Origin of the sequence: Frankia sp. CcI156 (assembly GCF_001983015.1) — a bacterium.
In the GTDB taxonomy this organism is placed as follows: domain Bacteria; phylum Actinomycetota; class Actinomycetes; order Frankiales; family Frankiaceae; genus Frankia; species Frankia casuarinae.
The window spans coordinates 1-53,848 of the sequence record NZ_MOMD01000030.1; the positions used below are offsets into that span (position 1 = coordinate 1).

A 53,848-nucleotide genomic window follows, 5' to 3' on the forward strand; every position below is an offset into this window, starting at 1 on the left:
GACCTGCGCGAGGCGTTGATGCGGGCCAGGATCGCAGGCTATCGCCATCTGATCGTCGATGGCACGGTCATCGAGACCGACCGGCTGCGCGTGCCTGGTCCGAGCGAGGGCGTGGACCTGTGGTGGTCCGGCAAGATCTCCGATCACGGTGGCAACGTCCAAATCCTGTCGACCCCCGACGACGGCTGGCCGCTGTGGGTCTCGGAGGTGCCCCCCGGCCGCGAACACGACTCGACCGCTCTGCGCGCCTCCGGCGCGCCGCCGATCCTGGAAGAGGAGTGGACCGCCGACCTACACGAGGTGCTGTTCGACCTCGGTTACGAAGGGTTGGGCGGCCCGGCCGGGCCGCCCACGCTCGCCCGCAAGAAGCCCACGGCTCCTACCCAGAGAGTCACACAAGCCTACCACCAGCAAAATCAGTGGCCGGGTACCGCGCGGTCGGCGGCCTCGGCAGAGTGCTCGGAGATGCCGACCATGCCGGCGATCCTGGCCTGCTTCGGCCGAGTCGACCCCCGCGGCCGGCGCTCCGCCCGGCCCGACCGCGGCGCGAGCTTCAGCCGCGTGTTCAGTTCGCCACGCGCCTGAACGAAGAGCGTCTGGTAGATCGTCTCGTGCGACACGCGCATCTCCGGATCATCCRGGAAATCCTTCTTCAGCCGATTAGACACCTGTTCCGGCGAGAAGTCGGCCGACAGCCGTTCGGCCACCGCGTCGTGCAGCCGGACGTGAGTTTCCAGCTTGAACGCCTTCGGTCGCCGCCGCCGCTCGTCGGCGCGTTTCTGCGCGTCCGCGGCGCGGTATCCGGCATTGCCGCCGTTGCGCGCGACCTCACGGCTGATCACCGACTGGTTTCGGTCCAGCCGGGCCGCGATCATCCGGTGTGACAGTCCCTCGGCCAAGCCCCTGGAGATCGCCTCCCGCTCCTCCAAGGTCAACTCGACGCCGCGCACTCAGCTCTCCGATCAGTGGATCATCTTTCTACCAGCACTGATGCTCTGATCATCTGAGACCGCCCCGGGTGGCCGTGGTGGGTACACACCGGTACCGGTCGGGTCTTGGTGACGCCGGGTGGGTGGTTGCCGAAGCGGTGTTGCCGCCGGGGCATCGTGGGCGCCATCCGGTACGTGGCTACGTGGCCCGCAACGGGATCGCGTGGCGGGCGCTGCCGGCGGGCTTCCCGGCGTGGCGGGCGGTCTGCGGCTTCTTCGACCGGTGGAAGAACAAGGGCGTGACCGCCAGGGCCCAGGGCGCGTCGCGGGGCGGACCCGGCCCGCGGGGGTCGTGGACCATCCTGAAGACCACCGTCGAGACCACCCGGGAGAACCCCGGCCGGAAAACCTCCGGGGCCCTGCCGGGACGAGGGGTGGTCGAACGCACCCTCGCCTGGCTTACCGCCCACCGGCGGCTTGCCCACGGCTATGGACGTCATCCCGCCGCCTCCGAATCGTTCATCAACGGGCTCGTGCGCGCTGGTCCGCGCTAGTCGTAGCTCTTCCGGCCGGTAGGACTTGCCGCCCTTCCAAAAACGTTACGAACGGGCCGGCAAGCCGGCAAGTTTTGTGAATAAATGACTTTTTTGCGCATTCTGCGGATCGGGGCCGGTGGTGAGGGGCCGCCGGCCACAGCGGAAGAAACCGCCGGCGGCGTGTCACCGCCGTGGGGCTGGCACGCAGATCGCACAGCGGTGAACGCTGCGAACGAGCCGGCAAGTTTTGTGAATAGACAGCTTTTTGCGCATTCTGCGCAGGCGAGGAGCTGGCCCGCACCGGCGAGCAGCGCTGCCGGGACCGCGACCGCCAGCCCACCCCACACCGGCCTTTTCCGGCGACCGCCCGAACGCGATCTTCCGCAGCACCGCGAGCCCAGCCCGCAGCGCCTCACGCTCGGTCTCCCGCTCAACCAGCCGGCTACCCGAACAGAACCCTCACCACCCACCCAAAGATAGCAATAAGGTGAAGGATCATTATGCTTCCACACGACTTCGCGGATTAAAACGCGGATTAAAACTCAGTAGCGGAAGACCCACGGTCTCGGGAAGCCGGAGACGTTCACTTTTCTGGGGTTCACGTGTCTGTGCGCGACGTCCAAGAAGGGGAACTTCTGGGTGAGGCGCGTCACGGGCAAGAGGCGGATGCGGGCGAAGCTCAAAGAGATCAAGGAGGAACTGAAGCGGCGCCGGCACCAACCCGTCCCGCTCCAAGGGCAGCGGCTACGCAGTGTGGTGGTTGGGCATCTCAACTACTACGCCGTGCGCGGCAACACGGACGCGGTCGCGTCCTTCCGCATCCAGGCGACACGGCACTGGTTCAAGGCGCTTCGCCGACGAAGCCGGCGCACGCGACTGACCTGGGCGCGCATGGGGCGCCATGCCGACTGATGGCTACCACCCGCCCGCCCACGCCACCCGATGCCGAGCGTGCGCTTCGACGCCAGAACCCGAGGCAGGAGCCCAGTGCGGTAATTCCGCACGCTGGGATCGGTGCGGGGGCCTCCGCAAGGACGGTCCCAATCGGGTTGGCGTATATCCAGGTCTCTGACCAGCATGTTTTGGTGATCAGGCTGCTCCCGTGTCCGTCCCCACGTTGCACACACCCAAGGCTCGGACGCAGTGCGCCGGCCACCGTACGGAGACACTGCCGCCCCCGACGAGGCCGGCCGGGGCCGGCGGCACGGGAGAGCGAYCTCCGGCCGCGGCTCGTCGGTCAGCCCTTCCAACCGGTCGACGGCGAACCGGTTCCGCCACTTCGCCATCGTCCCCACCGACGCCCCGACCTGCCCGTTCGTCCCGCTCTCCGCGCACGCCAGCACGATCCGCGACCGCGACGCCTGCGCCGTCTTCGGACGCCCGGACCCAGCCAGTCAGCGCCTCCAGCTCCTCGTCGGTCAGCACGATCTCCACAGCACGCGGCCCAGACATAACCGCAGTATACGATCTACACGTGAACTAAGGATTCAGGACACTACTGTAGCTATCATCAAACGATGACCGACAGCGAGTCAGAAGTCACCAGCTCAGGTGATGTKCCCGAATCAAGAGAGACRCTCCGCATCCGCGAATGGTATTACAACGACACCCAACAGCCAACCGAAATCGAAGTCTTGAATCGAGCTGTGAGGCTTGCAAGCAACAGTCTATATGTAATCGACATTCAGATACGTCGAATAGCGGGAGACGAGCCCGAGGATGAAGACTATCTCTTCCGTGTATGGGCTGAWATCGATTTTTTGATCATAACGCTTTKGAAAATCCGCACCGTGACACTCGCCGCCGCTCGACGGCTTCCGTCCGACCTGGCATTGACTGACRCAATCGCCGAGTTTGACCGCAGCGTTCCGCATCTAAAGTTGATGCGCGATGTTGGGCAACATCTAGAGGACTATATGATCAACGCAGCATCGCGCCGCCATCGACGCCCAGGTACAGAATACAAGATCAGCCGCCGGCAGCTTGAGGTGGCCGCATGGAGCCAGAACGATTTTCGTTGGCTCGACGCCGTACTCGACTTCACTGATTCCAGGAAGGCCGCGAGCGTCCTCTATTCACRCCTCCGCGCCGCTCGTTCCAAGTATACGGCGTCTGTTGACGGCAAATGATGAGATGCGGGGGTAGCGCGGAGCGGCGCTGTCCGGCGCCTGCATATGCCCGTCACCAGCCCCGGTTCGCTAACCATGCGCGGCCAGTCCCGTGATCGTTTGTGGCCGACAACAGCCGCGTCGGGTCCCGTGGACAGCGCAATGCCAGACCGCCGAACCTAGTCGTAACATGGCATGTGGCAGCCCACTTGTCGCAGCGCGTCATGCGGGTGCCTAGACATGTGCAATCCGGGGGTGGTACCAGTCGTATTCGCAGAGGATCCAGGCTTCTGACCAGCGCCTTTGGGCAATCGGACCGGTCCCTGGTCCGCACCCGAGGTGCACATGCCGCACGGCTTGGACGCCGTACACCGACCACCGCACCGGCCGGACCCTTGTTGACGATGCCGACCCGATCCGGCCCCGGAGAAACTGCGGCAGCACGGCTTGCGGTGRCCTCCTCCCCGGCGTCGTCGTGCCTGCAAGGAGCTATGATCATGGTGCTGCGTGGCAGGGACCTTCGGATCCAGCAGGCTTGAGAGGAGGCGCGATGATTCAGGATCGCGGCCGTTTCGACCTGCCCCTGTACAGCGTCGCCGAGGCGGGCCGGCACCTGGGCGTGCCGACGTCGACTTTCGCGACCTGGGCCTACGGCTACACCCGGCACGCACYGGGCCGCGTCCCGGTCCATGGTGAGCCGATCGTCACCGTGCTGCCCCGTCAGCGCCATGGCACGGCCGTCGTGCCGTTCATCGGGCTTGCCGAGGGGATGATCCTGGCAGCCATCCGAGCCGCTGGGGTGCCGCTACAGCGGATCCGCCCCGCGTTGGCCCGCCTGTCCGAGCAGTTGGGGATCGAGCACGTCCTCGCCTCACGCGCCCTGTACACCGACGGCGCCGAGGTTCTCTACGACTTCGCTGAGAGCCAGGGCGACACGCCCGAAGCACGCGGAGCCCGGGAACTGGTCGTGGTGCGCAACGGGCAGCGGGTGTTCGGGGAGATCGTCGAGTCCTACCTCCGGCTGGTGGAGTTCGCCTCGGACGGCTACCCCCGGCTCATCCGGCTACCGCGGTACGAGCCCGGCTCCGTCATCGTCGATCCCCACCGTGGCTTCGGTCAGCCGATCTTCACTCATGGCGGCGCCCGCGTCGAAGACGCCCTGGGCCGCTTCCACGCCGGCGAACCACTCGCCGAGGTGGCGGAGGAATTCGGCGTGCCTCTCCCTGACCTTGAAGGCGCCGTCCGTGTCGCAAGCAAAATCGCCGCCTGATGACTTGACAGGCCGCGACCCTGCCGGGCTTCCGCATGTCTTCATCGACCGAGGGAGAGGAGAGGACAGAGATACTCCGCGTCCGCGTACCCGGCCGTGGTCATTAGGGGTTCGGGCGGGCGGGCGGGGGCGAGGGTTTGTCGCGCCATTGGTAAAGGTGCCTGGGACGCCCGCGGGACCCGCGGTCCAAGATCATGGTGACGTAGTCGTCCCGCTCGAGATCCTTGAGGTACCGCTGGGCCGTGGACCGGTCCCGGCCGATCTTGTCGGCGATCTGCGCCGTCGAGATCGGCTCGGGCGCCGAGCGCAGCACGGCGACGATCTCCTCCATAATCTGGCGCGAGCGGTACTTGCCGAGGCGGAGGTCTGGCACGGGTGAACTACCTGCGGGGGACCGCGCCGCGGGCTGGTCGGGCGCCGCGGGCTGGTCGGGCGCCGCGGGCTGGTCGGGCGCCGCGGGCTGGTCGGGCGCCGCGGGCTGGTCGGGCGCCGCGGGCTGGTCGGGCGCCGCGGGCTGGTCGGGCTGTCGATCGCTGCTCGGAGGCGTCTGGTGCCCTTCACTGGCGCGCGGCCGGTCCCTGAGAAGACCCCGGAGAACGTCGATTTCGCGGGCAAGTTTTTTGAGTTCGACCCGGTGATGTAGCGTGATCATCACGATACCGATGGTGCCGGCGACCAGTTGCAGGCCCAGATTCTCCGCGACGCTGGGCAGCTGCGCGAGCAACTGGTGGTGCAGATCCTTCGCACTGAAGCCGGTGCTGACCTCACCGACGATCACACCGTCGGCGTCGCGCAGCGGAGCCTTGCCGCGAGCGGACAGCCCCAGACTCCCGGACTCGAAACTGACAGTCTCCCGTCCGTGGAGGGCGTCCGAGGGGTCGGTGCTGASCGGTTTGCCGATGTTCTTCGGATCGGGATGGGAGCAGCGGATACCCCGGCTGTCGGTGACGACCACGAACTGCGCTTCTGTGAGTCGCCGGTCGTGTTCGGCGAGGGCCTGCACCTCCCCCTCGGGGTCCCTCGCGATGACCGCCCGGGCCACGCGCGGGTCGGATGCCACGGCACGCGAGATCGTAAGCGCTCGCTGCTGGGCCTGGTGGACAAGGTCGGAGTACAGCCTCAGTTCGGTCAGCCCACCCTCGATGCACAGCACGAGCAGTAGGGAGAGGAGACGCATAAGACACGCATAAGTACTGCCCCTAGTGGTGGATCGAGGTGGATGGCCTGGCATGCCGCAAGCGTAGGCCGACCGGCATGAGCGGCGCCTCGAGCGGCGAACCGGAAGGCACGACGCACATCGCCCGATGGTGCCCGAAGATCCGTCCGCGCCGTCGTACGACGAGCTCGCGGCGCTGGTCGTTACACAGGCCACGGCGCTCGCCGAGGCGCTGGCGAGGCTGGCCGGGACCGAGGCCGCGCTGGAGCGGGCGAACAGGGAGATCGAGGCGCTGCRTGCCCAGACCGGGTCGGACTGGCRACATGTTAGCCGCCGAAAATGATCGACGATAGGCTACCCACTGCAATGTAATGGCAGCGTGGAACTCTCGACGGAAGAGATCGCGGAACTCCGAGGCATGATCAATGATCGCGACGTTCCTGCGAACGTTGCAACACGGGCGCGAATCGTTCCGTGGCATGCCGAGCATCGACCCAAGAGGAAATAGTCAGACTTGCCGGCGTCTCGCTGCCGACTGTAAACCTGTGGATCTCGCGGTACGGATCCGAGGGAAGCGCCGGGCTCCTTGACCGTTCACGCGCCRCACCGCGAGAGCAGATCCCCGCGAACATCCGCAGCCGTGTCCTCGCTCTCACACGCTCTACTCCACCGGTGGAGACGGGCCTGAGGCACTGGTCGTCCCGACAGATGGCGGAAGTACGTCACCCGCACCATCGGAGTCTCGGTCTCCTGGCACTTCGTCGCCACCGAGAAGCGAACCCACGACTATGTCCGCCATGGCACCACCAACCTGCTCACRGCCCTCGATGTGGGCACGGGAAAGGTTTTCGGTGAATGCTACCCCACCCGCACGGGCGACGACTTCCTGGAGTTCATCAAGAAAGCCGTTGAGCCTCACAGAGATAAAGAGATCCACATCATCCTCGACAATCTCTCCACGCACACGACGCCCGACGCGATGAAGTGGCTCGAGGAGAACCCCAGAATCACGTTCCACTTCACTCCCAAAGGATCGTCGTGGATCAATCAGATCGAGAACTGGTTCGGTATCATCACCAAGCAGCCGATCCGGCGGGGCACCTTCAGCTCGGTCAAGGTGCTGATCAAACAGATCCGGGACTACATCGAGCACTGGAACTCCACTGCGGAGCCGTTCGTCTGGACCGCGACAGCCGGGGAGATTCTGGCCAAGGTCGAACTCGTCGAGACCAACATCAAGAAGTTGGTTGCCAACAACGGCTGACAAAGGAATCAGAATCATGCTCCGCCAGCTGTTACCTGCGGACGGATCCGGAACCCGTCCGCAGGCGGGCACGTCACCGCGGGGCAAGCCGGCCCAGCACCGGCGGAAGCTCGCCGGAATACACCACGGTCAGGAAACGGGTGGCCCGGGTCAGCGCGACGTAGAGGTCGGCAAGCCCCCGGGTCGGCCCGGCCAGCAGCGCGGCCGGTTCCACCAGCACCACCGCGTCGAACTCGAGACCCTTGCTCTCCGCCACGCTCAGCACCGCCACCGGCGCGTCGAGAGCATTGCCGACGGCGCTGGCGGGGTCGACGGAGTCCGCCGCGACCGCCAAATCCGGGAGGGCTGCCATGAGGGCGCCGCGCAACCCCGGGATGTCCTGCGGGCGGCAGATCACGGCGACCCGCCCGTCACCGACCTCGCTCGCGGCCCGGCTCGCCGCGTACACCACGGCGGCGACGAGGTCCCCGGGATGCGCCTGGGCGACGGTCCGCCTGTCCTCCAGCGGACCAGTCTCGAGCAGACCAGTCCCGAGCAGACCGACGAGGCCCGAGACTTCGTCGGCCGTCACGTCGCCCACGCGCACCGCCGTCGGGGCACAGCCCACCGAACGCACCGAGAGGGGAACGGAGACCGTCGGGTCCTGCGCCCGCAGGACGTCGGCGGCGACATCCATGATCTCCTGAGGTGTGCGGTAGTTGACGCTGAGCCGCTCGACCGTGAACCGGTCGCCGACCGCGGGCCCCAGCAGCTCCCCCCAGGACGCCGGCGCGCCCGGCCGGGCGGTCTGGGCCAGGTCACCGACGAGGGTCGCCGTGCGTCCCGGGCAGCGCCGCCACAGCAGCCGCCACAACATCGGCGAGACCTCCTGGGCCTCGTCGACGATCAGGTGACCGAAGGTCCAGGTACGGTCCTCGCGGGCATGGTCRGCGGCACTGCGCCGCGCCCGCGGCCCGCTCCACCGCTCGGCGAGCGCCTCGGCGTCGACCTGCCCCTCGAGTCCGAGCATGTCCACCACGCCCCGGGCGTACTCGCGCTCCTCCTCGCGTTCCCGCTCGGCACGGCGGGCGGTCTCGCGGCCGGTCTCCTCGTCCGGGTCGCCGAGCAGCTCGGCGGCCTCGTCGAGCAGCGGCACATCGGCCGGAGTCCACGCCCGATCGGCCCGATCGACGGCCGCTGTACCCGCCGTACCCGCGCCGTCGCGCTGCACCGGGATCCGGGCGGACGCCGCGGCCGTCCGCCGGTCCTCGAGCAGGGATCGTTCCGCCGGGGTGAGCCGGCTACCCGCCGCGCGCGCCAGGGCCGCCGGATCGGCGAAGAGCTCCCCGAGGAGCCGCTGGGGGGTCAGCAGCGGCCAGAGGCCGTCGAGCGCCGTACGGACCCCCTCCTCCGACCACAGGTCCCGGGTGATCTGGCCACGTTCGTCGGCGTCGAGCAGCCCGCCCGGGATCTGGTTCACCACCTGGGTGGTCAGCTCAGCCAACAGCTCGCGCAGGAAGATCCGACGGGCCGAGTTGTGCGGGCGGCGGCTGCGCCGCGCCCGGGTGCGGGCCCGCGCGACCGTGTCGCGACCGAGGCGCAGCATGCGATCGTCGTAGGGGATGAGCACCTCTCGCCGCGGCAGCCGCTGCCGGTCCCTGACGGCGGCGGCGATGACCTCGACCATCCTCGGATCACCCTTGAGCGCCGCGGTCGCGACGTCCTCGACGCCGTGCGCGTCGACCCCGGGAAAGAGCCGTCCCGGCGTGGCGAAGATCACCCCGGTCTCCCCGAGGGAGGGCAGCACCTGGTCGATGTAGCGCAGGAACACCGGACTCGGCCCCACGACCAGCACGCCGGACTGGTCGAGCCGAGCCCGGTCGTTGTAGAGCAGATAGGCGGCACGGTGCAGCGCCACCGCGGTCTTACCGGTCCCCGGTCCGCCGTCGACAACGAGCACGCCGTTCGCCCGCGCCCGGATGATACGGTCCTGCTCGGCCTGCAGCGTGGCGATGATGTCGTGCATGCGCCCGGTCCTGGGCGCTGCCAGCGCCTCGAGCAGCATCGTGTCGCCGGACGCCGTCACCCCGCCGGACTTGCCCGTGGCCGTGCCGCTACCGGTGCCGGTGGCCATGTCGACCGGCAGGCTCAACGGGTCGTCGGCGATGCCGGTGACCTCCCGGCCCTTGGTCCGCAGATGACGCCGGCGCACCAGACCATGCGGATCGGCCAGCGTCGCCCGGTAGAAGGCGGTGGCCACCGGGGCCCGCCAGTCCACCAGGATCGGTTCCTGCCCGCTGTCGGACAGGCCGATCCGGCCGATGTACGTCCGGCGCCCGTCGGCGTAGTCCATCGCGCCGAAACACAGCCGCCCTTCGGCGGCGTCGAGGCGGGCGAGCCGGTCGGCGTGGGTCGCCGCGAACACGTCCCGTTCCACGAGTGATTGGGGGGTGCCCGTGCCACTTTCCAGCAGGACCCGGCGCAGCTGCCCACGGGTGATCTCGCGGACCTCGTCCAACCGGATGTACAGCGTGTCCAGGTACGCCTGTTCACGGGCGCGCTCGACGTCCTGCGTGGTCGGCACCGGCTCTCCCTCCCGGTCGCGGTCGKATTCTTGGATTGCGGCTTCCCGGGCTGCGAGCCAACGCCGTCAGGTGAGCCAGGAAGGGTAACAGCCCCTCCCCCGCAGATCTTCCGACCMGCCCGGTGACCCGGCTCTGGTGACCCCACCCTGGTAATGACATGTCCACGACAACGACGGCGTGTCCACGAACGACCACGGCGACCCCGGCGAGCCGGCCCGCGCCATCCGGCACGGCGGCCGGAATGCCGCATCATCGCTGTTCCAGGTTACGGATGTCCGGCGACGGGATACCCCGCAATGATCCACCTGGTGCGGGGTAGCGACCCACCTGATCCGAGGTAGCGAGCAGCCCGGGCGAAGGAGCCGTTTCCGGCGGTTCCTTCGCATCCACGGTGAACGGCATCCCGAGCTGGGGCGTCCACCGAGGTGATCAGACGCCCACCGAGGTGAGATGCTCCACCAGGGCGCTGTCGAAGGCCGGCAGATCGTCCGGCCTGCGGCTGCTGATCAGCGTGTTCGGCCCGGACCGGCAGATGACGACCTGCTCGTCCACGACCTCGGCCCCGGCGTTGCGCAGATCGGTGCGCAGGCTCGGCCAGCTCGTGATCCGCCGTCCGCGGACCACGTCCGCCTCGATCAGGGTCCACGGAGCGTGGCAGATCGACGCCACCGGGCGGCCGGCGTCGAAGAAGTACCGGACAAACTCGACAACACCCGGCTGCCACCGCAGCTCGTCCGGATTGGCGACTCCGCCGGGCAGCACCAGCGCGTCGAAGTCCGCGGGATCCGCCTCGGCGACCGTGATGTCGACCGGGAAGGTGTCCGCGGGGTTCAGGTGCCGGAACGCCTRCACCCTGCCTCCCTCCGTCGACACCAGCACCGGACTCAGGCCGGCCTGCTCGATGGCCTTCCACGGCTCGGTGAGTTCGACCTGCTCGACGCCCTCCGGCGCCACCAGAAACGCGATCTTGCGTTGAATCCTGTCGTCGTGCGTCGTCATCGACACGTCCTCCTACCTGACTCCTGCCTGCCTATCTGACTCCTGCCTGCCTGCTGCCTCGCCGGTTGGGGTCGGGACCGGACTGGCGTCAGGGCCTGCTCGCCGCCTCCCGCAGGTCGGTGACGTCGTGCTCGAGACGCGCCCGCACCAGCGCGGCGACCAGCCGCGGGAAGTCCTGCCGGCCAACCAGCGCGGCGAGCCTCGCCGGGTCGGTCGGCAGCCCGAGCGCTCCGGCCGTTCTCCGGGTGCGTTCGTCGAGGTAGGGCACCAGCTCGTCCCATCCGGCCTGCGCCTCGCGCAGGAAGATGTCGGCACCGACCGGCCCGATCCCCTTTATCTTCTGTAGCAGCTCTCGCTCCCGGTCCGGGGAGTGCTCGGCGGCATCCCGCAGCCGGCGGACATCACCGTCGTAGGTGTCCATCAGGGAACGGCAGGCCGCCTCCAACATCCGAGAGGTGCTCTCGTCGTAGCGCGCGTACCCGCTGCTGTTCAGCACCCGGGTACGGTCCTCCCAGGTCGCCTCGGCCATGGCGGCGGCGTCGGTCCAGCCGGCGTCCATCAGGGAACGGCAGGCGGCGACYGCGATCGACGTGCGGATCCGCGCGCTCGCGAGCAGGGCAAAGACGATCATCTTGAACATCGCCTCCGCGGTGTCAGCCGGCACGTCGGCGCCGATCTCGTCGGCGTAGGTCCGCCCATGCCGGGCGAGCAGTTCGGCGAGCACCGCTTCTGTGTCGGTTCCAGCCATGCAGTGGGACTACCCGCGATACCCGCCATCACTCCGCCCCGGCCATGCCGCCCCGGCGGGGCGGTACCCACCCACCACGTCCGCGGCGGTGTCTCGGGCCCGCTACCCGACGCCTCGCTACCCGACGCCCGACTTCCGCCTGCCGGCCGTTGGTCCACCCCCGGCTGTTCCCCTCGGCACATGCCCTCTACCCGGTCGGGAGGGCAGGCTGGGGGTAGACACTTGAGAGAAGGGAGGCTGAGATGTCCACCAAAGCAGCACGGTCCGCGCTGGTTCCCCTGACTCCCGACCTGGCTCGGGAGGTGGTCGCCGCATCCGCCGCAGCGCCGTCCATCCATAACACGCAGCCGTGGCGCTGGCGCCTGGAGGCAGGCCGGCTCACCCTTCTCGCCGACAGCACCCGCCAGCTCAAGGTCGCCGATCCCGAGGGCCGGCAGATGCTGTTGAGCTGCGGAGCGGCGCTGTTCAACGCCCGGCTGGCGCTGCGGGCCCGCGGCGAGGTCCCCGTGGTGGAGCCGCTACCCGACGGCGTTGACGACTTCCGCTCCGCTCCGCTCGCCACCATCTCGGTGATCGGCCATCAGCCTGCCGAGGACGACGAGCGGGCGTTGGCCGATGCCATCCCGCGGCGGCACACCGATCGCCGGCCGTTCGACGACCAGCCGTTGCCGACCGAGGTAATCAGCCGCCTGCGTGCCGCGGCCGAGGCGGAGGGCTGCTGGCTTACCGCGCCGATCGACCCGGAGCTGCGCGTCCAGGTCAGCGTCCTGCTGTCCCGGGCGGACTGGATCGAGGCGCACAACGCGGCCTACCGGGAGGAACTGGCCTCGTGGAGTCGAACGGGGTCCACGTCGGCCGACGGCATCCCGCGCAGCGCAGTCGTCCACACCGACGCCCCGCGCCAGTCCGAGTTTCCGATGCGGGACCTCGACGTGGTCGGCGAGGCGGGGACCGTGCTGGACGAGACGGATGTGGAACGGCCCGGCATCCTGATCATCGGCACCGATACGGACACGACCGCCGACCGGCTGCGCGCCGGGCAGGCGATGCAACGTGTGCTGCTCACCGCCACCTTGCTCGGTCTCGCCTCGTCGCCGATGTCGCAGGCGATCGACGTCGAGGGCATGCGGGAGCAGTTCCGCGGCACCACCAGCGGTCTCGGGCACGTCCAGATGATCCTGCGGGCCGGCTATCCCGAGCCGGGTGCRCAACCGCTCGGCCCCACTCCCCGCCGGGACGTTGACGAGGTCCTGGAGGTCGTCGGGTCGAATGATCGGGCGTAGCACCGTTCGGCTCCGTTCGAGACCGACCGTGCACGGCTGACCACCCATGGCCGGCCGTGCGCGGTCAGCCGTTCACGTTCAGCCGTTCAGCGTCCCTTCCTGACACATTTGGCGAAGGCCGCACAGATACGGGGTTGCGTGGGCCGCCAGCCGCTTTGATCGGGACCAGACCGGGTCGCCGGTGGACCGACCGGCAATCGGAGATGCCGCGAGGTCCGCGACGGCTCGGCCGTGACTCGGGGGGTTCCCGGGGACGCGACGCGGCGTTCCCGGGAGACTCCCCCGCCCGGACCTTGGCCAGCCCCGGTCGGCCCCGGTCAGATCCCGACCGTACCCTGGTCGGCCCCCGGCCGACGAGGTGGCAGGACGTGACCGGAGGACGGAAGCCACGCGGGTGCCGAATGCCTGTCGCTGCATTGACATCGAGGTGGCGGGGGCTATCGGGGCCCCGACGGCCCGGTGCCCGGTCACTCTCGCCTAAGATTTTCCCAGCGGTTGACCGTAATGGTTGATCGGGAAATTCCATGATGGATCAAGAGTCGGTGCGCGTCCACCGGCGGGCCCGCGACCTGCGCGGCGTTCCCGGGCGAGGCCGCGGTCGGCACGCGGCGGGTGGGGGTACAGGTCGATGATGTCATCGGATGCGGKTGTGGCGGCACGATCCGCCCCCCTTGGCCCGGACGACCCCCACGAGCTCGGCTCGTACACGCTGCTGGGCAAACTCGGCCAGGGTGGAATGGGCRTGGTCTATCTGGGCCGCTCCGGGAAGGGCCGGCTCGTCGCCATCAAGGTGATCCGGAACGAGGCCGTCGGAAACCCCGAGTTCCGAGCCCGGTTCCGGCTGGAGGCCGAGACCGCCCGGCGAGTCGCCCGGGTCTGCACCGCCGAGGTGCTCGACGCCGATCCGGACGCCGAGTGGCCCTACCTGGTCACCGAGTTCATCGAGGGCGAGACCCTCGCCCGGTACGTCCAGCGCAACGGCCCGCTCGCCGATGCCAACCTCGAACAACTCGCGGTCGGCGTGGCCGCGGCGCTCACCGCCATCCACAGCGCCGGGATCGTGCACCGCGACCTCAAGCCCGCGAACGTCATCCTCTCACCGTTCGGCCCTCGGGTGATCGACTTCGGTATCGCCCGGGCAGTGGACGCCGGCAGCAACCTCACCGGCGATCTCCAGCAGCTCGGGACGCCGGCGTTCATGTCCCCGGAGCAGATCGAGAGCCGGCCGATCACCTCGGCGGTCGACATCTGGGCATGGGGTGGCCTCGTCGCCTTCGCCGCCACCGGGCACTACCCCTTCGGTGAGGCCTCGGCGCAGGTGCTGCTCTACCGCGCCCTACACGAGGAACCGCAACTCGACGACGTCGACCCGGCGCTGCGCCCGATCGTCTGGCACGCGATGCGCAAGGACCCGAGTACCCGCCCGAGCGCCCAGCAGCTCATGCTGCGCCTGCTCGGCGACCCGTCGGGCACCGGCCCGGACGCCGCCGCCGCCGTCAACCCGCAGGACGTCACGAACGTCCTGCAGGGCTGGAAGCTGCCGGTGCCCGGCCCAGGCGCCCCGGCCACAGGCACCCCTGCCACAGGCAGCACCGGGCCCCACGGGGCCGGATTCCCCGCGCCGGCAGCGGCCCCCGTCAGCAGCGGTTACACCGTCGACCAGGACGCCCCGACCCGGCTACCCGCCAGCGCCGGGGGTCCCGGGGGTCCCGGGGGCGGTGGAGCCGATGGCCCCGGCCGGCAGGGCGGCACGGGCAGGAGCAGGAACCGCACCCCGCTGCTCGTCGGTGGAGGTGTCGTGGTCGTCGGCGCGATCCTCGCGGGAGTATTCGCCCTCAGCGCGGGTGGTGACGGCGGCTCCGGGACCGACGCGGCCAATCCGGCCACCGTCTCCGGGGCTCCGGCCACATCGACCCAATCGGCCCAATCGGCGGCCTTCACGCTGCCCAGGGCGGCCCAGCCGCTTGGCAAGGACACCCTCGTCTACGCGTCCAACCGCAACGGCAACTACGACCTGTTCACCGGGCAGGTCACGGACAACGGGCCGCTCGCGAACGACAAGCCGATCGTMACCGGTCCGGACCAGGAGATGCTGCCCGCGATCARCAGCGATCGCAAGACGATCGTCTACTTCAAGAAGGGCAGCCCGAATACGCTGCAGGCGATCGCCGCCGATGGCTCCGGGAAACCGGTACAGCTGTTCACCTTGGGYCCGGCCGCCAAGCTGACGATCGCGGACGACGCCCGGCCCTCGCTCTCCCCCGACGGCGGCTTCCTGGTCATCCGTTCCACCACGGATCAGACCGGAACGCTGAACCCCGGCCTGTATGTGGTGAAACTGGACGGCTCGAGCGTGCGACGGCTCAACGCGAAGCCACAGGCGACCGACCCCGCCTGGTCGCCGGATGGCGAGCGGATCGCCTACTGGTCGAACAGTACCGGTGGCAACCGCGGCTTCATCGTGGTGATCCCGACCCAACCGGATGCCCAGCCGACCCCGATCACGCAGGATCAGGGTAACGGGGACTCGGACCCGGTCTGGTCCCCGGACAGCAGAAAGATCGCTTTCACCCGAGCGAAGAACGGCGATCTGGAGATCTTCGAGATGAACTCGGACGGCACCGACGCCCGGCAGCTCACCCGGGTGCGCGGGGACGACYAGGACCCGGCCTACGCGCCGGACGGTCGCATCGCCTTCAGCGGGCAGCGCAATCCCACGAACCCCGATGACCGGCAGCTCTACGTTCTGAATCCGGACGATCTGAACGATGGTGACCKCAAGCTCACCACTACCGGCGGGTTCAACGGCCACGCCCGTTGGAACGCCGGCTGAGCTCCTTGCCCATCCAGCGGKATACATCAGGCACAAAAGCCTCTGGACAGGCAAGGAAGCCGGCGAGAGGAGTCGGTTATGCACAGATCGCGGACGAGCCCGGCAGGATACTCGAACCGTGATCGACGCTGGGGACGTGACCCAGTCCCATGAGAAGGCCGTCRCACTCGCCCGCAGGCAGGCAGGCAGGCAGGCAGGCATGATCACCCGTCGGCATGCCCGGCAGCTCGGGATGTCGGACCAAGYGATCAACGTTCGTAGACGCAGGCACGGCTGGACCTCCCCGGTGCGGGGCACGTTGCCCGTGCCGCCCGTTCGGGACGAAACCCGAGCCCTGCCCGAGCGGCGCTGTCGATCGTGGCAGGGACGATCTGCGGACGTACCGCGGCCCGACTGCACGGCCTTCCCGCCCTCTCCCGCTGGCGGCCCGACGAACCCGTCGATGTCGTGCTGCCCGGCGAAGGGGGACTTCGTCAGCGTCTGGCGCGATGTCACGACGGGAGCGGCGAGGACGACGAAAGTCGTCCGGATGGCACTTCTCCGAGCCCGCGCGGGTGGCCCTGCCGAAGTGTGAATCCCCGCCGGCCGGCCCGGGAACCCGGGACGGACGCCCGAGGCTCCCGGCTTCCTTGCCTGTCCAGAGGCTTTTGTGCCTGATTTATACCTCTGGATAGGCAAGGGGCCTAGCGGGGTGGGCCGCTGACCGGTGCGGCGGCGGCGCGTTTGACGGTCTTCGGGTCCATCCGGCGAATCAGGAGGGAGGTGATGATCACGAGGAAGACGCCGACGACGAGACCGGCGACGATGTCGGTGAGGTACGCCGAAGCGCTGTGGTCGAAGAAGGGGTCGTCAACGACCTTCGGGTTCACCGGCTTCTGGTTGTCCGGCCGCAGCACGCCGGCCAGGGTGATGCGGTTCAGGTCACCGACCGAGGCCATCGACGCGAAGCCCCAGCGGGCCGGCGCGATGTAGCTGATCTGCTCCAGACCGGGCGTGCCCTTCACCGGCACGATGCCACCGCTGAAGATGAGCTGGGCCATGGTGATCAACACCAGGAGCGGCATGGTCTTGTCCGCGTTGTCGACCATCGCCGAGATCACCAGCCCGAGCATGGCCGACGCAAGCGAGACCACGATCACGGCGATGAGCAGTTCGAGCAGGGCGTTCCCGAGCACGACGCCCCTGTCCGGCGTTCGCCCGGCAAGACCGATCAACGTGAACGGGATCGCCTGGGCGACAGTGATCACGATAAGAACGAGGATCTTCGAACCGACATACGCGGTCCGGGACAGACCGATGGCTCTCTCTCTTCGATAGATCGCCCGTTCCTTGACGATCTCTCTGACCGAGTTCGCCATGCCCATGAAACAGGCACAGAGAACCATGATCAAAAGAACTGTCGGGGCATCCGAGTTCGGCGAGAACTGTTTGGCCTGTTCGGCCGTGAGATCAAAGTTCCCGCCGATGGCCCTGGGTATCAGCCCGAGCAGGAACGGGAAAGCGATGATGAGCCGCAGGTATGACTTATCGGATGCGACGACCGCCATTGTTCGTCGGCTCAGCGTCACGAGCTGCGAGATCACCGACTGCTGCCGCAGGGACGGCAGCTCCTCGGGAGCCGGCCGGGCCGACGGAGCGGTGATCGAGGCGGGCACGTAGTAGCGCGAGTTGCGGAACTTGGCTGYCGACTCGGCCCCGGGCGTCGCCTCCAGGGTGAGGAAGACGTCCGGGTAGTCCCGCTTACCGAAGAAGGGCAGCGCGTCCTGCGGCGGACCGAAGTAGGCCACATAGCCGCCGGGAGCGAGGACGAGGATGTAGTCGCACAGATCGAGTTGGGCGACGCTGTGGGTGACCACGATGACCGTCCGGCCGTCGTCCGCGAGCTTGCGCAGCGACTCCATGACGTTCTTGTCCATGCCCGGGTCGAGGCCGGAGGTCGGCTCGTCGAGGTAGAGCAGGGTCGGCCGGGTCAGCAGCTCCAAGGCCACCGAGGTCCGCTTGCGCTGGCCGCCGGACAGCCGGGAGACCTGGGTGTTGGCGTGCTGGGTGAGGCCCAGCTCGGCGAGCACCTCATCGACCCGGGTGCGCCGCTCCGCCTTCGTGACGTCCGGCGGGAAGCGCAGCTCGGCGCCGAACTCGAGCGCCTTGCGGACGGTGAGCGAGGTGTGCAGCAGGTCCTCCTGCGGCACGTAGCCGATCCGGCGCCGCAGTTCGTCGTACTCGGAGTAGAGGTCCCGGCCGGCGTAGCGCACGGTGCCCTTGTCCGCGGGGCGGAAGCCGGTGAGCGCGTTGAGCAGCGTCGACTTGCCCGCCCCGGACGGCCMGACGACGCCCAGCAGCGCCCGGCCGGGCAGCTTGAACGTCATGTCGTGCATGAGCTGCTTCTGACCGGCCCAGACGTTCAGGGCGTCGGCCTCGAAGCTGACGTCACCGGAGTCGATGTACTCGACGAGTTGGTCGCCCTCAAGCTGGAAGACGTGGTGACCGACGGCGATGACGTCGCCCTGGCCGACGGACGCCCGGTTGATCCGACGACCGTTGACGAACACGCCGTTGGCGGAGTCGAGGTCGGCGATCTGCAGGCCGGACCGGCCGATGTAGAGCTCGGCGTGCCGGCGGGAGGCGAGCAGGTCGGTAATGACGATGTCATTGTCGCGGGCACGGCCGATCGACATCGTGCCCGGGCGCAGCCGATAGGTGGTTCGCCGCTCGTGCTCCTGCTCGAGGCTGGTGACGCCACTCACCCGTTCGCCCTGGTCCTGGTCGTCGTAGTCGTGCCCGCGCTGGGACGGATCGGTCGGCCCCTGATGCGAGGTCCCGCGCCCACCTCGCGAGGAGCCCGTGGGCCGTGGCGGAGAGTAACCGGCGGCATWGGGCAGCATCGTCTGCATGTCGTAACCGGGGTCGTACTCCGGCTCGTCCAGCGGCCTGCGGCCTTCCGGCACCTGGGGATGGATGACGACCTCGGGCCCGGTCGGAGTGCCGAGACGAAGCCGCACCTCACCGTGCACCGGGACGGTCTCGGGCATGCGCTGCCCGTCGATCCAGGTGCCGTTGGAACTGATGTCCCGAACAACCCACCCGCTGCCGGTCTGCTCAAGGAGGAGATGGCGACGGGAGACCCGGCTGTCCGCTATGACGTAGTCGGCGGTCCGGGCACGGCCGACGATGAACTGCGCCTCGGCCGGCACGGTGGCCGCACCGGCCTCGGTGACGACTCTCAGGAAGGTCGTCTGCACGTGTTTCCCCCTTCGCGACGGGACGCTGGCCGGGATGTCCCGCCGAACTCCACCTTGTCACTACGTTGTGCGGTGTCACTACGTTGTGCGGTTTTACCAGGTACTGCGGTGCCACCATGGCGTGCCGGGTCACCACGTCGCGCGGCCACTCGGGCCGCCCGATCACGCCGGATGCCCGATCGTAGCGTCGAGGGATGACCTTGATCCACCCCGGGTGACGATTTACCACCAGCTGAACGGCGATCGTTGCCGTCGCGTCGACTTCCGGGCATCTCTCGGGTTCCTGCCGCCTCATGATCGGTCGATTTACCGGTTGCCCTGCTCGAAACCTTCCGGGCTGCGTCACCCTGGGTGATCAGATCGTCTCGGTGACCGTGCCGCGAAAGCTCGGTGACCGTGCCCCGGAAGTGACGACGATGACGCATGTCCCCCGTCCGGCACCCTATGAGAATGACGGCCGACGGTCCCCGACAGTGGCATCTGTCGCCGATCCGACCAGCGACCGCAGGCCTCGGCGGCACCCGGGACGCACGCCACGAAAGCGGACGATCAGCCAACGGACGACCACCAGAAATCGGCTGATGAAACGCCGGGAGGTGCCGCGCGTCGAACGATCGTCGACAGGTCGACGCACTCCGGGAAKGACGTAGTCCGGGAAGAGAGGGGCCACAGGCGGCCTCGACCGGATCCGATCCGGGCCCCGGCCGGGGGGAGTGCGGTCGGTACGGCTCGACCACCGCGCGCGAGGCATTCCGGACCGGCACAACTGTGGCGGAAATCATGTCAGGGCTCAGGGTCGCCACTCAGGACTCAGGACGCCGGGAGCACCACGTCCTCGGCAGTTGCGGTGAGTGAGAGACCGGTCGCGTTCGTGGATGCCTCGACGATGCGGAGGTTGAATGRCAGACCGGAGATCGGGATCGGGATGGACGGCAGGAGTTCTCCGGGGACGCTGAATCCGAGGTTCACAGCTCCGGTGAGCTTCACCTCGCTCGGCACCAGGGTGAGCATGTTGTTCCGGACCTCGAACGTCGTGATCCCACCGACCTGCTGGGTACCCAGCACCGGCACGTTGACGGTGCCAGTCACCTCGATCTTCTTTCCTCCGTCGACCGGCTCCACCTGCACCTGCTGCCCGGCGAGGTAGGCGTTGAGGTCGTTGTAGGTCATGCCCACAGTGGCCCGCACGCGATCGACGGGCACCTGTCCGACATTGTCGGTGATGGCATCACCGAGCGGTACGTGTACACCCTTCAGATTGGCCTTCACCGACGAGATCTTCGGGCCCGGCGTCGGGATGCCCTCGATCTCTACTCCGATGTTGGTGAACTTTCCGAACAGGACCTGGGTAAGGAACGGGAATCCGCCGATGCTCACGCTCTTGACCGTCGGGACAGGATCACCCGGCTTGATGTTCTCGGCTACGCCGGCCTCGACCTGCTTGCGCATCTGATCCTTGGCTATCACCACGCTGACCCGGTCGCCCACGACGAACAGGACGATCAGGGCGACCAGCGCGATGAGCAGTTTCCGGCGCCGGCGACGCGGCTTGGCGGGCACGGCGGGCGTGCCGCCGCTTGGCGCCCCGGCGAATCCCTCCGGGCCTTTACCACCCCCGCCGACGGCGCCGGGCAGCCGATCGTGGGGTCCGCCGCCCTCGCGGGCGGTGATGTTCCCCATCCCCATGGTCCCGGGCGTCGCGCCCAGGACCGTGGTGCCGTCGTAGCCACCCTGAGCGCCGGAGCCGGCCCACGGCTCATAACCGGCCGGCGGCTCATAACCGGCAGGCCGGTCGCCCCTCCGGGTCGGCGCGACCGGCCGCGCCGGCCGGAACGAGTCCGCGGGCGGCGGTGGTCCCACCGGGGCGCCCGGACGGGCCGGCCTGTTCTGGTTCGCGGGCCGCGTCCCATCACCGTCCGGAGGCATCCCATGGGTGCTGTCCGTAGGCTGCTGCCCGTCACCGTCACGTCCGTCGTTCACCGGTCCATCTCCTGCCATGCTGCGCCGGAGCACGCCGTCGCCCTGTCGATGTCCGCCTGGYGGTTGTCCTGTGCCTGGCCCTGCCGGATCGTCGCATGCTCCGTGCTTTCCGCACGGCCGCGGGTCCGATCTATCCGTGCGACATCGGTGTCGGATTACCGACTTGACCGACCAGACCGGGCAAACCAGATACCATCGGTCGCCGCCCGGAGCATGATCCGCCAGCCGCCAGCCGCCGCCAGCCGCCAGCCGCCAGCCGCCAGCCGCCAGCCGCCAGCCGCCACCAGCTCACACCTCCAGCGGGAGCTGCGCCACCGGAGTGGCCCGTCTGGCCGGTGCGAGCCGGAAAACGTCGCCCCGCGGGGCGGCGAACGCCTGCCAGAAGTGGTCCGCGACCACCCCCGGACGTAGCGGGCCCGCGGCGTCCACCCTGCCGTCGAGAACCACCGTGCGCAGCCGGACACCCCGCGCGGCCAGCATCGGCCGTACCGCATCGGCGAGGGCGGCGAGGCCTGCCTTGCCGATCGCCAGCGCGAACCGGCCGGCCACCGGCTCGGTGCGCGATCCGGCCGTGGTCAACAGGATGGTCGCGGCCGGCCGGTCCACGAGGAGGTCTGCCGCCACCTGCACCGCGGTGAGCGCGCCCGTGACGTTCACCGCAAGGGTCTGGTTCATCGTCTCGGCCTTCACCGTGAGGGCGCCGCCGCGGATGCTGAGCTTGGCGTTGTAGACGAGCACCGTCAGCCCCCCGACGTCGGCCGCCACCCGCTGGATGGCCGTGGTGAGGGCCGGCTGGTCGGTGACGTCGGCGACGGCGCCGTGCACCGCCAGGCCGTCCTCGGCGAGCTCGTCCCTCACCCGGGTCAGCGTGTCGGCAGACCGGGAGACGACCCCCAGGGCGAACCCCTCCCGGCCGAACCGGCGCAACAGGTCGGAACCGAAGCTCGCCCCCGGTCCCACGACGACGAGGCCGCGGGTCGCCGGGGCGAACTCCGGGTCCCCGGCATGGTCACGATCACGGTCGACGCCACCGCCCGGCCCGCCGGGGTGACCCGGAGCCGGCTCGCACGGTCCGGTGCTCATGGCCTCATCCTGACGGAGACGCTGTCCGGACATCCCGGGGATCGACGCTCCGCCCGGCCTGATCGGGCCGGGCGGAGCCGGTCGGYCGCTCCGAGCCGCCGCGCCCCCGGTCTTCAGGGGTGGGCCCGCTGCTCCCGGGCGGCCTCGACGGCTGCCCGGGCCCGCAGCGGCGCGCAACGGTGGTAGGCCCAGCCCAGGGCCGCACCGACGATGACCGCCGGGATCAGCAGGAAGAGCAGGACAACCACACAGGCGGCAATGGTCTCCACACCCTTGGTCTACCCGGGCTCCCCTCGGGTCGACCCGGGTCGACCCGGTGCGCCCGGTAGTGCCCTCAGGCGACGAGAACCCCGGGGTTGAGGATGCCGGCCGGGTCCAGCGTCCGTTTGACCGCCCGGAGCACCTCGACGCCGAGATCGCCGATCTCGGCGTCGAGCCAGGGCCGGTGCTCCGTTCCGACCGCGTGGTGGTGGGTGATCGTGCCGCCCGTGGCGACGACCGCGTCCGTGGCCGCGGCCTTGGCCGCCCGCCAGCTCCCGATCGGGTCGTCGCCCTCGCCGCAGACGACGGTGAAGTAGAGCGAAGCCCCCGTGGCGTACAGATGAGAAATGTGGCACATGACGACCGGTGCCAGGCCGGCGGCGGCCAGCGTCGTGGTAAGCGCGTCTCGGACGGCCGCGTACAGCCCGGGCAGCGCCGTCCAGAATCCCGCCGTTTCCAGGGTCTCGGCGAAGATGCCCTGGTCCAGCAGCGCGTCGCGCAGGTAGGGCGCCCGGAACCGACCCTGCTCCCAGTCCTGGCCGGCCGCCGCGCCGAGCCGCCTGGCGCCCCCGGCGAGCAGAACAGCGGCGACCGCCGCGGAACGCTGTTCCACCGCGCGATCGTCGCCTTCGTAGCCGGTCACCAGGTAGCAGCCGACGGCGCCGCCCCCGCGCTCGCCGCCCGACCGGGTCGGCCGCGCGAGCCCCGCGACGGTCTCCGTCTCGTCGGACAACCGGCATACCGTCGGCCGCAGGTCGCCGGCGGCGAGTGAACGCAGCAGCCGAGTGCCGGTCGCGAAGTCGGGCACCGACCAGGCCTCGTAGCCGCGCCGGGCCGGCAGCGGCCGGACCCTGACCACGACCTGGGTGATCACCCCGAAGGCGCCCTCGGAGCCGAGTAGCAGCTCCCGCAGGTCCGGTCCAGCAGCCGACGCCGGGGCGCGGCCGAGCTCCCAGCCACCCACCGGCGTGGCCACCCGCAGGCCGACGACCAGTTCGTCGAACCGGCCGTAGCCCCCGGACGCCTGGCCGCTGGACCTGGTCGCCGCGTAGCCACCGATGGTGGCGTACTCCCAGGACTGGGGGACGTGCCCGARCGTGAGACCGTGCTCGGCCAGCAACGCCTCGGCCCGAGGGCCCCGCAGCCCGGCGCCGAGCTCCGCGGTGCCGGAGTCGGGATCCACCCGGCCGAGCCGGTCCAGCCGGGCGAGGTCGAGGGCGACGACGGCACGGTCGCCACGCTCGGGCGGCGCAAGGCCGCCGACGACCGAGGTACCGCCCCCGAACGGCACGACCACGAGGTGCTCTCTGGTCGCGACCCGCAGCACGCCGAGCACCTCGTCATGATCGGCGGGCCGGATGACCGCGTCGGGCGCGGCGGAGGCGTCCCCGGCCCGCAGGCGCAACAGATCGGTCGTCGAGCGGCCCCGGCAGTGCCGGATGCGCGCGACATCGTCCACCCGGACCTCGCCGTCCCCAACGACCGCCGCGAGCGCGGCCCGGGCCGGATCCGGCAGCCGCGACGCGGGCAGGCGTACCTCGGCGAGCGGGACGGGCGGGCGAGGACGGGCGGGAATGCCGAGCCGAGCCAGCAGCAGGCGGGTGGAATCGGGCAGTGGGTCATGCGCCTCGGCGGGGCCCCAGCCCCACCAGACGGATTCGGCCAGGACGATCTCACAGGCTTTCTCGTGGGCCTCGTCGGTGCTCGTCATCGGCGTGCGTACCGCCTGTCCGATCCGGTGGTGCCTCGGTAGAATCTCCTACGAGACAGTGTGACAGCCAACGTCACATTGTCACAAGGTCTCGTCCTACGATGACACATCCCGCGCGGCGGCGCCGCTCCCCGCGCCCGTGGCGACGGGCGGGAGGAAGGGCTGCCGGATGGCTCTCGCCGGCGAGGAGGCCGTCCTCGACGCGGCCAAGGCGTCCCTGCTGGCGGTCGGGGTCCGGCGGACCACCCTGACCGAGGTAGCGCGCCGCGCCGGAGTGAGCCGAATGACCCTCTATCGACGCTGGCCGGACCTGCGCTCGCTGGTCGGTGATGTGATGACGCGCGAGTGGACCCAGGTTGTGACGGCCGCGTCGGCCATGGCCCAGGCCGGGCCGGACGGCGGGCCTCCGGACGGCGGGCTGGTCGACGATCTCGTCGAGCACATCATCGCGACGGTGGAGGCGTTCCGCACCAACCCGCTCTATCTGCGGATCATCGAGACGGATCCCGAGCTGCTGATCCCGTACCTGATCGAGCGACGTGGCGCCACCCAACAGATGATCCTGGACCTGCTGACGAGCCAGTTCCGCACCGCCGAGGCGAACGGCGCCGTGCGGCCCGAGGACCCGTCGGCGCTGRCCCTCATGGTCCTGCTCGTCGTGCAGTCCTTCGTCCTGTCCGCCGAGGCCCTCGGCTGCGGTGTCCCCGCGGCGACCCGGACCGCCGAACTGCGCCGGCTCCTGCGCGGCTACCTCGCGCCGGAACCGGTCAAGGAGAGCATTGGGGGATCACCATGACGGTTCTGACGCTCCCGCCGACCACGGCGACCTCGTTGAACGCCGGGCGGCGGGAACGGGAGCTGGCCGCCGTCGCGGCTGGCGGCCCGGTGGACCTGCTGGTGATCGGCGGTGGGGTCACCGGGGCTGGGGTGGCCCTGGACGCCGCCTCCCGCGGCCTGTCCGTCGTCCTCGCCGAGGCGCACGATCTCGCCTTCGGCACGAGCCGATGGAGTTCCAAGCTCGTTCACGGCGGGCTGCGTTACCTGGCCACCGGAGATGTGGCGCTGGCGCGGGAGAGCGCCGTCGAGCGCGACATCCTGATGCGGCACACCGCGCCCCATCTCGTGCGGGCGCTGCCCATGCTCACCCCGCTGACCCCGGGAGTACCGCGGTCGAACGCCGCGCTGGTCCAGGCCGGGGTGTGGCTCGGCGACCTGCTGCGCCGCGGCGCGGGCACGCCCCGCGCGGTCCTGCCCGGCCCACGCCGGCTGACCGCCGTGGAGACGCTCGGGGTGGCTCCCGCGCTCCGGGAAGCCGGACTGCGCGGCGGGGTGCTGCACTGGGACGGCCGGCTCGTCGACGACGCCCGTCTCGTAGTCGCGCTGGCCCGGACCGCAGCCGGATTCGGCGCCCGGATCCTGACCCGGCTGCGGGTGACCGGCCTCGACGGCGGCGGCCTCGACGGCGGACCCCGCGGCCCGAGCCGGCACGGTTGTCGTGGGATCGAGGCGACCGCGGTGGACACCCTCACCGGTACCCGGATCACCCTGCGTGCGCGGACGGTGGTCAACGCCACCGGCGTGTGGGCGCCGGCCCTGGCTCCGGGGATCCGGCTGCGGCCGAGCCGCGGCACCCACCTCGTGCTGCGCTCCACCGTCCTGGCCGGGACCCGCGCGGCRCTGTCCCTGCCGATGCCGGGTGAACGGAACCGGTTCGCGCTGGTGCTGCCCCAGGACGACGGCCGCGTCTACGTCGGGTTGACCGACGTGCCGGTCGAGGAGGTCGTCGACGTCCCGGTGCCCGACGAGGACGAGATCGCGCAGCTGCTGGGCATCGTCTCGAACGTGCTGGCCACCCCCATCGACCCGGCGGACCGGCTGGGCGCCTTCGCCGGCCTGCGCCCACTGCTCGACACCGGCACCGACCACACCGGCACCGACCACACCGGCACCGACCACACCGTCGTTCCCCACAGCGCCGCCACCCGTACCAGCGCCGCCCGCACCGCCGATCTCTCCCGACGGCACCTGGTGCGGACCGACCCGGGCGGCCTGGTCACGGTGGTCGGCGGCAAACTGACGACCTATCGACGGATGGCCGCAGACGCGGTGGACGCCGCCGTCGCGGTGGGCGACCTCGACGCCGGCCCCTGCCGTACCCGGCGACTCGGCCTGGTCGGTGCGGCACCTCGATCGGTCCTCGCCACGGTGGCCGCGCCGCGCCGTCTGGTCGAGCGGTACGGGACGGAGGCACCGAGGGTGCTGGCCCTGGCCGACGGCGACCCCGACCTGCTGGCACCCGTCGCCGAGGGGACGCCGGTCACCGGCGCGGAGCTGCTGTTCGCGGTGCGGGACGAAGGCGCGCTCGACCCGGCGGACCTGCTGGATCGCCGGACGCGCATCGGGCTGGCTCCCGCCGACCGCCGGGCGGCCCTGGGCCCGGCCCGGCAGCTGTTCGACCATACGCTGACGCGCTAAGGACCAGCACCGCTGCGAGTGCTGCGGGATCGGGGGCGGTCAGGGCAATGCGTCGACGGTCAGCACCGCGATGCGCTCCAGATGCGCAGGGGTGTCACCAAAAGCAGGAATCTGGCGTTTGGCCCGCTTGTAAAAGAAGTGCGCGTCATGTTCCCAGGTGTAGCCGATCCCCCCGTGGTACTGGATCATCGCCGCGGTGGCGTCCCCGGCGGCCTGGTTGGCCTTGCTCTTCGCCACCGCGAGCGCCAGCTCCGCGTCGGGCAGGGCAGTGTCGAGCGCGTGCGCCGCGTACAGCACCGCATGCTCGGCCATCGTGACAGCGACATGCAGATCGGCGAGATGGTGCGCGAGCGCCTGGAACGAACCGACCGGCCGGCCGAACTGCACCCGATCGATGTCGTGGGCGACGGTCCGGGTCAGCGCGGCCCGCGCGACACCGACGAGGTCCGCGGCCGTGAGCAGGGCGCCACGACGGACCAGGTCCGCGGCGACCGCGGCGTCGGAGGCCGGCAGCCGGGTCGCGGCCGCGTCGGCCAGAGACAGCGAGGCCAGCCGGGTGGTGCCGTCGAAGCCGCKCTGGGTGGTGACCGTCACCCCCGGGCCACGCGGATCGAGCAGATAGAGCCCGACCCCGGCGGGGCCGACGGCGGCGACCACCACGAGCCCGGCGACCTCGAGATACTCGACGCCGGACGCGACACCGCCCAGCCGACCGCCCGCGGTCGCGCGGACCGCGATGCCGGTATGGTCGTATCCCCCGCCCGGGCCCCGCAGCGCCACGGTGGCCACCAGGTCACCGGCGGCGAGGGGGGCGAGCACCGCCGCCGCCTGGTCCGCCGAGCCGGCGAGCCGCACCGCCTCGCCCGCGAGCACGGTCGGCAGCCAGGGCCCCGGGATCACCCCCGCTCCGAACGCCCGCGCGATGATCTGTGCGTCGAGCAACCCGAGCCCGAGACCGTCGAACCGCGCGGGCACGCACACCGCGAGCCAGCCCTGTTCGCCGATCGCCTTCCACAGCTCGGGGGGGTGCCCGTCACCGTCGGGATCGGTGAAGACCGCGCGGACGGCGGTCAGATCGAAGCGGTCGGCCAGGAAGTCCCGGACGGTGGCGGCGAGCGCGCGCTGCTCGTCGGTGAGGGCGAAGAACACGGGCTCGGACCTCCGGAGGCGGGGCGAGGCGGGATCAGCGAGATGAACAGGCCCGGGCACAGGCACAGGCCCGAATCGCGACCATAATCATGATCCGCGTGGCAGGCCGAGGACCCGCTCCGCGACGATCGTGCGCTGTACCTGCGAGGATCCACCCCAGATGGTGACGGAGCGGGTCCAGAAGCTCTCCTGCCGCAGCGTCGTCAGATCGAGGTCCGCGGTGGGGTGGGTGAGCGCCACATCGGCGCCGAGCAGCGCATCAAAGGTCTCGAACAGGTCCTGGTACGTCTCCGACCACTGCAGTTTGGTGATCGACGACTCGGCCCCCAGGTCACGGCCCTGCTCTACCTGGGTGAGGACGTGCATCGAGTGGTAACGCAGGCATTCGAGCTCGACCATGCGCCGGCCCAGCTCCTGGCGCAGCACCGGGTCGGTGTCGCGCCCGAGCGCCCGGGCGACCCGGACGATCTCGTCGTAGCTGCGCCGGAATCCGGTGTACTGGCTGATCCCGGACGCGCCGCGCTCGAACGACAGCAGAAGCATCGCCGTCGCCCAGCCGTTGCCGATCCCGCCCAGGCACTCCGACGCCGCCACCCGCACGTCGGTGAGGAAGACCTCGCCGAACTCGCTGACGCCGCTCATCTGCCGGATCGGCCGGACCTCCACCCCGGGAGCGTGCATGTCGATGAGCAGCAGCGAGATGCCGTGATGGCGCCGGCTGCCGGGCTCGGTCCGGACCAGGGTGAAGATCTTGTCTCCGCGGTTCGCGAACGTCGTCCAGACCTTCTGCCCGTTGACCACGTACTCGTCCCCGTCGAGTACCCCGGACGTACGCAGCGCCGCGAGGTCGGAGCCCGCGCCGGGTTCCGAGAAGCCCTGGCACCAGATCACCTCGTTGCGCAGCATCGGCCCGAGGATGTCGCGCTTCTGCTCGGGCGTCCCGACCGCCATCACCGTCGGCGCGAGGAAGGCCAGGCCCAGCGTGTTGACCGAGCGCGGCGCCCGGGCGAGCTGCGTCTCCTGGTCGTAGATGGCCCTCATCCCCGGGGTACCGCCCCGGCCGCCGTACTCCACCGGCCAGTCGATCCCGGCGAAGCCCGCGAGCGCCTTGCGCCGCTCCCAGTCCCGCCGCAGGTCGAAGCCCTCGGCCTCCCCCACGCCGGCCCAGAACCCGGGCTCCGTCCAGGCTGCGGGGATGTTCTCGGCGAGCCAGGCCCGCAACTCGGCACGGAACCGTTCCTCGGCCGGCGGGTGGGTCAGGTCCATGCGTTGACCTCCATCTGGTGTTGACCTCCATCTGGTCGCCCATCTGGTCGCCTTACGCGGGATCCCGGGACGGTCGCACTCGCATCCCACCACGCCCCGGCCGGACGTTCACAGACGTTCATGGACGTTCAACGATCCCGCGCCCGGGCGCCGGACACCGGACACCGACAGCCGGCACGATGGGTGGCGAGCCGCCGGAGCGTCCCGGGCGATCACGACGACGGGACGCGAGGACGTTCGCAGGAGAGGAAGCAACTGGCGATGACGCCGACCAGACACGGAACCCCGACCGCCCGACTCGACCAGGTCGGCCGCGCCGAGGCACTGCGCCGGATGGGAGCGGATCCGGTGGATGTGGCCGTGATCGGCGGCGGGGTCACCGGTACGGGGGTGGCGCTGGACGCGGTGACCCGGGGCCTGTCCGTCGCCCTGGTCGAGGCGCGCGACCTCGCCGCCGGCACGTCCAGCCGGTCGAGCAAGCTCATCCACGGCGGGCTGCGGTATCTCGAGCAGCTCAACGCCCCGCTGGTCCGGGAGGCGCTGCGGGAGCGGTCCCTCATGCTGGACACGCTCGCGCCCCATCTGGTCCGGGCCATCCCGTTCCTGCTGCCGTTGACCCGCCACGGTTGGGAACGTGCCTACATCGGCAGTGGTGTGCTGCTCTACGACACCCTCGGGCAGGGGCTGGCCCGCGTCGGGCCGGGCGGCGACGCCACCATGCCCCATCACCGGCACCTGACCCGCAAGGCGGCGCTGCGGGAGTTCCCGTCGCTGCGCCCGGACGCCCTCGTCGGCGCGATCCAGTACTGGGACGGCCAGGTCGACGACGCGCGGCACACCGTGTTCGTCGCGCGGACCGCTGCTCGCTACGGGGCGCTCATCGCGACCAGCGCGCGGGTCACCGGCTTCCTGCGGGAGGGCGACCGGGTCGCCGGCGTGYGGGTGCGTGACCTCGAGTCGGGCGCCGAGATCGAGCTGCGGGCCCGCCAGACGATCAACGCCGCCGGGGTGTGGACCGACGAGATCCAGGCGATGGTAGGCGGGCGTGGCCAGCTGTCGGTCCGAGCCTCCAAGGGAGTGCACATCGTCGTGCCCCGCGACCGCATCCATGGCGTCACCGGCCTGATCCTGCGCACCGAGAAGAGCGTGCTGTTCGTCATCCCGTGGGGCAGCCACTGGATCATCGGCACCACCGACACCGACTGGAGCCTCGACCTCGCCCATCCGGCGGCCAGCAGCGCCGACATCGACTACCTGCTCGACACGGTCAACCGGGTGCTGCGCACGCCRCTCACGGCGGCGGACATCACCGGGGTGTACGCCGGGCTGCGCCCGCTGCTCGCCGGGGAGTCCGAGGACACCTCGCGGCTGTCCCGCGAGCATGCCGTGGTCAGCCCCGTCTCCGGGCTGACGATGGTCGCCGGCGGGAAGTACACGACCTACCGGGTGATGGCCGCCGACGCCGTCGACGCGGCCGTGCACGGCATGAACCGGGCGGTGCCGCCGTCGTGCACCGAGAAGATCCCGCTGCTCGGCGCGGACGGGTTCCCCGCGCTGTGGAACGCCCGGGAGACCCTCGCCCGCCGCGCGGGGCTGCACGTCGGCTGGATCGAGCACCTCCTGCACCGCTACGGCACCCTCACCGAGGAGCTTCTGGACCTCATCGAGACGCGACCGGATCTCGCCCAGCCGCTGCGCGGGGCATCGACCTACCTGGCCGCGGAGGCGGTGTACGCGGCCTCCCACGAGGGGGCGCTGCACCTGGAGGACGTGCTCACCCGGCGGACCCGCGTCTCGATCGAGACCATCGACCGGGGGGTGGAGGCCGCCGAGCACGTGGCCGATCTCATCGCCCCCGTGCTCGGCTGGGACCAGGTGACCCGCGCCCGCGAGGTCGCGCACTACCTCGCCCGGGTGGAGGCCGAACGGGCCTCGCAGCGGCAAGCCGACGACGCGACCGCCGACGCGGCCCGGCTCGGCGCGCCCGACGTGCGCCGGCTGGGCCGGACGGACCACCGCGCCCCGGCGGCGACCGGCGGACCGTCCTGAAGGCTCGGCCAACCCGATCCGCGGCCCCGCCCAGGCGGTTCGGTGCCGCGGTCCGCGCAACGACGTCCACGGAACGACGTCATCCGTATACCTCCAACAGTCGCAGCCAGACCTCGCTGACTGTCGGGAACGACGGGACCGCGTGCCACAGCCGCTCCAACGGCACCTCTCCGACGATCGCGATCGTGGCCGCGTGCACCATCTCCTGGGTGTCCGGACCGGTGAAGGTCGCTCCCACGAGCACCCGGCGGGCCTCGTCCACGACAATCTTCGACGTGCCCGTGATCTCCTCCCCCCGCACCGACGCGCCGGCCACCGATCCGGTCGGCACGCTCACGGCCCGCACGGCGATCCCGGCCTCCCGCGCGGCCCGCTCGGTCAGTCCGACCGCGCTGACCTGCGGATCGGTGAAGGTCACCCGCGGGACGGCCGCCGGGTCGGCCAGGTCGCGCACGGGAGCGCCGGCGAGGTCCCGGCGGCCGGTGATGACGTCGGCCGCCAGCCGGGCCTGGTACTTGCCCATGTGGGTGAGCAGCGCGCGGCCGCAGACGTCGCCGACCGCGTAGAGCCAGTCCCCCGCCACGCCGACCGCGCGGAGCCGGTCGTCGACCTCGATGAACCGCCCGGGTTGCAGGCCCACGGTCTCCAGGCCCAGGTCGCCGGTCGCCGGGGTGCGCCCGACGGCGACCAGGATCTCGTCGGCGACCACGGCATCGCGGCGCGGCCGCCGCTCAACCGGCTCACCCGGATCCGCCGGATCCGCCGGATCCACCGGCTCCACCGTGACGGTCACCGGCCCGGCCGGGCCATCCGGTCCCGTCCGGGCCCGGCGGACCTCGACCGCCCGGCTTCCGAGCCGCACCGTGATGCCGGCCGCCTCGAAGGCGGCCCGCAACTGCTCGCCGACGAACTCCTCCTCCCGGACGAGCAGCCGGGGTGACCCCTCGATCAAGGTCACCTCCGCGCTACCGAGCCGGCGGAAGGCCTGGGCCAGTTCCACCCCCACGGCGCCGCCGCCGAGCACCACGAGGCGGTGCGGGACCTTCCAGGCGCCGGTCGCGGTCCGGTTGTCCCACGGTTCGGCGTCGGCGAGGCCGGGGATCGGTGGAACAGTGGCCCGCGTCCCGGTGGCCACGACCACGGCTCGGGACGCGGTCAGCACCCGGCGGGTGCCGTCCAGCAGCGTCACCGCGACCCGGCCGGCGGGCCCCGCCAGGCGCCCGGTCCCGCGCACCAACTCGACGCCCTTGTCGACCAGCCAGGGCACCTGGGAGGAATCGGAGTAGTCGCCCACCATCCAGTCTCGCCGGGCGAACGCCGCGGCGGCGTCGACGGGTCCGGTGACCGCCGACGCCGCGCCGGGAACGCGGCGGGCCGCCGCCAGCACCTCCCCCGGCCGCAGGAGGGTTTTGCTCGGGATACAGCCCCAGTAGCTGCACTCCCCGCCGACGAGCTCGCGTTCGACGACGATGACGGACAGACCAGCGTCGGCACAGCGGCCGGCGACGTTCTCGCCCGCGGGCCCGGCGCCGAGCACGATCACGTCCACGTCGGCATCCATGGCCGCCTCCCCTGCCCTACCCGGCTCGCTCACAAGCCCTCCKTCGCTGCTCGTCACAATCTGCCGCTCGATCCACGCCAACTGAAGATCATCGGGAACTTTCGGGGTCCCGGTCCGGACGGTCCGTGGCCGGTCCGGTCCGGCGCGGGCGCCGACTCGGAGACGAGAAGCACGTGCACCACGGACGGGGAAGCACGGATGCAGCACGGAGAATGGCGTCAGGAGCGCCAGGCCGGGCCCGTCCCGGCGACACGCCGGAGCGGGCCATCGAGACGAACCAGCGGAGAGATGAAGATGCAGCTCGGGATGATCGGACTCGGYCGGATGGGTGCCAACCTGGTGCGCCGGCTGATCCGCGGTGGTCACGAATGCGTGGTCTACGACGTCAACCCCGAGGCCGTTAAGGCCCTGGCTGCGGAGGGCGYCACGGAGACACGGAGCCTCGCCGAGTTCGCCGCGGCCCTGCGTCCACCCCGGGCTGCCTGGATCATGGTGCCCGCCGGGCTGACCGGTGAGACCGTCTCGGCCCTGGCCGAGCACTTCGCGCCGGACGACGTGATCATCGACGGCGGCAACTCCTACTACCGGGATGACATCCTGCGTGCCGCGTCGCTCGTCGAGCGGGGCATCCACTACGTCGACGTCGGCACCTCCGGGGGCGTGTTCGGGCTGGAACGCGGCTTCTGTCTGATGATCGGCGGCGAACCGGGGGTCGTGGCCCGCCTGGAGCCGCTGTTCGAGACGATCGCACCCGGCGTCGGCACCATCMCGCGGACCCCGGGCCGGACCGGCGAGATCACCCAGGCCGAGAAGGGATACCTGTACTGCGGCCCGAACGGCGCCGGTCACTTCGTCAAGATGGTGCACAACGGCATCGAGTACGGCATGATGGCCGCCTTCGCCGAGGGGTTCGCGGTGCTCGACAAGGCGAACATCGGCACGACGTCCGCCGAGCACAACGCCGAGACCGCCCCGCTGGGCAACCCGGAGTACTACCAGTACGACCTCGACACCACCGCGATCGCCGAGGTGTGGCGGCGGGGCAGCGTGGTCAGTTCCTGGCTGCTCGACCTCACCGCCGCCGCGCTGCAGGAGGATCCCGGACTCACCGAGTTCAGCGGCCGGGTGTCCGACTCCGGGGAAGGACGTTGGACGGTACTGGCCGCCGTGGAGGAGGGCGTTCCCGCCCATGTGCTGACGGCGTCCCTCTACGAGCGGTTCAGTTCGCGCGGGGAGGGCCTGTTCGCCGACAAGCTGTTGTCGGCGATGCGCAAGCAGTTCGGTGGGCACGCGGAGAAGCCGGCCGGCTGAGCCTCGTCGGCTTCCTTGCCTATCCAGAGGCTTTTGTGCTCGATTTATCTCTCTGGATAGGCAAGGAAAGGGGCTCAGGGGCGCACGTTGTCGGCGCCGAGATCCGCCACGTCTCCCATAACGATCATGGGATGGGCCATCGGGGTCAGCCAACGGAGAATGGCCACGAGGGCGTCCTGTTCCACCGCGATGCAGCCCCGCGTCGGCGATCTGTGGTCGACATGCAGCCAGATGTCCCCGCCGATCTGCGGGCCCAGCGGACGGGTCGGGTCCGACGGCGGATACCCGGGCAGTCGGTTGTAGTCGATGGCGACCACATAGTTGAACGCATCGGGCATCGGCTCGCCCCGCGGACCCGTCGCCCGGTAGAACGACGGGCGATACTCGTAGGGCAGACCGGTGCCCGGATCGGCGAGCTTGCCACCGGCGGCGGTGAGACTGAACACGCCGATCGGGCTGCGCAGATCGCCCTCCCGATGGTCGTACGTCCAGCCATCGGCGCCGTTGCGGCCGATCAGCGGGGCGCCGTAGGTCTTCCAGGCGGAGCCGGGATCGGCCCGTTCCCACAGCGTCACGTTGTTGGTGTTCGCATTCCGGTCGATGCCGCTCACCACGATCACCTGCCGGGCGGCCTGCGGAATCTTCGTCATCATCACCGGTCCGACCCCGGGGATCGCGGTGAGGTCGGAGGCGGGCCCCGCCCTGCCGTCCGCGCCGGTACCGGCCACCCGGCTCGTCCTCACCGGCCCACCCACGCCCGACGGGCGTGCTTCGGAGGTGGGACCGAGCCCGGATGTGCGTCCGAGCCGGGCTGCGCCTCTCGGCCCGGACGGTACGGACACCGACAGGTCATGCGAGGAGTCCGGGTCCGAAGCGGGACTGCTGAGATGAAGTGCGCTGGCCGCCCCCACGACCAACGTCACACCCACCGCGGCGGCACCGACCGCGACCGAGCGACCCCGCGGGGGGCTCGTACGCGTCTCGGTCCGGCGGCGATTCCTGCGATGATCGGCCATGCCTCCGACTTCCGGGACGACGCCACGGGCGAGGCTGCGACGCGCTGTTGACCCTTGCCACCCCCGTGACCCTTGCCACCCCCGTGACCCTTGCCACCCCCGTGACCCTTGCCACCCCCGTGACCCTTGCCGCCCCCGACGGCCGCCACGCCCGTGCCATCCGGCTGCGGCCATGATGCACCGGCGATGACAATACGTATCATTCACRCCGGCCTGGCGAGGTCGCCCAGCCCGGCGAGGTACCCCGACCTGGGGAGGTATCCCGCGGCAGCCGCCGGTGCGTCGGCCCACGACACCCGCAGACCGCGATCACGGCGACGGGAGTCCATGCGCCCGGGACCGTGACGATCGAAGACAGCCGTCCATGCCTCCATGTTCGACCTTCACTCCTCCCCGATCTCGGAATTCGGATACTTCGAGCAACGWTGGACACGATCCGGATCCAATGCCCAGCGGAGGGTGATAGATTGCCACATCGGCACCGATGATCAGAAGTATGTTCACGGAGAGACGAGACGAAGACCACGAGGAGCCCGCATGGTGGTACGGGCGGCCGGCAGCCGTTCCCAGCGCGGCCGGCACGAATAGGCCCCTCCGATCGTGCTCGCCGGTTTCCGGTTCCACCGCATCCTCACCGCCCCTCGGCGACCCGACACACCCGACCGGCCCGATCCCGTACCGGCCGCGCTCTTCGCCGCCCTCGTCGGCGCGCACGCGCAGTTGACCTCGCTCGGGCCCGGCCACGAACCCACCGCCTCCGGTGCGTCCACTCGCGGCGGCCCGTACCCGGTGCCGGGAGCAGCCCGGCCGGGAATCGCCGTCGCCTGGCTACGGGGCCCGGGTGAGGCGCACATCCGGTTCCTCGCCGGCGGCCGGCCCTTCTTCCCAGCGGACCCGACCGCGACAGACCCGACCGCGGCGGCCACGTCGCTCGCAACAGCCACGTCGACACCAGCCGCAACCGCGGTTCCGCTGCTGTACCCCCCGGGATCGACAGCGGTGGCGCTGCCACCGGACGCCGTACCCGCCCAGCTCGCCGGCTTCCCCTACTGGCTGCGGTGCGAAGGCCTCCCGGATGCCCTGTGGGCCGCCGATCCCGGCACCGACGCCCGGCAGCCAGACAMCCGCCGCGGATCGTTCGACGACTACGCCGCGCATCTCGTCGGCCCGTTCGCCTGGCTTGTGCTCGCGTGGCCGGTGCCCCCCGAGCATCTCGCCGAGGAACGGGCGGACCTCGCGCGATCGATCCCCGTGCTGCGCCGGCGGGAGAACGACCAGGGCGCCCGGCTCGACTTGGAGCGCGCGGAGGCCCGCTACCGGGAACTGGGCCGGGGCGCGTCGAGCGGCATGTGGGACGTGGAGATCCTGGTCGGTGGGGTGACCCCGGCCGGCGCGGTCTCGCTGGCCGCCCTGCTGTGCAGCTCCAGCGATCTCGACCGGCTGCCCTACACGTTGCGTCCGACCGGCCCGGTCACCTCGTTCGCGGGGGCCCTCGGCGGGGTCGGAGCCGGGGTCGGAGCCGGAGCCGGCGGGCTGGCCGGCTCACCGCGGTCCTCGCCGCGGGCGAGCGCGGAGCTGCTGGCGGCGCTGGCCCGGCCGCCCGGCCGTGAGCTGCCGGGCATCACCCTGATCACACCGCACGCCTTCGACGTGACGCCCGAGGGTCCGAACCGGTCCGGTCCCGCGGACCCCCGGGGAACGCCCGGCGCCGTTCGGCTCGGCGACGTGCTCGACGCCGGCTGGATGCCGGCCGGCGCGTTCTCGGTTTCCCTCGCGACGCTCAACCGGCACGCCTTCGTCTGCGGCGCCACCGGATCCGGGAAGTCACAGACCGTGCGGTCGCTGCTGGAGTCGTTGACCCGTGCTCCGGCGCCCGTTCCGTGGCTGGTCCTGGAGCCGGCCAAGGCCGAGTACGCCCGGATGGCCGGGCGGCTCGCCGGCCTCGCCGAGGTGCTCGTCATCAGGCCGGGCCGGCTCGACGCTCCACCGGCGTCACTGAACCCGCTGGAACCCGAGCCCGGCTTTCCCTTGCAGAGCCACATCGATCTCGTCCGGGCCTTGTTCCTGGCGGCGTTCGAGGCGCACGAGCCGTTCCCCCAGGTGCTCGCCCGCGCGCTGACGGTCTGTTACCAGGACCTGGGATGGAACCTGGTGCTGGACCGGCCGGAGCCCGCRCACCGGCCCAGATTCCGGGTGACCGGGCCGGAGGAGGACCCGAAGGTCGACGTGCGCAGGCGATATCCGACCCTCGGGGACCTGCAGCGCACCGCGACGAGGGTGGTCGAGAACATCGGCTACGGCGTGGAGGTCACGGCGGACGTCCGGGGCTTTGTCGACGTGCGCATCGGTAGCCTGCGAGAGGGTTCTCCCGGTCGGTTCTTCGAGGGCGGGCATCCGATCGATATCGGCGCCCTGCTGGCGCGCAACGTCGTCTTCGAGCTGGAGGACATCACCAGCGACCAGGACAAGGCGTTCCTGCTCGGCGCCGTCCTGATCCGCGTCGTGGAGCATCTGCGGGTCCGGTACGCCACCGCGGGCGCGGGCGGACTGCGCCACGTCCTGGTCCTGGAGGAGGCCCACCGGCTGCTCAAGAACGTCACCGACGGCCCGGCCGCGGCCTCCGTCGACCTGTTCGCCTCACTGCTCGCGGAGATCCGCGCCTACGGCGAGGGGCTCGTTGTCGTGGAGCAGATCCCAGCGAAGATCCTTCCCGACGTTATCAAGAACACCGCACTGAAGGTGATGCACCGGCTCCCGGCCGCCGACGACCGAGAAGCCGTCGGCGCGACAATGAACCTGCGCGACGATCAGTCCGAACTGGTCGTCGCGCTGCCGGCGGGGGTGGCGGCGGTAAGCGCGGACGGCATGGACCGTCCCGTGCTGGCCCGGATGGTCGCCGGAGACGACCGGGAGAGCGCGCGCTACGCGCGCTACGACCGGGTGCCCCTGGCCGGACGGCGCAGCCTCGGCTGCGGCGCGGCCTGCGTCGCCGGCCCCGCCTGCACCCTGGAGGAGACGGAGACGTCCGCCCTCGCGGCCCGCGATCCCCTGCTGGTGGTGTGGGTCGAGGCGGTGGCCGCGCACCAGGTCATGGGCTTCACCCATCTGCTCGGGATCGCGCCGTTCGCTCCGGCGGAACCCCTGCGGACCACCCTCGCCGCGTTGCCGGGTCGCATCCTCGACTGCGCGCTCGCCCATGCCGCCGACCGGGCGACGGACGCCCGCGCCGCCGCGCTGCGCCCCTTCGTCGACCCGGACGACTTCACCGCCGCCCTGCTCGCGACGCTGCGCCGGCTCCTCGGCCTGCCGCCGTCCCCGGCGGACGCGGCAGAGGCGGCGGACGCGGCAGACACGGCGGACACGGCGAACACGGCGAACACCGTCGACTCCCGGCACCTGACCGCGGGCATGTACCGCTGGCAGGACGTCCGGCAGGCGCTGGTTGACGCAGTGCGCCGGCGGGGGGCCGGCGCGGGCCCGCATCCGCTCACCGCGGCCTGGCGCGAGCGCGGCCTGACCCTGCCGGGCGAGACCGTGGGCGAACAGCTCACCCGGCTGAAGAACGGTGCCTTCTACGCTCCGGGCCGGGAGAAGGTCAACATCGGTGATCCGGCGGTCAGCGGCCTCACCGTGGCGGTCCGGGAACTCACCGGCGCGGCGGATGCCACCTCGCTGTCGGACGCGCTCCACCAGGCATGCACCGGCAAGGGACTGGCCGAGCTGGCCACCCAGATCTCCGACCTCGTCGGCCCCGCGCCGAGCGGACCGGGGAGCGCCCCACCGGAGTCCACCGCGGCGGCCACCGCCCTCGGCCCGTCCATCGGGACAGCATCCGCGTTCGGGACAGCATCCGCGTTCKGGACAGCATCCGTGTTCGGGACAGCATCCGCGTTCGGGACAGCGCGGGACTGAGCGCCCGGGCCCGTCGACCGTCGGGACGTTACGGCGGGGCCGACATGCACGGCGGAACGCGACAGAGTGGACACCACGCGCCATAATGGCCACGTAACGCCCCAGTACTGACACCGGGCGTGCCGAGATCGTTTCCAGGTGCACGATGATCGGGAACGGGGAGTCGCTGCGGCACGGTGGGCTGCGGCCGTCGGGGCTGCGGCACGGTGGGCTGCGACGCGGGAGCAGGCGAGTGGGACGGCGGAGGGTCGGCGATGGGGGTGGGCACGCTAACCACGACTGAGGCCCGGCTGATCCAGGGGCTCTTCGTTCCACGGGAGCGTTGGGGCTGGGAGTTCGTCGACACCGGTCCATCGRCCCCGAGCCCGCTCGCCGACCGTCAACCGGTCTGGCAGGAGCCCGAATCGCCCGATCTGACCGCGCTCACGGCCCGGCGAAACCATGCCGTCCGCGCCCTGCTGACCAGGCTCGTCCTGCCGATGGCCTTCGTGGTGTTCGGCATGCTGCTCGCGGGCGAGGGGGGGTTCTTCTTCGTCCCGGCGGGACTCGCGCTCGCCGTGGTCGCGTGCCTGCCTCCGCTGATCCTGCACTACCGGCTGGGCCGGACACGATCCCGGGCCGCGTCGGCCCGGGCCGACGGATACACCCGCCACCTGCAGGCGTTGACGTCCTGGCAGACCGAGGTCGACGCGCACGACCGGGCCGAGCTGCGACGCCGAGAGGCCACCGCCGTCTTCTATCCCGTCTCGGCCCCCGCGGCGACCCCCAGGATCGACGTGTTCGGCGGAACCGGCGACGGATGGGCGAGCCTGCTGGCCACCGCGGGCTGCTCGGTGCTCACCGGCGGCACCGGCATCCTGCTCGTCGATCTCAGCGAGCGGGCGGTGGGCGGGGGGTTGGCACGCCTCGCCGGCCAGGCGCGCTGGCCGGTGGAGTCCTGGGACCTGCCCCGCCAGCTCGACGAGGTGGCGCTCCTCGACGGCCTCGGGCCGCGGGAGGCCGGCGAGCTCGTCGCCGACGCGTTCGRCATGTCCCAGGAGAGCGGCGATGATCCGCACCGACGCGCCCTGCACGCGGACCTGGTCACCACCGTCGCCGTCGTTCTGTACGAACGGCTCAGCATTCGCCGTCTCGCCGAGGGCCTGCGCGTCCTCGAAGGTCTCGACGACGGCAGCGCGGCCACGTCGCTGTCGACGGCCGAGGCCGGGGAGCTCACCGCGCACATGGACGCGTTCGGCCGCGGTGACCGGATCGCCGACGAGCTGCGCTACCTGCGTTCCTCGCTGGAGGCGCTCAGCCCGCCACCACCAGCCACGGCCGCGACGGCACCGGCCGCGACGGCACCGGCCGCGACGGCACCGGCCGCGACGGTCGAGGCCCATATGTTGGCGGCCGCCGCCGATATGTCGACGGCCAGGATGCCGACGGCCAGGATGCCGACGGCCAGGGTCGACAGCGCGCCCCGTCCACTGACGGCCTGGTGGCCGGTACCCGGGCTGCGGGTTCTCGCCACGTCGAGCCGGGACTCGTCCGCCCACCGCAAGGAACTCACGGACCGGCTCCTCGTCCAGACCGTGCTCCACCAGCTCCGTTGCCGCCAGCGGGGCGGGCCGACCGGCCGGGACAYGCTGGTCGTCGCCGGGGCGGACCATCTCGGCCGAGCGGTCCTGACCGGGCTGACCCGCCACGCCGAGCTCGCCGGGGTGCGGCTCGTGCTGCTCTTCGAACGGCTCGCCGACGACGCCGAACGGGTGCTGGGCAGCCAGGGAGGCTCGACGATCATCATGCGATTGGGGAACGGTAAGGACGCCGCGACCGCGGCGGAATTCATCGGGCGTGGTTACCGCTTCGTCATGTCTCAGGTGACGGCCCAGGTGGGGCGCAGTTTCACGGCCGGCGACAGCGACAGCGTCGGTTACCAGGACGGCACCTCGGAGACGACCGGCACCAGCGGCGGAACCGGCCGGACCTACGACGGCACCCGGCTGCTGCCCTGGTTGCAGAACACGTCGAAGAACGCCGGATGGCAGGAGTCGGTGACGGCGTCGCGATCGCAGACCTGGCAGCGCACGACAAACTCGTCGGTGAGCGACTCGACAACCGACGGCACGACCTCCCAGCGGGTATACGAGTTCACCGTGGAGCCGACCACCGTCCAGACCCTGCCGGCGACCGCGTTCCTGCTGGTCAACCCGGTCGATGGGGCGGGACGGGTGGTGCCGGGGGACTGCAATCCGGGCACCGTCCTGCTGCCTGGGGTCTCCGCGGCCGACCGCTGGTCCGTACCTGACGCGGCCGCCACGCCCCTGGCGGGTCACCACGTCGGAACCGCCGGAGCCGAGGTGATCCAGGCCGGTACGGACCAGGCCGGCCCTGCGCGGACCGGCGCGGAGGAACAGCGTCGGATCGAGCCTGCCCCGCCCGTCGGGTTTCCGGGCATCGGCCAGCAACCGCCGGCCGACGAGGAGGTCTACCGGCTCGTCCCGCCCAAGGCGCGTCCCAGCGGCCCCGGCAGTCCCGGCGGTCCCGGCGGCCAGAGCACTCACCCGGGGGCGCGGGGATGGGTTCCCGGCGTCGGGGACCACCACCCGGGGCATGGCTGACCCGGTCCGGAACGCGGCCGTCAGGAAGGAGACAGCCGAAAGTTATCCACAGCCCGAAAAAGGTTCTGGCCCAACAGACAGACAACCGTCATCGTCTTCTCATGGCCCATAACCCTGGCCGACTCTCCTGGCAGGAGATCGCCACCATGCAGGCCGGCGTGATCACGATACGCGATGCGATCAACGCCGGCATCACCCGCGACGAGATCCGCCGACGGTTGAACGACGGTCGCTGGCAGCAACCCTTCCGCGGCGTGCTGATCACAACCGCCACACCCGTGACGAGGATGCAGGAGCTGTGGGGGGCCCTGCAGGCCGTCGGCCCGGACGCGGTGCTCGCGGGCGCCTGCGCGGCGGGGCTCGCGGGTCTGGACGGCTACGGCACCGGCCCGGTGACGGTTCTCCTGCCCACCGAACGCCGGATCGCCGCGCCACCGGGCGTGCTTCTGCGGCACAGCGCTCGGCTCGACATCACCGAGATCGATCCCCTCCGCCTGCCCCGGCGGACGGCCCCCGCCCGGTCCGTCATCGACATGGCCGAGTGGGCGGCTACCCGCGCGGACGCGCAGGGCCTGCTCGTTGACGCTGTCCGTCAACGTTTCGTCACCGTCGCGAGCCTGCGGATCGCGCTGGCCCGGCGTGGTCCGATCAGCCGCCGGACGCTGATCACCGAGACGTTGGACGACCTGGGCCGGGACGCGCCGCGCCTCACCGAGATCATGTACCGTCGCATCGAGGCCCAGTGGGGGTTGCCGGTAGGGACCCCGAGTGTCAACGGGCCCGCGGACGAGCCGATGGCGCGCCTCGACGTCTGGTACGAGCCGTGGCGCGTGCGGGTGGAGATCCAGGCGACGGTCCCTGGRCCGACGGTCGTCGCCGAGCCGACCGGCCAGCTCCTCATCCGTCTGCCGGCACGCCTGGCGCGGGACGCCCCGGCCGAGGTGGCTTCCCTCGTAGGCGGGGCGCTGCGTGACCGCGGCTGGTCGGCGTCGGTGCCGCGCGCTCCGCGGGCGCTGGCCTCCTGAGCTCCGCGGGACATTCGTTCGTCGCGTCCCGTATCCCTGTGCCGCGCCGCACATTCCGGTCAACCGGTCCGCCGAGGTCAGAGCTCCTTGCGGGCGATCATCAGGTAGGTGCCGGCGTACCGGGCGTCGTGCGCGTACCGGCCGGCAAGGCGGTCGAGGAGGCGGGCCAGTCCCAGTAGGGGGCTGGCCACAAGCATCACCAGGACGCGGCCGGCCGCGCCGACCGGGCCGGCCTGCTGGGGCAGCCACGGCATGGGGCGTGGCGCGATCATGGCCACGGCGAGCAGCAGGGCGCCGGTCAGCCCACCGGGACGGCGCGCCGCGGCGAAGCGCACCGCGACCGGCCGCAGCCCCCGGTCCTCCAGCGCGGCGATCAGGTTCTCCGCGGGGATGAAGTGGGCGCGCTCGGGGACCGCCCAGCCGGGCCAGAACCGGCCGAGCCAGCGGGCCTGCCGGCAGTCGGCGTTGGCCAGCTCGCAGACGACGTGCCCGCCAGGCGGCAACGCCTTCGCGACGGCGTCGAGCTCCGCCGACGGGTCGTCGCGGCGTTCCAGGTAGTCGAACATGCTGATGACGTCGTACCGGCCGGCGAGGCTGTCGACGACGTCGGAGAAACGGCCGTAGTGGGCGTGGTCGATCCAGCCGCGCGCCAGGCCCTTGGCCAGGCCGGGAAAGGTGTCGAGCCCGTCAAACACCGTCCTCGGCCACACCTCTCGGGCCGCGTTGGCGAAGTGACCGTACCGGGCCCCCACGTCCAGCCAGGTCCGTGGCACCACGAACGGTCGGACGGCGGCAGCCTGCTCGCGCCGCTCGCGGGCGATCGCGGCCAGGACCTGCTCGGCGACATCGGTGCGCAGGCCGTCGTAGCGGTCCCGGTCGTAGAACTCACGCCCGGCCGGGCTCAACGACGGGTTGAGGAAGACATGCCCGCAGCGCTCGCAGCCGTCCAGCCGGAAGGAACCGGGCTTGCGCAGGAGCAGGTCCGGCGACTCCACCCGGGTGGCGAGCTCGACCGATCCGCACCAGGGGCAGTCGGCCCGGTCGTGGCGCAGGAACCGGTCGAGGCCGGCCTGGACGTCCTGGGAGTAGGAGGCGCGGCTGGCGGCGGTCTCCTGCCTGGCCGCATGCTTGACCGGGTCCGGAGGAAGCCCGGCGGCCTTCGCCTCAGCCGCCTTCACGGCCTGCGCCCGGCCGGCCCGCACGGAGTCGACCACGAACAGCACCCCGCCGAGGATGCGCACGATGGGAGAACGAATGAGATCGCGCGKGGACAGCGGCACCCGGCCGGCGCAGACGAAGAACGGCTGGAACCAGAACAGCGCCATGGCCGCGAGGCCGAACGGCTGGTTCACATGGAAGCCGATCGCGGTGGCGATCTGGGGTACGAACGGGAAGAGCTGGTTCTGCCGGGTGAACCGGTAGGCCCGCTGCTGGACGCGGACACGCATCGCCGCGTCGTCCCGGGCGGCACGCAGCCCCGGCAGCACCGCCAGATCCGTCGAGCCGGAGGCGAAGGTCTTCAGCCGCTCGGTGATGTCGACGAGCTCCACCGGGTCGAAACCGTCCCGGCGGGTGATCCCAGCCCGCTGGAGAATCTCGGAGTGGAMCAGCAGCGCCTGGAAGGCGCCGCGGCCGGGCACGCAGCGGTCGGCCCGGTAGGTGCGGGTGTCGACCATCCGGGCGAGGTCGAGCGCCCGTTCGGCCGTCAGGTCCGCCGGGACGAGGTCGAGCACGTCGAGCCGGTCCCGGCTGGCGTGGTAACTGGCCGCCCGTCGGCCGCTGTCGGAGAGGCGGACCCCGGTCGCGACGAGGAACTCATGCGCGGGGTCCACCGGGCGACCGGAGGCCGGCAGGGTGTCGAGACGACGCAGCCGACCGCGCAGCCGCACACCGTTGATCGCCAGACCGGCACACACCAGGATCGGCAACCATGTCAGCACGACGTCAGAACCGTTCGAGCATCAGACCACGAGACCGATCACCGGACCGCCAGACCGAGCATCAGACCGCCAGCTTCTCAAGGTGATCGGCGGCGGCGGCCACCCCGCCGGCCGCGGCGAAGGCGGCCCGCATCCGGGCGGCGGCGGCCCGGTACGACGGATCGTCCAGCACGGCCGTCACCGCGGAACGCACGGCGGTGGGTCCGGCCCGACCGAACTTGACGCGCACCCCGGCCCCGTTACGGACGACCTGCTCGCCGATGATCGGCTGATCGTCGCGAACCGGGGCGACCACCAGCGGAACCCCGTGTGACAGCGACTCACAGACGGTGTTGTTGCCGGCGTGGCACACCACCGCCGACAACCGCGGAAGTAACGCGACCTGCGGCACGAACGGCGCGACCAGCAGATCGTCGGGCGCCGCGGCGGCGAGGTCGTCAACGAGCCCGGGTGTGGCGACGACGATCGCCTGTACCCGCTCGGGCAGGCCGAGCAGCCCCTCGGCCGCCGCCCGCAGAAACCGACCGCCGGCCTCCCGGGTCACCGTGCCGAGGGAGACGAGCACCGCCCGGCGGGCCGGGTCGAGCCAGTCCCAGGGGAACTCGCCCGCCCCGGCCCGTTTCCCGACCGCGCTGCCGACGAAGACCGCGTAGTCCGGGATCCCGGGATTGTGCAGCATTTCCCGGACGGAGAAGACGAGGGTCAACACCTCGGAGAAGCGCAGGTCCCCGATGGCAGCCTCGTCGGGCGGCACTCCGTGCCCGGTCTGGAACTCCCGCAGGCGGTCGACGACCCACTGCCCCAGGCCCGCGAGCACCCCGTAAGGATTGTCGAACTCGGCGGAGGTCGCCGCGAGGGTCGCCCAGCGCAGGCCCCGGCGACGGGCGACGAGCGCGGCGCCCACCGCCTGCTGGTCGATGACGAGCAGGTCGGGCTGGAAGTCGTCGATGATCCTGTCGATCGCCGGGGCCATCATCGAGCCGARCGGGAGCAGGAAGTCCTCCCACAGGAACTTCAGCGACGCCGGCCCCCGCAGCGCCCGAGACGCGTCCTGGATCCGGGACCACTTCTCGCCCAGGCCCGCCTCGGGTAACGCCAGCAGGGCCAGCTCCGGCGGGATCAACGATCCGATGACGCCCGCGTACCCGGCGAGCGCCACCTCGTGACCACGGGCGGCCAGCTCGGCGGCGACCCCGACCGCCGGGTTGACATGCCCGGTCAGGGGCGGCACCACGAACAGCACGCGGCTCATCAGACTCTTCTCACGCCCCTCGCCCCTCACGCCCCTCGCCGGCCGCAACTGCCGCGTCGGCCGAGATCGGGGCCGGCCGGCGCTCGGCGTTGAGATCGGGCGGCGGCACCCGCTGCGTCACCCAGTCCGGGGTGGCGAAGCGCCGGCCGTTCGCGCGCACGTAGGGCGGCGGCGGCGTCTGGCGGCGGAACAACCACCACCGCAGCAGGTCCCGCAGGTAGTGCGCGGCCTCCCGCAGCACCATGTGCGTGTGGTGCTCCAGGACGATCAGGGTGCACTCGGGCACCAGCGCGGCCAGGCCCGCAGCCTGCCCGATGATGTCGGAGTTCTCCCCGTACACCGCGAGCACCGGGACGTTCAGCGCGGCCAGCGCCTCGGTGGAGAACGGCGGAGTCGCCAGCATGTCGGTGGCGATCGTCGTCTCCTGCAGCAGCCGCTGCGCGGCCCGGGTGGCGCGGCTGGCCACGCGTCCGGCGCCGTTGTCCAACCACTCCTGGACCTCCTCGTCGGTCATCGCGACGAGGATCTGGGTCAGCGATCGGGCCATCTCCTCGCCAAGACCCTCGATCAGGAACGGCGGCTCGATCAGCGTCAGGCTCGCCACCCGGGAGGTGAACTCCAGCCCGAAAGCCAGCGCCATCGTGGCGCCGTAACTGTTACCCACCAGGTGCACCGGGCGATCCACCCCGAGCTCGTCGAGCAGCCCGAGCAGATCGGCCATCGAGTCCGCCAGCTCGTAGCCGCCGCGGGTCCGCTCGCTGCGCCCATGGCCGCGCAGGTCGTAGCAGATGACGTCGCAGCCGGCATCGGMGAGGCAGTTGCCCAGCGTGAAGTAGAAGCTGGAGATGTTGTCCATCACCATGCCGTGCACCATCACGACGACCGGCGAGTCCGTGGACGCTCCGCCCCTGGGCGCCAGTCGCTGCACGTGCAGCCGGATCCCGTTCGCGATGATCTCAGCCACGGGCCTTCAGGCCGATCCCGCCGGCGCCAGCGTCGGGAGGCTGTCGACGATGAAGTGGACGACCTCGCCGACCMGCATGTTGATCACCTGGTCGACGTCCATGTCGGCAAGGAGGCCGACGAAGTCCACCGCCTCGCCGTAGCGCCCACGCAGCCGGTCGGCCAGCGCCACGAACTCGATGCTCTCCAGCTCGAGATCCTGATTGAACGAGGTGGCCATCGTGATCTCCATGTCCACGACGTACTCCTCCCCGATCACCTCCCGCAGGAGCTCCGTGACCTCGCCGAGGATCCGGGCCTCGGCCTCGGCCCGCGTGACGGCGTCGGTGCGGTCGTCCGGATCCGGGCCGGGAGGACCCTGCCTCGTCGTGCTCTGCGCAGACATCATCAACACTCCTTCTGGCTCTGGAGACCATGCGCCTCGACCTCGGGGGAGGTCCAGGCGACTACATAACTGACGGTAGCGATATCGACTCTTCCGGTGGAGACGTCATCGCCCACAGCGTCCTGACGCCGCGACGGCGATACCCCGCCCTCGCGGGGCGCCGGGCCGGTCGGTTCCGGCTGAATCCGGCCGGCGGCGTCCACCGTACGCAACGCCACCCACCGGGTCCGCTCCGGCACCGACCCGTCGGGACCATCCCCGTAGACGGTGACCCGGACCAGGTCGGGCGGGGTGCCCCCCACCGGGGAGGACGCGAGCCCATCCCTTCCCGGGGAATGGGCCTTCCCCGGGAAGGGATGGGGGCCGTCCACGACGAACCGACGTGGACGGCCAGCGAGGCCCGTTCCGTCGGCCTTCGCCGCCGCCTCCTTCGCCGCCCACAGCCGGGTGAACCACACGGCCCGCCGGTGAGGATCGGTGCCGGCGACCCGATCGAGCAGGCGCAGTTCGGTGGGCGCCAGGGCCGCCTTCTCGACCCCGGCGGCGCGGGACACGATCCGCTCAAGATCGATGCCAACCTCCCCGTCCGCGGCGACCAAGGCCACGGCGAGCTCCGGCTTGTGGGCGAGCGACACCCCCGGGGGGTCGAACGCTGGGACACCCGGCCGCGCCGGCAGGGAGGTGATGACCGGGGCACCCACGTCGTCGTTACGGATCCCGACCTCGATCCCCCAGACGGGCCCCGCTCCCCGTTCCCACAGCCATCGCCGGACTGCGTCCTGGGCGGCGATCCGTCCCAACAGCCGGCCGCGTGCCGCCCTGGGGTTGAGCGCGGCGAGCCGGGCACGCTCGGCGGCATCGGCGTAGTGGCGCACGATCAGTTCCCGCGAGGCCGCGTCGGGCCAGCGGTCCACGGCGACCACCCAGYCCTCACCGGAGGGCTGGGCCACCGTGTTCAACTCCGGTGCACGCACCATCGCCCAGAGCACGTCGTCGTTGGCGAACCGGCGGTCGGTCCACCCGGTGATGACCGCCCAGACACGTCCGTCGGCCCGCCGCACCTCCATGTCCGCGGTCACCGTGCGCTCGGCCACCTGCCGGATCCGTACGACGCAGTCCACCAGGTCGCCCTCCACCGGTGCCGGGCCGTGGAACTGCACGTCGGCCAGGGACTGCGGGAGCAGGAGGGAGTCGTCGGACAGATGCTCCATCGCCCAGTAGCCGAAGAGCTGGCCCACGTTGTCGAGCAGGGCGCCGGACGCCGACGGCACCCGCAGACGCCCCCGGATACCGGTCGGGGCGATCGCCTCGATCCGATGGATGCCCTGGTAGCCGGGACCGTGGAAGAGGAACCGGGCCCCGTAGAGATCCCTGCCACGATGCCGCGGGGGCCGCTCGACGGGCAGCGTCGGGCCCGTCCGGCCCACGGACAGATCGGCGGTGATCGCGGTTGACTCGGGCGGCGGCAGGTGGTCCGCCGCGAACAGCACCGTGCCGCGGGCGTAGCCGTCCACGGTCACCCGCACCGCGTCCGGCCCCGCGGGGGCGAGCGCAATGGACACCTCCACCGCCGGCTCGATCGCGAGCCAGCGCAACGCCCGGACGTCTCGGACACCGACCGGCACCCGGCCCGGCAGCAGCGCGGCGGCCTCGCCGATCATGAGCTCGAGGACCTCGGTCATCGGCACGACCGGGAACAGATCGGATATGTCCGCCCAGCCCGGCGGCTGACGGTAGAAGCAGTGGTCGACGATGTGCGGCATCGACGCCAGCGACAGCCGTCGCCGGAACATCCGCGGCCCGGGTTCGGGACTGTCACGGGGCACGGGTACCCAGCCCACCGCGGACGTCCGATCGGCGCCCGTGCCCCGACCGGCCGCCCCGCCGTCGGCCGCGCTCGCGCCGCGGCGAGGAGGGACGCCCGTCGAACCCGCGTCGCCGTTTCCGCCGGCACCGCCGGACGTGCCACCGCCCCGGGGAGCATCGTCGGCGCGGAACCGAGCACCACCGCGCACGCCGCCCGACCGCACGCCGCCCGACCGCACGCCGCCCGACCGCACGCCGCCCGGGATCGCATCGCCCGGGATCGCCCTGCCCCCCGATCCGGGCGGGGGGACCCGAGCCGGCGTCGCCCCATGCGACCAGCGGTCGACCACGGTGGACATCACCGCGTCCGCCTCGGCGAGCGCGGCCCGCAGCTCGGCAATCACCGGATGCGTCGGCACGTCACCTTCGGCCCAGGCCGGCGGGTTCCGGTGGGTCCGATCGGCACTGCCCGGGTTGAGCAGGTCGCCGGCCCCGCCGCCGAGGCGGATCAGGGGGGTGCCGAGGCTCAACCGCACCGGGGCGCCGACGCGGTGCGGTCCGTTGGCCGCCCGGGGGAGCGGCGGCACCGCCGGCGCGGGTCGCGACCGGCAGGGCAGCAGGTCCATCCGGGGCGCGGCGCCTTCCGCCCACATCGCCGCCGCGACCCGCCGCAGCTGGTCCAGCCCGGGACGCTTCACGGTATTCGTGACCAACGAGAGATGGTCGTTGCCGGGCAGGGTGTCGTCGACGAATCCCGCGACGCTGCCCACTCCGACCTGGATGAAGGCACGCACCCCGCGCTCGCGCAGCCGCTCGACGAGCTGGCGGAAGCGTACCGGTTCGACCAGGTGTCGAAGAGCGAGCGCGCGGATGGCGTCGTGGTCGCTCGGGTAGGGCGCCACCGTGGTCGCCGACCAGATCGGCACGCTCGCCTCGACGAACGTGGTGCGGGCGAGCCGCGCCCGCATCGGGTCCAGGTACGGTTCGAGGAACGGGGAGTGGAACCCTGACCGGAACGGCAGGATCTGGCCCAGCACGCCGTCGCGGCGCAGCCGGTCCAGCGTGGTACGCACGCTGTCCTCCCGCCCACAGATGATCGACTGATGCGGGCAGTTGTCGTGGGAGACGACGACCTCGTCGAGCCCGGCGATGACCTCCGTCGCGCGCTGCGCGCCGCAGCCGAGCGCGCCGAAGACGACCCCCGGCACCTCCAGGGCTGTCGGGTCGAAGCCGGCGAGGAAGTCGTCGGTGTACTCGTCGGTGATCAGCCCGCAGGAGATCATCGCGTTCCACTCGCCGATGCTGTGGCCGCCGACGAGGTCCGGGATGATCCCGAGCCGCCGCAGCGCCACATCGAGGATCCGGCCGACCTCAACGCTCGCGACGCCATGCCGGCCGAGCATCCCGGTGTCGTCGAGGGTCGGCTTCGTCAGCCCGAAGTGTTCGCAGACATCGTCGATCCGCGGGGTGAACTTGTCCTCCAAGCCGCAGAACAGGAAAGCGGTCTGCGCCGGGGAGTCCCMACCCGCCCGCGCGGGGGCGAACATCCCTGCCGGGGTGAACCACAGGTCGTTGCGTCCCCGCCAGGGGGTGCCGCGCTCGACGACGGTGCGGGCGAGCGCCAGCCGACGGGCGGTCGGCGCGACCAGGGCCAGCCGCCACGGCCCACCGGTCGGCGGGGTCGCGGCGTCGTCGCGGGCGAGCAGTTCCGCGTCCGGGACGTCKAGCTGGGCCAGCAGGTCAGCCGCGTCGGCCCCGGCGAACAGCAGCACCGGTTCGACGTCCGGACCGACGTCCGGGTCGGCTGCCCGGTCCACCGTGGTCACCGCCGGGGCGGCGAACGTACGGGCCGCCGTCACCGCCGCGGGTGCCGGCGCCTCCTCCAGCACCAGATGGGCGTTGATGCCGCCGAACCCGAAGGCGTTGACCCCCGCTCGGCGGGGACCGCCGCCGGCCGGGGCGTCCCACTCGACGACGGCGCGCACCGGCGCGAACCGGCTGCCCACGAACGCCGGATGCGGCTCGTCGCAGTGCAGCGTGGGCGGCAGGACCCGGTGGTGCAGCGCCAGCGCGGTCTTGATCAGAGCGGCCGCGCCCGCGGCCGGCATCGCGTGACCGATCATGGACTTGACGGAACCGATCCCGATGTCCGCCCGACCCGGCCCGGCCGGTCCGCCCGACGCGGTGCCAAAGATCCGGCTGAGGGTGGCGAGCTCCACAGCGTCGCCGGTGGGGGTGGCCGTGCCGTGCGCCTCGACGAGGCCGATCGCACCCGGCGCCGTCGGGTCGAGCCCGGCATCCGCCCAGGCCCGGCGGACGGCGAGCGTCTGGCCTTCGACGGCCGGGGCCATCAGCGAGGCGGACCGGCCGTCACTGGACGTGCCCGATCCCCGCAGCACCGCGTAGATCCGATCGCCGTCGCGCTCGGCGTCGGCAAGCCGCTTGAGGACGACCATGCCGACGCCCTCGCCGATGAGAATGCCGTCGGCCCGCCGGTCGAAGGGACGGATGATCTCACTCGGGGACAACGCCCGCAGCAGGGTGAAGACGCTCCAGAACGACGCCTCGTGCACGATGTGGGCGCCACCGACGATCATCGCGTCGGTCCGGCCGGACCCGAGGTCACGCATCGCCATGTCGACGGCGATGAGCGATGACGCGCAGGCCCCGTCCACGGTGTAGGCGGGTCCGCGCAGGTCGAGCCGGTTGGYGATGCGGGAGGCGGCGAGGTTCGGCACCAGCCCGATGGACGCCTCGGGGCGCTGCGGTCCGAGCTGGGCGACGAACGCCTCCCGGACCCGTTCGACGGCCTCGGCCGGCAGGTCGGGCAGGATCTCGCGCAGCGTCGTGACAATCTGGCGGGAGGTGCGCACCCGCTGTTCGAGCTTGGCGACCCCGGGACCGACGTAGCCGCCGCGGCCGAGCACCACCCCGACACGCTCGGCGTCCCCCAACCGCTCGGGACCGCCGGCGTCCGTGATCGCCTCGGCGGCGAGCCGCAGGGACAGCAGCTGGTCGGGTTCGGCCCAGTCGACGGCCAGCGGCATGATGCCGAACGCGGCCGGATCGAACGACGCGAACTCCTCGACGAAACCGCCACGCCGGCAGTAGAAGGCGTCGCTGGCACCGCCGGGGCTGCCCACACCGCCGGGTCTGCCCACACCGCCCGGTCCGGCGCCGGGACGGTCACCGCGGGGCAGGTCGGGGCGAAACAGGTCGGGGCGGAAGTAGTCGTCAACGTCGAAACGCTCCGGCGACACCTCCCGGATCGCGTCGACACCCCCGACGATGTTGCCCCAGAAGGTGCCGAGGTCGCCGGCGCCGGGGAACAGCGCCGCCATCCCGACCAGGGCGATGGGTGGGGCGCCGCCCCCGGACGCGGACCGGGATCCCGACGCCGACCGCCCCCCCGGCCCGGCACCGGGCTCAGGCATCGAACGACTCCACCGAGGCGCACATGTAGACGACCTGCGCGGGCGTGCCCGCCGGAGCGGCCAGCTCCCGCAGCAGGGCGGCCACCCCGTCGGCGGGATCGATCAGGCCGATGCCACGGCGCGCGTACTCCCGGGCAAGCTCCGGGGAGACCATCCCACCGCCGGTCACACCGGCCGCACCGGCCACCGCGCCCCCGGTCACCGCGGGGGCCGGTCCGCCGGCCCGTGCCACGAAGTCCCGCGCGGATCCCCAGGGACCCCAGTCGACGCTGACCACCCGGCCGGCGAAGCGGCCCGCACAGGCACCGGCGAGYGTGTCCAGGGCGTCGTTCGCGGCGGCGTAGTCGAYCTGGCCGCGGTTGCCGAAGACGCCCGCGACACTCCCGAACAGGACGACGAAGCCGACGTCGTCCCGCAGCGCCGCCAGCAGCGCCCGGGCACCGTCGATCTTCGTTCGGTACACCTGGTCGAACGACTCGGGCGTCTTGTCCCGCAGGAGTCGGTCCGCCAGGATGCCCGCACCGTGCACCACGCCGTCGAGGCGACCGTGGCGGGCGTAGACGTCGGCCACGACCGAGGCAACGGCGGCACCGTCACGCACGTCCATCGCGTGGTAACGCACCGACGAGGCCAGCCGACCAAGGACCTCCAGCGTGGTGCGCACCTCCCGCTCGGCGAGCAACCGGGCCACCTGGGACTCGATCTCGGCCGGCCGGCGGACGCCGGTGGCGACAAGCGCGCGGCGCAGCGCCGGGGCGTCGAGCGCATCCGCCGTCACCGGATCCTCCGGTCCGGTGGGCGGTGGGGTACGCCCGATCAGCTCGATGGCGCAGCCGCTGCGCCGGGCGAGCTCCACGGCGACGGCCGCCGTGATACCCCGCGCGCCACCGGTGAGCAGCACCACCGAGGAGGGACCGAGCTCGGCGGGCAGTTCGCCCGCATAGCCCGCCGCACCCACGTCGCCGACGTCGCCCGCGACGCCCAGCTCCACCGGCCGGATCCGCGGGGTCGCGCGGACCCCGTCACGGTAACCCACCACGGACGGCCCGCCGGGGGTGAGCAGCTCGACGAGCAGGCTCTCGGCGATCCGACGCGGTTCGTCCTTCGGTTCGACGTCGACGAGGCGGACCGCGATGTCGGGAACCTCCCAGGCGATCGTGCGCACCAGGCCGGCGAGGCCCATCCCCGGGGTCAGCTGGATCCCCTCGTCCCCGGCGTCGCCCGGGGCGAGCGCTCCGGTGCCGTGGGGCGACGGGCGACCGAAGCGCCCGCCGTGCCCGGTCGCGACGAGCATCCGCCGGCTGCCGCCGAGGGCCGCGGCCCGCAGTGCCGCGAACGCGGCAGGAAGAACGGCGTGGTCGCCGGCACCGGGATCGATCGAGGCGATCCACACCAGGCCGTCCGCGCCGGCGCCGGCTCGAACCTGACCGACCAGGCCCCGGTCGTCGGCAGCGAGGATGCGGGCCTCGGCACCCGCCTGCTCCAGCAACGTGGCGAGCTCGAGTCCGACCCCGAGACCACCCTCGACGAGAAGGAAGCGGGCCCCGGCCAGCGACCCGGCACGTCCGACCGGCTCCGGGGTCGAGGGCACGGGGACGATCTCCGGTTCGACAACGAACCGCCGTAGCGGGATCGCGGCTGTCGAGCCGGCCCCCCCGGACTTCGCGACTCCGGCGGACCGACCGGGCCCGGTGGGCTCGGCCGGTTCGGTCGCGCCGGCGGCATCCGGATCCACCG

General features: G+C 71.4%; 36 protein-coding genes and 2 pseudogenes. 17 read left to right on the top strand and 21 right to left on the bottom strand.

Annotation, left to right across the window (positions count from 1 at the left end):
* Positions 1-414: pseudogene (locus CcI156_RS12610) on the top strand (transposase family protein); the annotation flags it as partial.
* A gap of 2 nt (positions 415-416) precedes the next feature.
* Here CcI156_RS12610 and CcI156_RS26880 read toward each other — a convergent pair.
* Positions 417-950, bottom strand: coding sequence for an IS30 family transposase (locus tag CcI156_RS26880; RefSeq protein ID WP_076805846.1), 534 nt, complete (start codon positions 948-950; stop codon positions 417-419).
* A 77-nt stretch (positions 951-1,027) separates the two neighbouring features.
* On the opposite strand from CcI156_RS26880, the gene CcI156_RS12620 reads away from it, so the two are divergent.
* Complete coding sequence (locus CcI156_RS12620; protein ID WP_011435410.1) at positions 1,028-1,483, top strand: transposase; 456 nt, start codon at positions 1,028-1,030, stop codon at positions 1,481-1,483.
* A 621-nt stretch (positions 1,484-2,104) separates the two neighbouring features.
* Positions 2,105-2,377 (top strand): hypothetical protein, encoded by a 273-nt coding sequence (locus tag CcI156_RS26190; protein WP_011435409.1) that lies wholly within the window; start codon positions 2,105-2,107, stop codon positions 2,375-2,377.
* 308 nt (positions 2,378-2,685) lie between these two features.
* Here the strand turns inward: CcI156_RS26190 and CcI156_RS27745 are convergent.
* A pseudogene (locus tag CcI156_RS27745) lies at positions 2,686-2,917 on the bottom strand (IS630 family transposase); the annotation flags it as partial.
* Positions 2,918-2,982: 65 nt separating this feature from the next.
* Here CcI156_RS27745 and CcI156_RS24820 point away from each other — a divergent pair.
* Together CcI156_RS24820 and CcI156_RS12630 are read left to right on the top strand one after the other, a co-directional pair.
* The gene (locus tag CcI156_RS24820) at positions 2,983-3,594 is read left to right on the top strand and encodes a hypothetical protein (protein WP_139341489.1); all 612 of its coding nucleotides are present in this window, start codon (positions 2,983-2,985) and stop codon (positions 3,592-3,594) included.
* Positions 3,595-4,123: 529 nt separating this feature from the next.
* Positions 4,124-4,843, top strand: a complete 720-nt coding sequence (locus CcI156_RS12630) for a hypothetical protein (protein ID WP_076805847.1) — start codon at positions 4,124-4,126, stop codon at positions 4,841-4,843.
* 103 nt (positions 4,844-4,946) lie between these two features.
* On the opposite strand, the gene CcI156_RS12635 is transcribed toward CcI156_RS12630, so the two are convergent.
* On the bottom strand, positions 4,947-6,020 hold the full coding sequence (locus tag CcI156_RS12635; RefSeq protein ID WP_076805848.1) for a helix-turn-helix domain-containing protein: 1,074 nt from the start codon (positions 6,018-6,020) through the stop codon (positions 4,947-4,949).
* Positions 6,021-6,147: 127 nt separating this feature from the next.
* Here CcI156_RS12635 and CcI156_RS12640 point away from each other — a divergent pair, with 127 nt between their 5' ends.
* The 3 genes from CcI156_RS12640 to CcI156_RS26200 all read left to right on the top strand — a co-directional run bounded on the left by CcI156_RS12640 (position 6,148) and on the right by CcI156_RS26200 (position 7,263).
* Positions 6,148-6,342, top strand: a complete 195-nt coding sequence (locus CcI156_RS12640; RefSeq protein WP_076805849.1) for a hypothetical protein — start codon at positions 6,148-6,150, stop codon at positions 6,340-6,342.
* A gap of 131 nt (positions 6,343-6,473) precedes the next feature.
* Positions 6,474-6,854: a helix-turn-helix domain-containing protein gene (locus CcI156_RS27750; protein ID WP_217697694.1), complete on the top strand. Its 381-nt coding sequence runs from the start codon at positions 6,474-6,476 to the stop codon at positions 6,852-6,854.
* Positions 6,811-7,263, top strand: coding sequence for an IS630 family transposase (locus CcI156_RS26200; RefSeq protein WP_198030971.1), 453 nt, complete (start codon positions 6,811-6,813; stop codon positions 7,261-7,263). Before CcI156_RS27750 ends, CcI156_RS26200 begins: the two co-directional genes overlap by 44 nt.
* A 73-nt stretch (positions 7,264-7,336) precedes the next feature.
* Here CcI156_RS26200 and CcI156_RS12650 read toward each other — a convergent pair whose 3' ends face one another.
* The 3 genes from CcI156_RS12650 to CcI156_RS12660 form a co-directional block, all read right to left on the bottom strand.
* Positions 7,337-9,826 (bottom strand): ATP-binding domain-containing protein, encoded by a 2,490-nt coding sequence (locus CcI156_RS12650; RefSeq protein WP_011435404.1) that lies wholly within the window; start codon positions 9,824-9,826, stop codon positions 7,337-7,339.
* 430 nt (positions 9,827-10,256) lie between these two features.
* Positions 10,257-10,826 carry a type 1 glutamine amidotransferase domain-containing protein gene (locus CcI156_RS12655; protein ID WP_076805850.1) on the bottom strand — a complete coding sequence of 190 codons (570 nt, stop codon included), beginning with the start codon at positions 10,824-10,826 and terminating at the stop codon, positions 10,257-10,259.
* Positions 10,827-10,914: 88 nt separating this feature from the next.
* Positions 10,915-11,574 carry a hypothetical protein gene (locus tag CcI156_RS12660; RefSeq protein WP_011435402.1) on the bottom strand — a complete coding sequence of 220 codons (660 nt, stop codon included), beginning with the start codon at positions 11,572-11,574 and terminating at the stop codon, positions 10,915-10,917.
* A 242-nt stretch (positions 11,575-11,816) separates the two neighbouring features.
* Here CcI156_RS12660 and CcI156_RS12665 point away from each other — a divergent pair, with 242 nt between their 5' ends.
* Positions 11,817-12,857: a nitroreductase family protein gene (locus CcI156_RS12665; protein WP_011435401.1), complete on the top strand. Its 1,041-nt coding sequence runs from the start codon at positions 11,817-11,819 to the stop codon at positions 12,855-12,857.
* 628 nt (positions 12,858-13,485) lie between these two features.
* The gene (locus tag CcI156_RS12670) at positions 13,486-15,690 is read left to right on the top strand and encodes a protein kinase (protein ID WP_076805851.1); all 2,205 of its coding nucleotides are present in this window, start codon (positions 13,486-13,488) and stop codon (positions 15,688-15,690) included.
* Positions 15,691-16,373: 683 nt separating this feature from the next.
* Here CcI156_RS12670 and CcI156_RS12675 read toward each other — a convergent pair.
* The 5 genes from CcI156_RS12675 to CcI156_RS12690 all read right to left on the bottom strand — a co-directional run bounded on the left by CcI156_RS12675 (position 16,374) and on the right by CcI156_RS12690 (position 23,964).
* Positions 16,374-18,929, bottom strand: a complete 2,556-nt coding sequence (locus tag CcI156_RS12675) for an FHA domain-containing protein (protein WP_076805852.1) — start codon at positions 18,927-18,929, stop codon at positions 16,374-16,376.
* An 810-nt stretch (positions 18,930-19,739) separates the two neighbouring features.
* Positions 19,740-20,909, bottom strand: coding sequence for a DUF2993 domain-containing protein (locus CcI156_RS12680; RefSeq protein ID WP_076805853.1), 1,170 nt, complete (start codon positions 20,907-20,909; stop codon positions 19,740-19,742).
* 288 nt (positions 20,910-21,197) lie between these two features.
* A complete protein-coding gene (locus tag CcI156_RS12685; RefSeq protein ID WP_023841014.1) occupies positions 21,198-21,992 on the bottom strand; it encodes an SDR family oxidoreductase in 795 nt (264 codons plus the stop codon).
* Between the two features lie 113 nt (positions 21,993-22,105).
* Positions 22,106-22,261, bottom strand: coding sequence for a hypothetical protein (locus tag CcI156_RS25645; protein ID WP_023841015.1), 156 nt, complete (start codon positions 22,259-22,261; stop codon positions 22,106-22,108).
* A 65-nt stretch (positions 22,262-22,326) separates the two neighbouring features.
* Positions 22,327-23,964 carry an FAD-binding oxidoreductase gene (locus CcI156_RS12690; RefSeq protein ID WP_076805854.1) on the bottom strand — a complete coding sequence of 546 codons (1,638 nt, stop codon included), beginning with the start codon at positions 23,962-23,964 and terminating at the stop codon, positions 22,327-22,329.
* A 169-nt stretch (positions 23,965-24,133) separates the two neighbouring features.
* Between CcI156_RS12690 and CcI156_RS12695 the strand changes: the two genes are divergently transcribed.
* The gene (locus CcI156_RS12695) at positions 24,134-24,760 is read left to right on the top strand and encodes a TetR/AcrR family transcriptional regulator (protein WP_076805855.1); all 627 of its coding nucleotides are present in this window, start codon (positions 24,134-24,136) and stop codon (positions 24,758-24,760) included.
* Complete coding sequence (locus CcI156_RS12700; RefSeq protein WP_023841017.1) at positions 24,757-26,439, top strand: glycerol-3-phosphate dehydrogenase/oxidase; 1,683 nt, start codon at positions 24,757-24,759, stop codon at positions 26,437-26,439. The genes CcI156_RS12695 and CcI156_RS12700 overlap by 4 nt, the downstream gene beginning before the upstream one ends.
* A gap of 39 nt (positions 26,440-26,478) precedes the next feature.
* Here CcI156_RS12700 and CcI156_RS12705 read toward each other — a convergent pair whose 3' ends face one another.
* Entirely contained in the window at positions 26,479-27,588 is a 1,110-nt protein-coding gene (locus CcI156_RS12705; protein ID WP_076805857.1) for an acyl-CoA dehydrogenase family protein, read from the bottom strand.
* Positions 27,589-27,675: 87 nt separating this feature from the next.
* Positions 27,676-28,854: an acyl-CoA dehydrogenase family protein gene (locus tag CcI156_RS12710; RefSeq protein WP_011435391.1), complete on the bottom strand. Its 1,179-nt coding sequence runs from the start codon at positions 28,852-28,854 to the stop codon at positions 27,676-27,678.
* 261 nt (positions 28,855-29,115) lie between these two features.
* On the opposite strand from CcI156_RS12710, the gene CcI156_RS12715 reads away from it, so the two are divergent.
* Positions 29,116-30,903 carry a glycerol-3-phosphate dehydrogenase/oxidase gene (locus tag CcI156_RS12715; RefSeq protein WP_076805859.1) on the top strand — a complete coding sequence of 596 codons (1,788 nt, stop codon included), beginning with the start codon at positions 29,116-29,118 and terminating at the stop codon, positions 30,901-30,903.
* Between the two features lie 79 nt (positions 30,904-30,982).
* Here the strand turns inward: CcI156_RS12715 and CcI156_RS12720 are convergent, their stop codons facing one another.
* A complete protein-coding gene (locus CcI156_RS12720) occupies positions 30,983-32,464 on the bottom strand; it encodes an NAD(P)/FAD-dependent oxidoreductase (RefSeq protein ID WP_011435389.1) in 1,482 nt (493 codons plus the stop codon).
* Between the two features lie 294 nt (positions 32,465-32,758).
* Between CcI156_RS12720 and gnd the strand changes: the two genes are divergently transcribed.
* Positions 32,759-33,775 (top strand): phosphogluconate dehydrogenase (NAD(+)-dependent, decarboxylating), encoded by a 1,017-nt coding sequence (gene gnd / locus CcI156_RS12725; RefSeq protein WP_076805871.1) that lies wholly within the window; start codon positions 32,759-32,761, stop codon positions 33,773-33,775.
* A 74-nt stretch (positions 33,776-33,849) separates the two neighbouring features.
* Here gnd and CcI156_RS12730 read toward each other — a convergent pair whose 3' ends face one another.
* Entirely contained in the window at positions 33,850-34,518 is a 669-nt protein-coding gene (locus tag CcI156_RS12730) for a L,D-transpeptidase family protein (RefSeq protein ID WP_108913723.1), read from the bottom strand.
* Positions 34,519-35,391: 873 nt separating this feature from the next.
* Here CcI156_RS12730 and CcI156_RS12740 point away from each other — a divergent pair.
* From CcI156_RS12740 to CcI156_RS12750, 3 genes are all read left to right on the top strand, one after another.
* Positions 35,392-38,703, top strand: a complete 3,312-nt coding sequence (locus tag CcI156_RS12740; RefSeq protein ID WP_076805862.1) for an ATP-binding protein — start codon at positions 35,392-35,394, stop codon at positions 38,701-38,703.
* 254 nt (positions 38,704-38,957) lie between these two features.
* Entirely contained in the window at positions 38,958-41,306 is a 2,349-nt protein-coding gene (locus CcI156_RS12745) for a hypothetical protein (protein ID WP_076805864.1), read from the top strand.
* Positions 41,307-41,407: 101 nt separating this feature from the next.
* Positions 41,408-42,331, top strand: a complete 924-nt coding sequence (locus tag CcI156_RS12750) for a type IV toxin-antitoxin system AbiEi family antitoxin domain-containing protein (protein ID WP_108913720.1) — start codon at positions 41,408-41,410, stop codon at positions 42,329-42,331.
* A 77-nt stretch (positions 42,332-42,408) separates the two neighbouring features.
* Here CcI156_RS12750 and CcI156_RS12755 read toward each other — a convergent pair whose 3' ends face one another.
* From CcI156_RS12755 to CcI156_RS12780, 6 genes are all read right to left on the bottom strand, one after another.
* The gene (locus tag CcI156_RS12755) at positions 42,409-44,271 is read right to left on the bottom strand and encodes a class I SAM-dependent methyltransferase (protein WP_076805865.1); all 1,863 of its coding nucleotides are present in this window, start codon (positions 44,269-44,271) and stop codon (positions 42,409-42,411) included.
* A gap of 61 nt (positions 44,272-44,332) precedes the next feature.
* A complete protein-coding gene (locus CcI156_RS12760; RefSeq protein ID WP_076805873.1) occupies positions 44,333-45,523 on the bottom strand; it encodes a glycosyltransferase in 1,191 nt (396 codons plus the stop codon).
* Positions 45,524-45,533: 10 nt separating this feature from the next.
* Positions 45,534-46,487, bottom strand: a complete 954-nt coding sequence (locus CcI156_RS12765; protein WP_076805867.1) for an alpha/beta fold hydrolase — start codon at positions 46,485-46,487, stop codon at positions 45,534-45,536.
* Positions 46,488-46,493: 6 nt separating this feature from the next.
* Positions 46,494-46,871, bottom strand: coding sequence for an acyl carrier protein (locus tag CcI156_RS12770; RefSeq protein WP_371681803.1), 378 nt, complete (start codon positions 46,869-46,871; stop codon positions 46,494-46,496).
* Between the two features lie 2 nt (positions 46,872-46,873).
* Positions 46,874-52,111 carry a type I polyketide synthase gene (locus CcI156_RS12775; protein ID WP_076805869.1) on the bottom strand — a complete coding sequence of 1,746 codons (5,238 nt, stop codon included), beginning with the start codon at positions 52,109-52,111 and terminating at the stop codon, positions 46,874-46,876.
* A partial coding sequence (locus CcI156_RS12780; RefSeq protein WP_254847401.1) for an SDR family NAD(P)-dependent oxidoreductase occupies positions 52,104-53,848 on the bottom strand: 1,745 nt, incomplete at its 5' end. The genes CcI156_RS12775 and CcI156_RS12780, both read right to left, overlap by 8 nt.

What these genes read in the sequence shown, in the direction of transcription:
- CcI156_RS12710 (WP_011435391.1), bottom strand. Translation starts at nt 28,854, where the DNA reads ATGGACCTGACCCACCCGCCGGCCGAGGAACGGTTCCGTGCCGAGTTG.
- CcI156_RS12685 (WP_023841014.1), bottom strand. Translation starts at nt 21,992, where the DNA reads ATGAGCACCGGACCGTGCGAGCCGGCTCCGGGTCACCCCGGCGGGCCG.
- CcI156_RS12720 (WP_011435389.1), bottom strand. Translation starts at nt 32,464, where the DNA reads ATGGATGCCGACGTGGACGTGATCGTGCTCGGCGCCGGGCCCGCGGGC.